The following is a 57,671-nucleotide window of genomic DNA, read 5'->3' as shown; positions in this document are numbered from 1 at the left end:
CCGGAGGCCGTCGTGCTGCGCATCAGGAACCCGACGAGCCAGATGACGAGCACGGCGACGGCGATCCACCAGAGGATCTTCACGGCGAAGCCCGCGCCGAAGAGCAGCAGGGCCAGCAGAAGGACCAGCAGAATAGGAACCATTGTCTTACCTCCTGCTGCTCCGGGTATCCCCGACCGGCCGCTCTAAGCAGCGAAGCGCGCATCTGCGTACGACTGTGTGCGACGCCACGCGAGCGTGCGGCGCCCCGCGTCACTTACGGCACAGGATCTCTCCGTGCAGTACGGCGAACCAGCCGTCCTCCTGCGCTCCCCACTCCCGCCACGCGTCGGCGATCGCCCGCAGTTCACCGGCGTCGGCATGCCCGCTCTGCACGGCCCGGTCGGCGTAGCCGGAGGCGACCGTGCGGTCCGCCCAGAGTCCGCTCCACCACGCGCGCTCCTCCGCCGAGCTGTAGCACCAGGTGCTCGCGCTCGCGGTGATGTCAGTGATGTCGTCGAAACCCGCCTTCAGCGCCCAGGACTTGAGGCGGCTGCCCGCGTCCGGCTCACCGCCGTTGGCGCGGGCCACCCGCCGGTACAGATCGAGCCAGTCGTCCATGGCGGGGGGCTTCGGGTACCACGCCATCGCCGAGTAGTCCGCGTCACGGGCGGCGACGATGCCGCCCGGCGCGCAGACGCGCCGCATCTCGCTCAGGGCGCGCACCGGGTCACCGACGTGCTGGAGCACCTGATGGGCGTGGACGACGCAGAAGGAGTCGTCCGGGTAGTCCAGGGCGTGCACGTCGGCGACGGCGAACTCCACGTTGTCCAGGCCGCGTTCGGCCGCCGTCGCACGGGCCTGGTCCAGGATTCCGGGCGCGTGGTCGACGCCCGTGACATGGCCGTCGGGGACGAGCGCGGCCAGGTCTGCGGTGATGGTGCCGGGACCGCAGCCGATGTCGAGGACGCGCATGTGGGGCTTGACCGCGTCGGCGAGATAGGCGGCCGAGTTGGCGACGGTGCGCCAGGTGTGGGAGCGCAGCACGGACTCGTGGTGTCCGTGCGTGTAGACGGCGGTCTCCTCCGGCATGACGGGAACTCCTTCGTTCGCTGCCGCTTGCTGCGGTAGTCGGAACGCTACGCCGTCATGTCGAATAATGAGACCCACGTATCACTATGTGGTCAGTGGGCTGCCGGGAAGGGGCGGTACACGGTCAGTGCCTCGGGCAGCTTGTCGACGGTCAACCCGCCCTGCGCGACGGTCTCTTCACCGTCGTACGACACCACCGTCCCGGGCTCCAGACCGTCCACCCGCAGCCTGGGCAGGTGCGCGGCGGCCTGCGCCGGCGAGCGCGTCAGCGGCCCCGCGAGCGCCGCGGCGAGCAGCCGTGAACCCGGCCTGCGGCCCCCGTGCACGATGCGTACGTCGAGCAGTCCGTCGGCCAGGTCGAGCCTGCGCCCGGGCGTGAACCCGAGCCGGTGATGGACGCCGTTGCCCACGAACAGCAGCCACAAGCCCCGCTGCCTGCCGCGGAATTCGGCGCTCAGCGGCTGCCGGTCGGAGCGCAGCAGCCGGACGGCCGCAAGGACCGCCGCGGCCCGGCCGCCGATGCGGTGGGCCCAGCGGTCCCGCAGCCGCACGAGCTCGGGGTAGACGCCGAGACTGAAGCTGTTGAGGAAGTACCCCTGCGGGCCACCGGTCCCATCGCTGAAACGCCCGACGTCCACGGCGATCGCGTCCCCCGCCTCGACCGCCCGGCAGAGATCGCGCGGGTCCTCGACCCCGATGTCGTACGCGAAGTGGTTGAGCGCGCCGCCCGGCAGGACCGCGAGCGGCAGCCGGTGCCGCAGGGCGGCGGGAACGGCCGCGTTGGCGGTGCCGTCCCCGCCGCACACGCCGAGCACCCGGGCCCGCGCGGCGGCACTCTCCAACTCCGCATCGAGGCGGTCCGGTCCACACTCCACGACCTCGGCGAGCGGCAGGGCCTCGCGCAGCGCCTGGGCACGTCCGGGGGCGCGGGCGGCGGAGTTGACCACCAGGACCAGGCCCTTGCCGCCGGGCAGCGCGGGGGCGTCGACGCGGGGCCTGCCCGGCGGCGGCAGCAGATCCCGGGTCGGGACCATGCCGCGCACGGCGAAGGCCGCGCCCGCGCCGAGCGCCGCCCCCGCCAGGACGTCGCTCGGGAAGTGCACGCCGGTGTAGACGCGGGACAGCGCGACCGCGCCCGCGACCGGCGCGACGCCCGCGCCCCAGCCCCGCGACTCCAGCGCGACCCCGGTGGCGAACGCGGCGGCCGACGCGGAGTGCCCCGAAGGGAAGGACGTGGTGATGGGCTGACGCTTGAGCTGCCGCATCAGCGGCACCCCGTCGAGCATCGGCCTGGCCCGGCGCACCGAGCGCTTGCCGAGGGTGTTGATGGTGGCCGAGGCGAGCGAGAGCGACGCGGTCCCGCGCAGCGCGGCACGCCGGGCCCGCGGAGTGCGGGTCGCCGCGATCCCGGCGGCCACCCCGAACCACAGGAGACCGTGGTTCGCGCTGCGGCTCAGCCGGGGCAGGAAACGGTCGCCGCCCGGCCAGTGCCGGTTGGCGACGGCGGCGAAGGTGCGATGGTCCAGGGCGATGAGACGCGTTCGCAGAGGCATGGGGGCGCGGGTACCCCGCAGAGCGGCTTCCTTTCCCCTGCCGCCGGGCAGGGCAAGAAACCGGCCACGGGGTGCGAGGGCCGGACGGAGCCGGGCGAAACGCATTTGCGGCAATCGGCACCCGCCACGGAGAATCCCCCGCATGGGACATCTGGAAGCCGCGCACATCGAGTACTACCTGCCGGACGGCCGAGCCCTGCTCGGCGATGTCTCCTTCCGTGTCGGCGAGGGCGCCATCGTCGCCCTCGTCGGGGCGAACGGCGCGGGCAAGACCACCCTGCTCCGCCTGATCTCGGGCGAGATCCAGCCCCACGGCGGCACCGTCACCGTCAGTGGCGGCCTCGGCGTCATGCCGCAGTTCGTGGGCTCCGTGCGCGACGAGACGACCGTGCGCGACCTGCTCGTCTCCGTGTCGAATTCCCGCATCCGCGAGACCGCGAAGGCCGTGGACGTCGCCGAGCACCTGATCATGACCGTCGACGACGAGTCCGCCCAGCTCCAGTACGCCCAGGCGCTCTCCGACTGGGCCGAGGCGCACGGCTACGAGGCCGAGACGCTCTGGGACATGTGCACCACGGCCGCGCTCGGCATCCCGTACGACAAGGCGCAGTTCCGCGAGGTCCGCACGCTCTCCGGCGGTGAGCAGAAGCGCCTCGTGCTCGAAGCCCTGCTGCGCGGCGGCGACGAGGTGCTGCTCCTGGACGAACCGGACAACTACCTCGACGTCCCCGGCAAGCGCTGGCTGGAGGAGAAGCTCAAGGAGACGCGCAAGACCGTCCTCTTCGTGTCGCACGACCGCGAGCTGCTCGCCCGCGCCGCCGAGAAGATCGTCAGCGTCGAGCCGGGGCCCGCGGGCGCCGACGCCTGGGTGCACGGCGGCGGCTTCTCCACCTTCCACGAGGCGCGCAAGGAGCGCTTCGCGCGCTTCGAGGAGCTGCGCAGGCGCTGGGACGAGAAGCACGCTCAGCTCAAGAAGCTGGTGCTCAGCCTGCGGCAGGCCGCATCCATCAGCCATGAGTTGGCCTCGCGGTACGCCGCCGCGCAGACCCGTCTCCGCAAGTTCGAGGAGGCGGGGCCGCCGCCCGAGCCGCCGCGCGAGCAGGACATCACCATGCGGCTGCAGGGCGGGCGGACCGGCATCCGGGCCATCACCTGCAAGGGTCTTGAGCTGACCGGCCTGATGAAACCCTTCGACCTGGAGGTCTTCTACGGCGAGCGGGTCGCCGTCCTCGGCTCGAACGGCTCCGGCAAGTCGCACTTCCTGCGCCTCCTCGCCGGCGGCGACGTCACGCACACCGGCGACTGGAAGCTCGGCGCGCGCGTCGTGGCGGGACACTTCGCGCAGACCCACGCCCACCCCGAGCTCTTCGGCCGCACGCTCCTGGACATCCTGTGGCGCGAGCACGCCCAGGCCAAGGGGCCCGCGATGTCGCGGCTGCGCAGGTACGAGCTCACCGGGCAGGCCGAGCAGCGCTTCGAGCGGCTCTCGGGCGGCCAGCAGGCCCGCTTCCAGATCCTGCTCCTGGAGCTGGAGGGCTCCACCGCCCTGCTGCTCGACGAGCCCACCGACAACCTCGACCTGGAATCGGCCGAGGCCCTCCAGGAAGGCCTCGAGGCGTACGAGGGAACGGTGCTCGCCGTGACGCACGACCGCTGGTTCGCCCGCTCCTTCGACCGCTATCTCGTCTTCGGCAGCGACGGTCTCGTGCGCGAGACGCCCGAGCCGGTGTGGGACGAGCGGCGCGTCGAGCGGAAGCGCTAGCGGCTCCTGGCTCCAGGAGGACAATGGCGGGCATGGCAGAAACGACTGGCACACCGGGCCCGTCCGACCCCGCGGCCCACCCGCTCCTCGCCCGGCACGCCGCCGCGCTCGACCTGTTCACCGACCGGGTGCACGCGGTCGGTGCCGATCAGTGGGACGCGCCGACGCCGTGCGCCGACTGGTCCGTGCGCGACCTCCTCAACCACCTCACCGCCGAGCAGCTCTGGGTGCCCTCGCTGGTCCGTGACGGCGCCACCATCGACTCCGTCGGCGACGCCTTCGACGGCGACATGCTCGGGCCCGACCCGGTCGCGTCCTGGGACACGGCGGCTGCCGCGTCCCGGGAGGCGTTCCGCGAGCCGGGCGCCGTCGACCGCACGGTCCACCTCTCCTTCGGCGACACCGGGGCCGACTTCTACTGCGGCCAGATGATCAGCGACCTCGTCGTGCACGCCTGGGACCTCTCCCGGGCGATCGGCGCGGACGAAAAGCTTCCGGATGACCTCGTCGCCTTTTCCGCACGGGAAATCAAGCCGTACGCTGCGGACCTGGCGAAGACCGGGCTCTTCGCCCCCGCGGTGGAACCGTCGCAGGACGCCGACGCGCAGACGAAGCTGCTGAGTCTGCTGGGGCGCCGGGTGTAGCCGCGGGGGAGCGCGAGTGATGTCGGGGGAGCGGGTGGTCACGCGTGAGTGCTGAGACGCTGAGGACGTCCTTCAGGACCGCGGACGTGGACGAGGCGCGGAAGATCATCGGTGCCACGTTCTACAGCAATTTCATGGATGTGCTCGACGGGTCGCACACCTTCCGGGCCGAGTTCGACGTCGGGCAGCTCGGTGCGCTCACCGTCGGCGAGCTCAGCTGCGGCGCCGACGTGCGGATGCGGGTCGGCGAACTGGGCGCGTACCACGTGAACGTACTGCTCGGTGGGTCCATGCGCTTCCGGCAGGGCGGCGGCGCGAGCACCGTCGCGACGGCGGAGCGTGCCGGGGTGTTCCAGCCCGTCGGCGACACGGTGGTGGAGCGGTGGACCGGCGACTGCCGGGTCCTCGCGGTGAAGATGGACCGGGAGGCGCTCGACCAGCGCCTGGAGCAGCTCCTCGGGCGGCCCGTCCGAGGCCCGCTGACCCTCGCCCCCGAACTGGACACCACCCGCGGCGCCGGCCGCAGTTGGGCCCGGCTCGTCACCACGGTCATCGAGGACCTGCGCGAGGAGCCCGGCGGGCCTGCGGACATGGCGTCGCTCTACACCGTGCCCCTGGTCTCCGCGCCCCTCCAGGAGGCGATACTGAACGGACTGCTGCTGGCAGTCGAACACCCCTACCGCGACGAACTCATCTCTCCGGCACAGAAGTTGCGCCCGGCCCCCGTGAAACGCGCGATGGACGCGGTCAGGGAACAGCCCGAGTACCCCTTCACGCCCGCCGGTCTGGCCGCCGAGGCGCGGGTCGGGGTGCGCTGGCTCCAGGAGGCGTTCCGCCGCTACGTCGGCATGTCCCCCATGGCGTACGTACGGGACGTACGGCTGACCCGCGTGCGCGACGAACTGCGGGCGGCGGAGCCCGGTGAGGTCAGTGTGAGCGAGGTGGCCTACCGGTGGGGATTCAGCCATCTGGGGAGGTTCGCCGAGCAGTATCACGCCCGGTTCGGGGAGTTGCCGTCCCAGACGCTGCGGTCCTGAACCCCCGCGTCGCGCGGAGCTCGCATCGTCCTGACTGGGCGTCCATCGGACCGTGCGTTATGCGGACACTGGCCGCGCTCAGCGGATCGTGACCACCGGATCGCTGATTTATCGTTTCACCTGTCACCGGCTGGGCCGGTCGCTGCCCACGGGTCCTCAACCCGCCCCAGGGGTACGACCGTGACGGACCGCCGGGGATGATCCGGCCCGGCCTCAGGCCGGGCCGGGCCCGCGCCGCGGGTCCGGTCGCTCCCCCTGCACCACCCGTGCAACCGGACCCGCTCCCTCCGGACCGGGCCGGGCCCCCGCCCGGCCGAGGGCCGGGGGCAGCCGTCGCGGCGCACGCCGCCGTGGTGCGAGGTGCCTCGGCCTCAGTCGGACGCGGCGACATCCCGGAGGGTCACCATGCCCACCGGCTGGCCGTCCTCGACGACGGGCAGCCTGCGCACGGCGTACTCCAGCATCAGGCTGACCGCCGATGACACCGCGTCGTCGGGCGTGACCATCACCGGGTTCGGGGTGCAGATGGCCTGCGCGCTGACGGTCAGCGGATCGGCGCCGTCGGCGACGGCTCGCAGCGTGATGTCCCGGTCGGTGAGCACGCCGACCACCCGGCCGGCCGTGGCCACCAGTACGTGACCGATGTCCTGGGCGCGCATCACCTGCGCCGCCTCCACCAGTGAGGCATCGGGGCCTACCGCCGCGACGCCCGGTGTCATGACGTCCCTTACGACAACAGCCATGGTTGGGGCCCTTCCATGCGGGGGGTGAGTGCTTCCGCCGCAGTACCCGTGTGGGGCCGGTCCATGCGGGTTTGCCCCGAAGGAGTGGGGGGACTCGGGGCGGAGGGGTCATGGCCCGGCGCCATGACGCACATGTGTTTGCCTCCCGGACCCGGGGGCAGGCGAAGTAGACAGTGCTTCGGACCGGAGGCACGTCCGTGGGAGCCGTTTGAGCTGACCCCGGGTGTGCCCCGTCGCGGTCTCGCGCGCATCCCACGGTGACTCTTCAACCCAAGGCACCCACAAGGGAGTTGCGACGCATCATGCGACCCGACGCGCGACAGACGAAGCGCCACCCGCACGACGACGCCCCCGACACCGCCGCCGCTTTCCGCAGGCTCACCGAGATGCCGCACGGGCCCGAACGCGACGCACTGCGACAGGAGTTGGTCAAGGCCTGGCTGCCGATGGCGGAGCGGCTCGCGGGCCGGTTCCGCAACCGCGGCGAGGCGCTGGACGACCTGCGCCAGGTGGCGGCCCTCGGCCTGGTCAAGGCCGTCGACCGCTACGACCCCGAGCGCGGCAGCGCCTTCGAGAGCTATGCCGTGCCGACCGTCACCGGCGAGATCAAGCGCCACTTCCGCGACCACATGTGGACCCTCCATGTGCCGCGCCGGGTGCAGGACCTGCGCAACCGGGTGCGGTTCGCCCGCCAGGAACTGACCCAGACCGTCCCCGGGCGTGCGCCGACCCTCGCCGAGATCGCCGAGAAGGCGCAGCTCTCCCAGGAGGACGCGGCCGCCGGTCTCGAGGCGCTCGACAGCTTCACCGCTCTCTCCCTCGACGCCGAACTGCCGGGCAGCGAGGACGGATACGCGCTGCGCGACGCACTGGGCGCGCCCGACCCCGCACTCGATGTCGTCATCGACCGCGAGGCCGTCAAGCCGCGCATCGCCGCGCTGCCCGAGCGGGAGCGCGACATCCTCTACATGCGGTTCTTCGGCGACATGACGCAGAGCCGCATCGCCGATCAGCTCGGCATCTCCCAGATGCACGTCTCGCGTCTGATCAGCCGCTGCTGCGACCGGCTGCGCGACGAGGTCATGCAGGACGCCGCCTAGTGTCCGCTAGCTCCTGGCGGTGGTCCCCCGGCTCGTGTGCCGGGTCATGGCCAGCGCGATGTGGCGGGACATCACGTCGACGGTCTGGGCCTCGGCCATCGAGAAGGCGAGTCGCGCCCCGCTTCTGAACAGCGTGAGGACGCCTTCCACCGGCCCGTCCGAGCGTCCCCTCAGCGGCACGCACAGCAGGGACGTCACCTGTGCGCGCACGAGGACGGGCGCGCCGGACGTGTCCCGGCCGAAGGACTCCGGGTCCTCCGGACGGACCTGGAGCACGGGCGCCCCGCCGCGTGCCGCCTCGACCACGAGGGGGCACGCGGCGGGCGTCTGTGCGAGGACGTCGCCGACCGGCGCGTCCTTCGGTCCCAGCACGGTCGTACGCCACGGTCGCGCGGCCCCCTCGTCGGCGATCACCCAGTCGGCGAACCGCGGGTGCAGGACGCCGGCCGCCCGTGCGAGCACGGCCGCGCGGTCCCCGGCGGGAGCCGTCAGGAGGGCGGTGGTCATGGCGTCCGCGAGGTCGATGCGGGCCGCGTGCCGGGTCGCCTCGCCGAGGTCTGGGCCGGGAGGGTGAAAGGCTTCGTGGTGCGACACGCGCGAGACGCGTGACGCCTGTGAACCCGCGGGCCGCGTGCCCGGCTGAAGCACCACCAGGACCGCCGTGCGCGGTTCGGTGCCGGGCCGCAGCGCGGTGAGCGTCGCGCGGACCGGGAGATGCGGGTCGCGCTGGAGATGGACGGTGAGGCTGCGGTCCCCCTCGCCGCGTGCGACCGCGGCGGTCTGCGAACGGAACGCGACCCGGTCCGCGTGCAGCAGGAATCCGGTCAGCGGTCTGCCGGTGGCGTAGCCCGCGCGTGCACCCGTGAAGCCGGTCGCGGCGAAGTTCATCCGCCGGACCACCGACTCCCGGTCGACCAGGGCCACGGGCAGGGGGAGCCGTTGGAACAGGGCCCGCAGGAGCCGCTGCTCGTCCCGGTCGGGCGCACCGCTTCCCAAGTGGCCCTCGGCGGCGAGCCGTTCGTAGAGCGGCCTCAACTGGTCGGCGACATGGTCGAGTTCGAAGATCGCCGCGTCGAGCACCGTGCCGAGGTCATCCGTCGGAACGGAGCGTGCCGACTTCAACTCGGCGACGCGGCGCACGAAATCCGCAATCTCTTCACCGAACTCCTCCATTTGGGCCATGTGCAGAACGTAGCCGGTGCGGTCGTTTTCCGGGGGGAGTCGCGGGAAGGCGGATCAGAGGAGGCAGAGGAGGAGGAAACCACCATGCCCCTCATACCGGAACCGGACCTCGACCTGGCGGGACCCGAGTCCGCTCTGCCGGGCCGCAGGCTGTCGGAGCTGGCGGAACACGCCGTGCGCTGCACCACCGCGTGCTGCGGCGCGGGCACGACCGTATCGGAGGGCGGTGGTGAACACCCCGCTTCGGTGACCCACCCCGACCTCGCCGGTCTCGTCTCCGTCCAGCTGCGCTCGGGCGACGGGCCCATCCCGGCGGCGCAGGAGCGCGGTGCGCCGGTGGAGACCCGTGACCTTCTCCGGGACGAACGGTGGCCCGAGTACCGCGCCATGGCGCTGGACTCCGGCGTGCGCTCCAGCATCACGCTCCCCTTCCAGCGCGCGGGGCTCACGGTCACCCTGACGCTGTTCAGCTTCCGCCCCGGCGCGCTGGACGACGTCCGGCACGGCCCCGCCCAGGCGCTGGGCGACCTCGCCACGACGGGCCTGGTCCGCGACCGCCGCTACCGCGCGGCCCTCACCGAACTGGACCACCTCGGCACGGCCCTGCGCACCCGCCCCGTGGTCGACCAGGCCTGCGGCATCGTCATGCACGTCCTGACCTGCGACGTGGACAAGGCCTTCACCGTCCTGCGCCGCATCTCCCAGACCACGAACCGCAAGCTGGCCGACGTCGCGTCGGCGGTGGTGGAGACGCGGGGCAAGGGTCTTGAGCGAGAACTGGCGGGGCTGGCCGCCGAAGACTGACCGCGCTCCCCTGAGGGCCCTGAGGGTGCAGGACCCGGCCTGAGGGTGCAGGACCCAGGGAGAGAAACCACCCGGCCGGAGGCCCCCGCGCGCGCGGAACGGCCCGCCGCGTTTCGATGGGGCCATGCGGACGGAACCCGAAGGCCGTGGCCCTGTCCGGTACGGACCTCCCCTGCCGGAGCCGGGCCTCCCGGTCCTGCCCGAGCTGTCCGCCGTGCTCGCCGGTGCCGCGGGCCGCGCCCACGCCGAACCCCCGGGCGGCGGCCCCGCCCTCCTGGACGCCGCGAGTGGCTACTGGGCCCGGCGCGGCCTCCCGGCGGAGCGGAGCCAGGTCGCCGCCGCGCCGGGTGCCGCGCCCCTGCTGCTCGCGCTGACCGTCGCCCTCGGTGACGGCGACGTCCTGCTCCCGCGTCCGTGTCCCGCCTGGTGGGCGCCGCAGGTGCGGCTGCTCGGCCGGTCGGTCTACCACGTGCCGACGCCCGCCGAGTGCGGTGGCGTCCCCGACCCGTACGCCCTCCTGGAGACCGTCCGTCGCATCCGCGCCGAGGGCGGCACCCCGCGCCTCCTCGTGCTCTCCGTCGCCGACGACCCCACCGCCACCGTGCCGCCGCCCGAAGTGCTGCACGAAGCCGTGGAGGCGGCGGCGGACGAGGGGCTGCACATCGTCAGCGACGAGACCTGGCGCGACACCCTGCACCGGCCGCACGACACGGTGCTCGTCGGCCCCGCCGAGATGGATCCCGAACGGGTGACGGTCCTCACCGATCTCTCCGGACCGTTCCTGCCGCCGGGCTGGCCCGCCGCGATAGCCCGGTTTCCGGCCGGTGCGCGGGGCGAGGCACTGCGGGCCCGCACCCTGGACGTCCTCACCGCACTCGGGGCGTCCGTCGCGGCGCCGGTCGGCGCGGCGGCGTCGTACGCCCTCGGCGAGCCGGACGAGGTCACCGACCGCCTCGCCCGTGCGACCCGCCTGCACGCGCGCGTGGCCGCCGCCGCCCAGCGCGCGGTGCTCGCGGCGGGCGCGCTCGCCCGGCCCCCGGCGGCGGGCCGTCACTTCTACGTGGACCTCGGGCCGCTCCGCCCTGCCCTCGCCGCGCGCGGTGTCGGCGACTCGCAGGACCTGGAGGACTTCCTCGGTGAACGCCTCGCCATGCCCGCCCCCGGCAGCCACCGCTTCGGCGACGAACTGGGGGCACTGCGCGTACGTCTGTCCACCGGACCTCTGCTCGGCTCCACCCGGCAGGAGCGCCTCGCGTCCCTCGCCGCACCGGACGCGCTGGAATTGCCGCACGTGGAAAGGGCGTTGAGCATGCTTGGATCGGCCTTCGGTGATCTCCGCGCAGCAGCACAGCGAATGGAGCCTCCTCGGTGACGCAACAGACGCAACAGACGCAATCGCAGTCGCAGAAGCAACAAGCGCACACGCATCAGACACCCGCCCGCGTCAGACCCGCGGAGGTCCGACCCGTTGACCTCGGCGTCCCCCGCCTGTGGCCGAAGTCGTTCGCCGACCGGCTCACCGCGCCGCTGCCCGGCCTGCGTGCCTTCGCGCGGTTCGCCCGTGAAGGGGCCCTGCGGCCCGCGCCCGAAGGTCTCGCGGACATTCAACGGCTGCCCTTCGAGCCGGGGCCCCTGCCGCGCGTGGACCACCGCACCATCGCCGTCACCTGGGTGGGCCACGCCAGCTGGGTCGTGCGGATCGGTGGTCTCACGGTCCTCACCGATCCCGTCTGGTCCCGCAAGATCCTCGGCACCCCGGCCCGCGTCACGCCCCCAGGCGTGGCCTGGAGCGCGCTGCCGCGCGTCGACGCGGTCGTCATCAGCCACAACCACTACGACCACCTGGACGCCCCGACCCTCGCCGCACTCCCCAGGGACACACCGGTGTTCGTGCCCGCGGGGCTCGGCCGGTGGTTCACGCGCCGCCGGTTCAGCAAGGTCACCGAGCTGGACTGGTGGGAGGCCGCCGAACTGTCCGGCGTGCGCCTCGACTTCGTGCCCGCCCACCACTGGTCCAAGCGGAGCCTCGTCGACACGTGCCGGACGCTGTGGGGCGGCTGGATCCTCACCGACGCCGACGGGCAGCGCGTCTATTTCGCGGGCGACACGGGCTACGGCCACTGGTTCGAGCGGATCGGCGCCCGCTATCCCGGCATCGACCTAGCCCTCCTGCCGATCGGCGCCTACCACCCGCGGTGGTGGCTCAGCGACGTCCACTGCGATCCGGAGGAGGCGGTGCGGGCGGCCGCCGACGTCGGGGCGCGCCGTCTCGCCCCGATGCACTGGGGCACGTTCCTGCTGTCGGGTGAGCCGGTCCTCGAACCGTTGACCCGGGTCCGTACGGCCTGGGAGGAGGCGGGACTGCCCCGCCAGGACCTGTGGGACCTGCCGGTCGGGGCGTCCCGCGTACTCACCCGGGCCGATGGGTCCCATGAGACGCATGAAGCCCATGAGGCGCATGACACCAAAGCGGCCGATGCGGCCGACGCACCTAGGACGCCGTACGCCGGACCTTGCGCCACACCGTCGGCGCCACGCTGATCAGCACCGTCAGACCGACCGCCACCACCACGCCCTGCCACGGCTCCTTGAAGAGGGAGCCGCCGAGAATGCCGATCAGCTGGTACGTCACGGCCCAGGCGAGGCACGCCGGCACGTCACCGCGGGCGAACTCGCGCAGCGGCATCTTCGCCATCAGACAGGCCAGCATTACCGGGATCCGCCCGGCCGGCACGAGCCGGGACAGGACGAGGACCAGCACGCCGTGGTCGGCGAGTTTCTCCTGCGCCTGCGCCAGCCGCTCCTCGGGCGCCCGGTCACGGATCGCCGCCAGCCAGCGCGAGCCGTTCTTGGAGTGCATGCCGCGCCGCCCGAGCCAGTACAGCGCCATGTCCCCGAGGAACGCCGCGAACGCCGAGATGCCGAACACCACGAGCAGCGCGAGGGGCGCCTCCTGGTGGAAGGCCACCACCGCGGCCGAGCTGACCAGCGCGCCCGTCGGCACCACCGGCACCAGCGCACCGACCACGATGAGCAGGAACAACGACGGATAGCCCACGGCCTGCTGGGTCGACTCCGGTGTCACCTGGGCCGTCAGGGCGAGGATCACTGAGGGTCTCCCTTGGTGACCTCTGGCCACACGCTCTCGCCGTGCCCCAGGCGGTGCACGGTCACCTCGGGCGCGATCCGCGCCGCCTGGCGCACGAGCTCCTCTCCCGGTGTGTGGAATTCATGCGGCCGTACGGCGTCCATTCCGATCGGCCAGTACGTGCCGTAGTGCACCGGCACCGCGCTGCGCGGCGCGATCCTCGACAGGGCGAGCGCCGCGCGCGCCGCGTCGAGATGACCATGGCCGAGATACGGCCCCCAGCCGCCGACCGGAAGCAGCGCCACGTCGATGTCCCCGACCTCGTCGGCCATCGAGTCGAAGAGCCCGGTGTCCCCGGCGAAGTAGGTCCGTGCCTCGCCCCGCACCACGAAGCCGAGCGCGGGCGTGCCGTGCGGTCCCACGGGCAGCCGCCGCCCGTCGTGCCGCGCCGTCACCACGCGCACGTCGAGGTCCCCGATCCGCACCTCGTCGCCCGGCACGACGTCGATGAGGCGCAGATGGGAGAGCCTGCGGGCGAGCCCCGGCACCTGCCGGCGGGCGCCGCGCGGCAGCAGTACCCGGGTGCCGGGCGCGATCCGTGCGAGGGAGGGCAGATGCAGATGGTCGGCGTGCAGATGGGACAGGAGCACGGCGTCGGCGACGGCCGCCTCGGGCGGTGGAAGCGCGCCCCTGCGCCGGCGCAGATGGGCGAGGCGGCGGGCGAACAGCGGGTCGGTGAGCACCCGGACACCCGAATCCTCGACCGTGCAGGTGGCATGACCCCACCAGGTGATCTCCACCGGCACTCCGGTTCCTCCTTCGCGCGACTGTTTACGAGCCTACGGCCAGGAGTAGGGTCTTCGGCTGACGCCCGTGGTGAGGACGCCAGAGGTGAGGGGGGACGCGATGGCAGACGCCGCAAGCGTGACAGGGGTGCGGGTCGCCGCGATCGCCAGCCTGACACCGCTGGAGGAACTGGACGCCGACCCCTTCCTGGTGGACTCGCGCAGCCAGCACGCGATGTGCGCGCGGTGGGCCGCGGCCCGGGGGTACGTCGTCACCCGGGAACTCGTCGTCCGCGGGCTGCCCGCCGATCACGCCGTGCTCTGGGCCGACGTGGACGAGGGACTCGTGGACCTGTTCGTCGTGCCGAGCCGCCGGGTCCTCGACCGGGCGCTGCGCGCACCCGACGAGTTCACCGCGGAGTGCGGGCGGCGCGGGGTGCGGATCGAGACGGCGGGCCTGGAGGAACCGTCGTACGACGCGGTGATGAAGGCCCATGTCCACCGGCGGCTCTCCATGCCGACCGCGGGGTACGACGGCCGCTGACACCTGCCGCCCACCCGGCCCTTGCCCCTGTGACACGCTGGTGTCCTGATCTGTCATGAAACGTGAGGCGGCACGGCGTGGGGCGAGAGCGATGGCGGTCGGTCGGCAGTGCGCTGTGGAGATCCGTCGCCGTATGGCTGGTCAGCACGCTCACCATGCTGGCGCTCGCCGGGATCCTGCCCGACTTCCAGCTGCAGTCCGACGACGGCGACAGCGCCACCCGCATCGCGGTCACCGCCGCCCTCGGTGCCGGAGCCTTCGGACTGCTCTCCTCGCTGGTGTGGCCGCTGCTCGTGCGGGCGCTGCTGCTCGTGCCGGCGCTCGTGCTCGGGCTGCTCGCCTTCTTCCTCAACGGGTCGCTGCTCCTGCTCGCCCTCAGCCTGATCCCGGACGGCCGGGGTGAGGCCAACGCCGAGACCGCGGTCGTCGTCGCCGCCGTCATGTCCGCCGTCGCCTCCGCCACCGGCGGTGCCCTCGCCGTCCGCGACGACGACGCCTACCGCCGCCGCCTCTACCGGCTCTCCGACCGCAGGCGCCGCCGCCTAGCCGAGGGGCGGGTCGGTCCCGTGCCGCCCGGCACCGTCTTCATCCAGCTCGACGGCGTCGGCCACGACGTCCTGCGCACCGCCGTCGACAAGGGACTCATGCCGACCGTCGCGGTCTGGCTCGGCCAGGAGGGCACGCGGAGCCACCGCCTCACCCCCTGGCGCACCGACTGGTCCAGCCAGACCGGCGCGAGCCAGCTCGGCATCCTGCACGGCTCCAACCACGACGTCCCCGCCTTCCGCTGGTACGAGAAGGACACCGGGGAGGTCATGGTCTCCAACCGGCCCGCATCCGCCGTCGAGCTCCAGCGCCGCGCCATCGAGCGCACCGGCGACGGCGGCCTCCTCACCCTCGACGGCGCGAGCCGCGGCAACCTCTTCAGCGGCGGCGCCGAACAGGTCGCCCTCGTGCTCTCCATGGCCGCGCGCCGCGGCAAGGAGAACCGTTCGCGCGCCGGGTACTTCGCCTACTTCTCCGACCCCGCCAACGCCGTCCGCACCGCCCTGTCCTTCGTCGCCGAGGTCGGCCGCGAGATCGGCGAGTCGACCCGCGCCCGGATCAGGAAGCGGCGCCCGCGCGTCGGCCGGGGCGGGCTCTACCCCTTCATCCGCGCCTTCGCGACCGTCGTCGAGCGCGACGTCGTCGTCACCGCGGTCATCGGCGACCTGCTCGCGGGGCGCACCGCGGTCTACGCCGACCTCGTCGCGTACGACGAAGTGGCCCACCACTCGGGGCCCACGGGCCCCGACGTGGAGAAGGTGCTCCAGCGGCTCGACCGGTCCCTCGCGCTGATCGCGAAGGTCGCCGAACACGCCCCCCGCGCCTACCGCATCGTGGTCCTCTCCGACCACGGCCAGAGCCCCGGCGAGACCTTCCACGCCCGGTACGGCCTCACCCTCGGCGACCTGGCACGGGCCGGCTGCGGCCTGCCCGTGCCACGCAAGGCGCAGCGCACGCACAGCGGCGCCGAGGCCCGCTCGACGGTCCGCGCCGCGCTGCGCCGCCCCGTCGAGGAGGGCGCGGGAGAGCACCGCCCCGCCCGCCGCGCGGAGCCCATCGTCCTCGCCTCCGGCAACCTCGGGCTCATCTCCTTCCCCGACGTCCCGCACCGCATGACCCGCGAGGAGATCGACCTGCGCCATCCGGCGCTGCTGCCCACCCTCGCCAACCACCCGGGCATCGGCTTCCTCCTCGTACGCAGCAAGGAGCGCGGCCCGGTCGTCCTCGGCGCGCGCGGCAGCGAGGTGTACCTCGACGAGGAGCCCGGTGACCTCGGGCCGCTCACGGACTTCGGGCCCGGCGCCGCCGACGCCGTGCGCCGCACCGACGGCTTCCCGCACGTCGCCGACATCATGGTCAACTCCTGGTACGACCCCCAGGACGGCGAAGTCCTCGCCTTCGAGGAGCAGATCGGCTCGCACGGCGGACTCGGCGGCGCCCAGACCCAGCCCTTCCTCCTGTCGCCCCTCGTGCTCTCCGCGCCGGTCGACGACGGACACGAACTCGTTGGCGCCGAGCGGGTCCACGACGTGCTCCGGCGCTGGCTCGGCGAGTACCAGGGCCCGGAGATTCCGCTGGTGGGAGGGGACGGAGAGGCTGCGGACGATTCCCGGCACGAGGGCCCCGACAACACAGCTTTTGCGGTCGCCGACCCTGCCGCGCAGGACAATACCCACTGATTTTGTACGGTTCCCGTCGTGCCCGACCATGTCTCTCGCCCCGGCGATCCCGGGCGTCCGGCACGATGAGAGGCACCACCCCATGCACGACACCGGAACCGCGATCCAGTCGGCTCCGGCCCCCGACCAGGAAGAACAGCGGACGGAGCGGCACGAGGAGCCGGGCAGCAGGCACGCTCGACGCTTCGGTCTCCCGATCGCCACCTGCCTCGTCATGGGCAACATCATCGGCGGCGGCATCTTCCTGCTCCCGGCCTCCGTCGCTCCCTTCGGGACCATCAGCCTCGTCGCGTTCGGCGTCCTGACCGCGGGCGCCATCGCCCTCGCCCTCGTCTTCGGGCGGCTCGCGCAGCGCGATCCGCGTACCGGCGGGCCGTACGTCTACGCGCGCGCCGCGTTCGGCGACTTCGCGGGCTTCCTCGCGGCGTGGTCCTACTGGGCCACCACCTGGGTGTCGAACGCCGCGCTCGCCGTCGCCGCCGTCGGCTATCTGGACGTCCTGATACCGGTCAACGACCACCAGTGGACCGCCTGCCTCGCCGCCCTCGTCCTGCAACTGCTTCCCGCGCTGGCGAACCTCGCGGGCACCCGCTACGTCGGCGCGGTCCAACTCGTCGCCACCGTGCTGAAGTTCCTGCCCCTGCTCCTGGTCGCGGTCGGCGGGCTCTTCTTCTTCGACAGCGCCAACCTCGGGCCCTTCCAGGCCGGCGAGGACAGCCCGGCCGGTGCGATCTCCGCGTCCGCCGCGATCCTGCTCTTCTCCTACCTGGGGGTGGAGTCGGCCGCCGTCAGCGCCGGTGAGGTACGCGACCCGCGCCGCAATGTCGGGCGCGCCACCATCCTCGGCACCCTCGGCGCCGCCCTCGTCTATCTGCTGGGCACCCTCGCCGTCTTCGGCACCGTCGCCCACGACAGGCTCGTCGGCTCCACCGCGCCGTTCTCGGACGCCGTCGACGTCATGTTCGGCGGCTCCTGGGGCGGTACGGCGGTGGCGGTCGCCGCGCTCGTCTCGATGGTCGGCGCCCTCAACGGCTGGACCCTGCTGAGCGCCCAGACGCCGTACGCCGCAGCCAAGGACGGACTCTTCCCGAGCGCCTTCGGCAAGAAGAAGCGCGGCGTGCCGACCGTGGGTGTCCTGGTCACCGTCGTCCTGGCCTCGCTGCTCACCGTCTACAACTACACGGCGGGCTCGGGTGCCGTCTTCGAGTCCCTCGTCCTGATCACCACGTTCACCGCGACCGTGCCCTACCTCCTGGCCACCGCCGCGCAGATCTACTTCCTGGTCTCCGGGCAGGGCGAGCGCGTCAACCGCGCCCGCCTGGCGCGGGACGGCATCCTCGCGGGCGTCGCGTTCGGCTTCTCCATGTGGCTGGTCGCCGGCTCCGGATACGCGGCCGTCTACCAGGGCGTCCTGTTCCTCTTCGCGGGCGTGCTCGTCTACGCCTGGATGGCGGCCCGCAGGGAGCGGACCGCCACCCGCTGACGGATTACCTGGCGAGCGCCGCGACCACCCAGCGACGGGTGACGAACATGCTGTCCGCCGCCCCGATCTCGATGAGCTTGCGGGCGGCCGGGTAGGCCTCGTTGCCCTCGATCTCATAGCCGACGTCGAACGTGCCGGGCACGTCCCTGACCTCGGGCTCGCGCCGTGCCGCCGCGCCCTGGCCGCTCTGCTCGTCGGCCGTGACGGCGGCGAGCTCGGCGAGCAGCTTGCGCTGGGCGGCGGCGAGCGCCTGGCGCGGGTCGCGCGTCCGCGGTGCGGCTGCGGCGCCCTTGCCGCCCGAGGGAGGCGGTGCGATGTCGGTGCTCGGCTCGCGCGTCGTGCCGGTGGTCTCGCGCGTGGCGATCTGTGCCTGGACGACGGTCGCGTCGTTGTCCAGGACCACACGGATGAGACCGCGGTCGGGCGTGATGACCGGTATGCCGTCGAAGACCTGCCGGAACGTCACATGGGTCTCCAGGGACACCGGCTCCCCGAGCTCGGAGCCGTCCTTCGCCCCGGAGTTCTGCATCAGGTCGTGCACGCTGTCCACGACGAGTTCGGCGCCGTCGGCGTGCCGCTCGGCGAACGTGCGCGCCGCCTCGACCGCCCGCTCCGTGGGCAGTCGCCGCAGGTTGCGGTGGTTGGCATCGGCGAGCTTGACCCACCGGATCGCGTGCGGAGCCGTGGAGACGGTCCGGTCACCGGAGGTGGCGCTGAGCACGCCCTGCCGCTCGACCTGCACCTCTTGCAGCGCCGCCGAGGGGAAGTCCGCGATGCGGCCCATCCTGGCGAGCTCCTCGCCCGGGTCGCGCGGCGCGAGCTGCACGATCTGCGGGCTGTCCGGCGCCTGCGTCAGCGGCTCCCTGAGGGAGTCGCGGGCGTTGAACCAGCGCCATGCGTACCAGTTGTCCGGCACGTGCTCGCGGTAGAGGGTCCGCTCGCCGTTGAGCCGGGCCGTGGCCTCGGCCTGGTTGGCGCCGACCGCGGCGACCGAGGGCGCCTGCCCCTTGTAGATGTCCCAGCTCGCGTTCAGCCACGCGTCGGTGAACGTCTGCCCGGCCCGCCACTTCTCCCAGAACTTCTTGCCGTAGTCCGGGCTGTCGATGCTGACGGTCTCGAACCCGAAGATCATGCGGAAGCCGATGTTGGGTCCCGCCCAGGTGCGGATGGGGGAGTGCCCGCCGAGCACGCGGACCGAGTTGCAGGTGGACCAGAAGACGTAGTTGGCCTTCTCGTTGCCCAGCGCCATCCGGTTCGAGATCGCGTCGCTGCGGCCGTCCCAGACCGCGCCGAGCGGTGCGAAGAAGACGCCGTTGCCGTCCATGCCGCCGTGGCCCGAGTGGTAGACGGCGACCACCGCGTCCATGCCGTACCGGTCCTGCCAGTTGTCGTACGTCTCCTCGTACGCCCACACCTGCGCCCCGCCGTCCGCGAACCAGAAGTTGCGGTCGTAGAACTGCTGGAGGTAGGCGAGCCATCCGGTGGCGTCTTCGTGCGTGTGGAAGAGAGTGTTCTGGTTGACGAACTTCTGGATGCTGAAGGCGCCCCACCAGCCGAACGTCGAGTCGCGGTCACCGGCGGCCCCTGGCTTCGCGCCTTCCAGTGGAGACGGACCGCGTTCCGAGTAGTTCATGCGCATGGCCAAACCCCCTGAGTGGACTCCTCGTCCCGTGGGCGAGGGGGCCTCAAAGTGTCACCGCAGACGCGCCGTGCACAGTTGGCATTTCGGCCATAGCGACCACGCCCCGGGACTGCCGTGGTGCCTCAGACACCCCGGGTTTCCCGGCTGGACCGCCCGGATGTGATCGGATGGGCGCACGGACGTTCCGGGACGCATCACGGAACCGCACTGAAGGGATCTACATCGTGGCTACCACGCGCTCCGCGCACACGGTCTGGGAAGGCTCTCTGACGGAGGGCTCGGGAACCGTCACCTTCGACTCCTCCGGGATCGGGGAGCAGGCCGTTTCCTGGCCGTCCCGCGCCGAGCAGGCCAACGGCAAGACCAGCCCGGAAGAGCTGATCGCCGCCGCGCACTCCAGCTGCTTCTCCATGGCGCTGTCGCACGGTCTGACGGGCGCGGGCACCCCGCCCACCCGGCTGACCACCTCCGCCGACGTCACCTTCCAGCCCGGCACCGGCATCACCGGCATCCACCTCACCGTCGAGGGCGAGGTGCCGGGTCTCGACGAGGCCGCGTTCACCTCCGCCGCCGAGGACGCCAAGAAGAACTGCCCCGTGAGCCAGGCGCTGACGGGCACGACCATCACGCTGTCGGCGAAGCTCGCCTGACGTACTGACGTACGGCTTCACGCCATTTTCCGGCCGTGCCGCCGTCCTCCGGGGCGGCGGCACAGCCATGGGCGGCATTGACAATATGCCGCTCAAGTTTTGTGATGGAGGTCGAAGTACGCCGGGAAACGGGCTCGTGGTGGAAGGGGACTGGACATGGCACGTGCAGTCGGGATCGACCTCGGTACGACGAACTCGGTGGTGGCCGTCCTGGAGGGCGGTGATCCCACGGTCGTCGCCAACGCGGAGGGAGCGCGCACCACCCCGTCGGTCATCGCCTTCGCGAAGAACGGCGACGTCCTCGTCGGAGAGGTCGCCAAACGGCAGGCGGTCACCAACGTGGAGCGCACCGCACGCTCCGTCAAACGGCACATGGGCGACGGGAGTTGGCGGTTCCCCGAGGGCGGATCCGTGGACGGCACCCGGTACACCGCGCAGGAGCTGTCCGCCCGCGTCCTGCAGAAACTCAAGCGTGACGCCGAGTCCTACCTGGGCGAGGACGTCACGGACGCGGTCGTCACGGTCCCCGCGTACTTCGACGACACCCAGCGCCAGGCCACCAAGGAGGCCGGTGAGATCGCGGGCCTGAACGTGCTCCGCATCATCAACGAACCGACGGCCGCGGCCCTCGCCTATGGCCTCGACAAGGGCGACGACCAGACGGTCCTCGTCTTCGACCTCGGCGGCGGCACCTTCGACGTCTCGCTCCTGGAGATGGGCGAGGGCGTCATCGAGGTGAAGGCCACCAACGGCGATACGAAGCTGGGCGGCGACGACTGGGACCAGCGCATCGTCGAGTACCTCGTGCGGCAGTTCAAGAACGCGCACGGAGTGGACCTCGGCAAGGACAAGATGGCGCTGCAACGCCTGCGCGAGGGGGCCGAGAAGGCGAAGATCGAGCTGTCGTCGTCGAGCGAGACGGACATCAACCTGCCGTACGTCACGGCGTCGGCGGACGGCCCCCTGCACCTGGCGGAGAAGCTGACCCGCGCCCAGTTCCAGGAGCTGACGGCGGACTTGCTGGAGCGCTGCCGCGGCCCCTTCCACCAGGCGGTGAAGGACGCCGGCATCAAGCTGTCGGCCATCGACCACGTGATCCTGGTGGGCGGTTCGACACGGATGCCCGCGGTGACGGAACTGGTCAAGGAACTCACCGGCAGCGAACCGCACAAGGGGGTCAACCCCGACGAGGTGGTGGCGCTCGGTGCGGCGCTCCAGGCCGGTGTGATCAGGGGTGACGTGAAGGACGTGCTGCTCCTGGACGTGACGCCGCTGTCCCTCGGGATCGAGACCAAGGGCGGCATCATGACCAAGCTCATCGAACGCAACACGACGATTCCCACCCGGCGTTCGGAGACCTTCTCGACCGCCGAGGACAACCAGCCCTCGGTCGGCATCCAGGTCTTCCAGGGGGAGCGGGAGATCGCCGCGTACAACAAGAAGCTCGGCGTCTTCGACCTCACCGGACTGCCACCGGCGCCGCGCGGCGTGCCCAAGATCGAGGTCACCTTCGACATCGACGCCAACGGCATCATGCACGTGTCCGCCAAGGACGAGGCGACGGGCCGCGAGCAGCGCATGACGGTGACGGGCGGCTCCGCGCTGCCCAAGGACGACATCAACCGCATGGTGCGGGAGGCGGAGGAGCACGCGGAGGAGGACCGCAAGCGGCGCGACGCCGCCGAGACCCGCAACCAGGCGGAGCAGCTCGTCTACCAGACGGAGCGGTTCCTGCGGGAGAACGAGGAGCGGATCCCCGCGGACACCAGGACCGAAGTGGGCGCGGCGGCAACGGAGTTGAAGGGCATCCTGAAGGACAGGCCCGACGACACGGCGGCACTGCGCGCGGGCGTCGAGAAGCTCGGCTCGGTCAGCCAGCGGATGGGGCAGGCCATGTACGCGGCTGCCGGCGAGGGCGCCCAGGAGCAGGAAGCTCCGGGAGCCCCTCCCGAGGACGGCGTGGTCGACGCGGAGATCGTGGACGACGAGAAGCCGGGGGAGCCAAGGAAGGGAGCGGGGGAGTAGCGCACCCGGTCACGACCCCGTCTTCTCCCACCCCCGCCGCTCCGGACGCGGTCCCACCCGGCGGGGGTCCTTGCTCCGGTACACCACGTACGGGCGGAACAGGTACTGCACGGGCGCACTGAACATGTGCACGAGCCGCGTGAACGGGATCAGCGCGAACAGGGCCATCCCCACCACCGCGTGGATCTGGTAGAGGACGGGGACGCCCGCCATCAGATCCGTGTCCGGCTGCAGGGTGAACAGGCTCCGCGCCCAAGGGGCGATCGACTCACGGTAGTTGTAGCCGTCGCCCGAGGCGTGCGTCAGCTTGGCCACCATGCCGAGCACGATCGCCGCGAACAGCACGAGGTACATCAGCTTGTCGTTGGCGGTCGTCGCCCGGAACACCGGCGCGTTCGTCCGCCGCCGGTAGAGCAGCAGCAGGATGCCGAGGACGAGCAGGACGCCCGCCGCCGTGCCCCCGTACAGCGAGAACAGGTGGTACGTGTGCTCCTTCACGCCCACCTTCTCCGTCCACGACTCCGGGACGAACAGCCCCACCAGGTGCCCGACGAGCACGAACAGGATGCCGTAATGGAACATCGGCGACGCGATGTTCAGGAGCTTCGACTCGTACACCTGCGAAGAGCGCGTCGTCCAGCCGAACTTGTCGTAGCGGTAGCGCCACAGGAGGCCTGCCACGAGCAGGACGACGGCCACGTACGGGATGACGCCCCAGAGCAGTGTTCTCATCAGTGCTCCCCGATCAGTGCGAAGGGTTCGAGGCCGACGTCCTCCCGCGGCGGCCCCGACCGGGCGAGCGCCTGTGCCGCCGCCCGGTCCTTCGGCGAGGGCCCCGGCAGCGTCGCGCACACCGCTTCGAGGATGGGCGCGTAGGGCGTGCCGAAGTCGGTGAGGGCGAGCCGCAGCAGTTCGAGGCCCGGCCGGTTCTCCTCCAGGAGGACCGGCCCCGCGTGCGCCGAGAACTCCAGGACGGCGGGCAGGAAGTCCGGCAGCTCCTCGCCGGTGAACTCCATGCCGTGCTCGCGGTAGACCTCCTTGAAGCGCACCAGCGCCATCCCGCGCCGCCGCGTGTCACCGTCGCGCCACCAGCTCAGGTACAGGCTGTGGCGGTTCTTGAAGTCGAAGACCTGGACGTAGTGCGCGGCGAGGCCGGACGGATCGGCCGCCGCCGCGTACGTCAGGAAACCGTTCAACTCCGGTGCGGCCGACGTCAGTTGCGGCAGCAGGCCGCGGAACTCCTCGTCCGGGTAGGACAGGCAGTGCGCGGCTGCCTGGTAGAGCACGGCGTTCTCGCTCACAGGGTGTCCTTCTCGGAGGCGGGGGGCTGCTCGTCGGCGGTCTGCCGGTCCCGCAGCGCGTGGAAGTTCTCGATGGTCACCAGCGGCAGCTGTTTGCGGCCCGAGTCCTGCCCGAAGGGGCCGTCGCCGCCCATCCCCGGACCGTCCTCGTAGTCGAGGCTGCACGAGTCCGGCAGCGCGGACTCCTCCAGGCGCTGCGCGTCACCGACCGCGGCGGTCGGGATGACGTAGCGGTCCTCGTACTTGGCGATGGCAAGGAGGTGGTACATCTCCTCGATCTCCTGGCCCGACATGCCCACGGCCTCGGCCACCGAACTGTCCGGCCGGTCACCGAGGTTGATGGCCCGCATGTGCGCCCGCATCGCCGCCAGCTTCTCCAGGGAGGACCGCACCGGACCCATGTCACCGGCCGTGAAGATCTCCGCCAGGTATTCGAGCGGGATGCGCAGGGTGTCGATCGCGCCGAAGAGGTTGTCCAGGTCCTCGCCGTCGTGCCCGGTCTCGCTCAGCGCGTCCACGACCGGGGAGAGCGGCGGGATGTACCAGACCATCGGCATCGTCCGGTACTCCGGATGCAGCGGAAGCGCCACCTTGTACGTGCTGATCAGCGCGCGCACGGGGGAGCGCCGCGCCGCCTCGATCCAGTCGTGGCCGATCCCGGCCTTCTCGGCCTCGCGCCGCACCTCGGGGTCCTCCGGGTCGAGAAACACCCCCAACTGGGCCTCGTACAGCGCCTTGTCGTCCTTGACGGACGCCGCCTCGGTCACCTTGTCGGCGTCGTAGAGGATCACGCCGAGGTAGCGCAGGCGCCCCACGCACGTCTCCGAGCAGACGGTGGGCAGCCCCACCTCAAGGCGCGGGTAGCACATCGTGCACTTCTCGGCCTTGCCGGTCCGATGGTTGAAGTACACCTTCTTGTACGGGCAGCCCGTCACGCACTTGCGCCAGCCCCGGCAGGCGTCCTGGTCGACCAGGACGATGCCGTCCTCCTCGCGCTTGTACATCGCCCCGGACGGGCAGGACGCCACACACGCCGGGTTCAGGCAGTGCTCGCAGATCCGCGGCAGATAGAACATGAAGGTCTGCTCGAAGGCGAACTTCACCTTCTCGGCGGCCTTCTCGCGCGTCTTGGCCACCATGGGGTCGAGATCGCCGTACTCCGTCGCGCCGCCCAGGTTGTCGTCCCAGTTCGACGACCACTCGATCTTCATGGGTTTGCCGCTGATCAGCGAGCGCGGCTCGGCGACCGGGTAGTCGTCGCCCAGCGGGGCGTCGGTGAGGTTCTTGTACTCGTACGTCCAGGGCTCGTAGTAGTCCTTGATCTCCGGCAGCTTGGGGTTGGAGAAGATCTCCAGGAGGGCCTTGATCCGGCCGCCGTTCTTGAGCTTCAGGGCGCCCCGCTTGTTCAGCTCCCAGCCGCCGCGCCACTTCTCCTGGTCCTCGTAGCGGCGCGGATAGCCCTGGCCGGGCCGGGTCTCGACGTTGTTGAACCAGACGTACTCCATGCCGTCCCGGTTGGTCCACGCCTGCTTGCAGGTGACGGAGCAGGTGTGGCAGCCGATGCACTTGTCGAGGTTCATGACCATCGCGATCTGTGCCATGACGCGCATGTGTCAGTACTCCACCTTCTGCGAGCGGCGGCGGATGACCGTCACCTCGTCGCGCTGGTTGCCCGTCGGGCCCAGGTAGTTGAAGGCCCACGACAACTGGGCGTAGCCGCCGATGAGATGGGACGGCTTGAGGATCAGACGGGTCAGGGAGTTGTGGATGCCGCCGCGCTTTCCGGTGGTCTCCGCCTTGGGGACGTTCACCGTGCGTTCCTGCGCGTGGTGCATGTAGACCGTGCCGGCCGGCATCCGGTGCGAGACGACCGCCCGTGCCACCACCACGCCGTTGCGGTTGACCGCCTCGATCCAGTCGTTGTCCTTCACGCCGATCGCGTCCGCGTCCTGCGGCGCCATCCAGATGCACTGGCCGCCCCGGGAGAGCGACAGCATGAAGAGGTTGTCCTGGTACTCGGAGTGGATGGACCACTTGTTGTGCGGGGTGAGGTAGCGGACCGTCACTTCCTTTTCGCCGTCCGGGCCAAGCCGTGGCTCCCCGAAGAGGCGGTTCATGTCCAGGGGCGGCCGGTAAACGGGCATCGCCTCGCCCAGCTCGTGGATCCAGTCGTGGTCGAGGAAGAAGTGCTGGCGCCCGGTGAGGGTGTGCCAGGGCTTCAGGTGCTCGGTGTTGAGCGTGAACGCCGTGTAGCGCCGGCCACCGGCCTCGCTGCCCGACCACTCGGGCGAGGTGATCACCGGCACGGGCGCCGCCTGGGTGTCCGCGTACGTGATGCGCTTGCCCTCGTGCTCGGCCGCCAGGTGCGCCATCTCCTGGCCCGTGCGCTCCTCCAGGGTGTGGAAGCCCTGCGTGGCCAGGCGGCCGTTCGTCGTGCCGGACAGGGCGAGGATCGTGTTCGCCGCCTTGACCGCCGTGTCCAGGGCGGGGCGCCCGTCGGCGGGGCCGCCGCGCACGACGCCGTTGCGCTCGCGCAGCTCGTCGACCTCCTGGTCGGGCCGCAGTGCGATGCCCTTCGCGGGCAGGCCGAGCTTCTCCGCCAGCGGGCCGAGCGCGGCGAACTTGGCGCCGATCGCCGTGTAGTCCCGCTCGACCACCGTCAGGCCCGGCATGGTCTTGCCCGGGATCGCCTCGCACTCGCCCTTGCGCCAGTCCAGGACGACACCGCCGGGCTGCGCGGTCTCGCCGGGGGTGTCGTGCTGGAGCGCGGTGGCGACGACGTCCTTGCGTACGCCGAGATGCTCCACGGACAGCTCGCTGAGCCGGTCCGCGATCGCCTTGAACGTGTCGAAGTCGGTGCGGGCCTGCCAGGGCGGGTCGACCGCGGGGGTGAAGGAGTGGACGTAGGGGTGCATGTCCGTGGAGGACAGGTCGTGCTTCTCGTACCAGGTCGCCGCGGGCAGGACCACGTCCGAGAGCAGCGTCGACGACGTCTGCCGGAAGTCCAGCGAGACGAGCAGATCGAGCTTGCCCTCGGGGGCCTCGTCCCGCCACGTCACCGTCGAGGGCCGCTCGTCCGGCGACGCCTCCTCCGCACGCAGCGAGGAGTGCGTGCCGAGCAGGTGCTTGGTGAAGTACTCCGCGCCCTTCGCGGACGAGCCGAGCAGATTGGCCCGCCACAGGGTCAGGACGCGCGGCCAGTTCTCCGGGGCGTCCGGGTCCTCGCAGGCGAAGTTGAGCGTGCCCGCCTTGAGCTCGTCGACGACGTTGGCGACCGGGTCACCAGAAGCCCCTGAAGTGTCGCCCAGATCAAGGGAGTTGCGGTCGAACGTCGGATACGAGGGCATCCAGCCGGTGCGCGCCGAAAGGGCCAGGCAGTCCGCGCCCGTCATCCCCGCGAACCGTCCCTCGCCAAGGGGCGAGGCGAGCACGTCCGCGGCGAACTTGTCGTAGCGCCACTGGTCGGTGTTCAGGAACCAGTACGCGGCGCCGATCATCTGCCGCGGCGGCCTGCTCCAGTCGTTGGCGCTGGCCAGCGTCGCCCAGCCGGTCGCGGGACGGCACTTCTCCTGCCCCACGTAGTGCGCCCAGCCGCCGCCGTTGCGGCCCTGGCAGCCGGTGAGCTGGAGCAGAGCCAGGAAGGCGCGGTAGATCGTCTCGGAGTGGAACCAGTGGTTGGTCCCCGCCCCCATGAGGATCATGCAGCGTCCATGCGACTTCTCGGCGGTCCGCGCGAACTCCCGCGCGATCTTCACCGCCTTCGCGGCCGGGACCGAGGTGTGCGCCTCCTGCCAGGCCGGGGTGCCGGGCGCGTCGGCATCCTCGTACGAGGAAGGCCACTCGCCCGGCAGGCCCTCGCGCCCGACGCCGTACTGCGCGAGCAGCAGGTCGAAGACCGTCGTGACCAGCGGCCCGTCCTGCCCGCCGAGCCGCGTGGCGGGCACCCCGCGGCGGACGATCTCACCACGCCCCTGACCGTGTGTGCCGCCCTCGGTGTCGAAGCGCGGGAGCAGCACCTCGACGCCCGTCGCGACATCGGAGTCGTGCAGGGAGAGCTGCGGCTTGATGTTGCCGAGCTCCAGATTCCACTTGCCCTTGCCGGAGTCGGTCCAGCGGAAGCCGAGCGAGCCGTTCGGCACGGCCGGCTGCCCGGTGTTCTCGTCGAGGACCGCCGTCTTCCAGTCGCCGCCCTCGCCGCTCTGCCCGAGGTCGGTGGCGCGCAGGAACTTCGACGGGACGTACGCGCCGTCCCGCTCGGCCAGCGTCACCAGGAAGGGCAGATCGGTGAACTTGCGCACGTAGTCGGTGAAGAAGTCCGTCTGCCGGTCGACGAAGAACTCCTTGAGGATGACGTGGCCCATCGCGATCGCCAGCGCGCCGTCCGTGCCGGGGTGCGGGTGCAGCCACTCGTCGGCGAACTTGGCGTTGTCGGCGTAGTCGGGCGCGACGACCACGACTTTCTGGCCCCGGTAGCGCGCCTCCGCCATCCAGTGCGCGTCCGGCGTCCGCGTCACCGGGACGTTCGAGCCCCACATCATCAGATACGCGGCGTCCCACCAGTCACCCGACTCCGGTACGTCGGTCTGGTCGCCGAACACCTGCGGCGAGGCGACCGGCAGGTCCGCGTACCAGTCGTAGAACGACAGCATGGGCGCGCCGATCAGCGACATGAAGCGGGCGCCCGCCGCGTGCGACACCATCGACATCGCGGGGATGGGGGAGAAGCCCGCGACCCGGTCCGGGCCGTGCGTCTTGATCGTGTGGACGTGCGCCGCCGCGATGATCTCGACGGCCTCGTCCCAGGTCGCCCGCACCAGACCGCCCTTGCCGCGCGCCTGCTGGTACGTCCTGCGCCGCTCCGGATCGCCCTGGATGTCCGCCCAGGCGAGCACCGGGTCCTTGAGCCGGGACTTCGCCTCGCGGTACATCTCCAGGAGCACGCCCCGCAGATACGGATAGCGCACCCGGGTCGGCGAGTACGTGTACCAGGAGAACGCGGCGCCGCGCGGGCAGCCGCGCGGCTCGTACTCCGGCCGGTCGGGGCCGACGGAGGGGTAGTCGGTCTGCTGGGTCTCCCAGGTGATGATGCCGTCCTTGACGTACACCTTCCAGCGGCAGGAGCCCGTGCAGTTCACGCCGTGCGTCGAGTTCACGACCTTGTCGTGGCTCCACCGGTCCCGGTAGAAGGCGTCCGCGTCCCGGCCGCCGACGAGGCCGATGCTGTGCAGGTCGGGGGCGGTGGTGCCGCGGCGGAAGAACTTCCCCGCGCGCAGCAGCGCGGCGCCGGGCTCGGTCGTCTCTGTCACGCTTGAGCTCCCTAGGTCTGCCTTTCAACGAACCTAGGCCCGGGGCGGCGGGGGCACACGGCGGCGACCGCCGTACGGGTTGTGCGCGCACCACCCGTGGCCGGCCGGGGCGCCGCCCTTACCTCTGACGTAATCGACCCCTGCTCGCGCGACCGGCACCGTGGTCCTCACGGATCCGGTCCGGCGCACTCCGGCCCGGATCCGGCTCCCTTCCCTTACGCAGCCTGGAGGCCGGACCCCATGTCGACGTACTCCGCACGCCCGCTCACCGCACTGGCCCGCACGAACGACCCGAAGACGATGCTGCGCCGCTTCCTCGCCCTGGACGCGGTGGTGACCACCGGGAACGGACTGGCCTACGCCGTCGCATCGGGCCCGCTCGGCCGCTTCCTCGGCGTCGACGCGGGGCTCCTGCTCGGCCTCGGCGTCTTCCTCACGCTGTACGGCGCGGGCGTCGGCTACCTCGCGGCACGCAAGAGCCCGCCCACGCTGCCCGTCCGTGGGGTGATCGAGGCGAACGCGGCCTGGGCGGTGCTCAGTGTCGTCGCCCTGGTCGCCTGGCTCTCGCCCAGCACCGCGGGCGCCGTGTGGGTTTCGCTCCAGGCGGTGGCCGTCGGGGGCTTCGCCGCTCTGCAGTATGCGGCGCTGCGGGCCGCGCGGTACTAGGGACCGCGCGGTACTGACCCTAGGAAGCCGACTGGAGGTACTTGACCGTCGCCGGGTCGGCCGGCAGGAGCGTCTCGATGGCCAGTTCGGCGACCGTCACGTCCATGGGGGTGTTGAAGGTCGAGATCGACGAGATGAAGGACAGCAGATGCCCGTCGTGCTCGATGCGCAGGGGCAGCGCGAAGTAGGGCACGCCGCTCTGCGGCCCGTCTGCCTCGAACACGTCGACACCGGGATCCGCCACCGGATACGCCGCGACCTCTTCGTACACCGCACGGAGACCGGCGGACCGCTGCAGCGCGATCTGCCGCTCCATCTGGTGCAGCAGATGCCCGCGCCACTCGCGCAGGTTGCGGATCCTGGGGGCGAGGCCCTGAGGGTGGAGCGTGAGCCGCATGGCGTTCAGCGGCGGTTGCAGGAGGTGCTCGGGGATGCCGTCGAGGATCATCGTGATGCCCTGGTTCGCGGCGACCACGTCGTACGTCGCGTCGACGACCAGGGCGGGGTAGGGCTCGTAGCCGCGCAGGAGCTGCTCGAGGCCCTCCCGCAGGGCGCCCATCGAGGGGTCGTCCATCGGGGTCTCCCGGAAGCGGGGTGCGTAACCGGCCGCCAGGAGCAGCGAGTTGCGGTCCCGCACGGGTACGTCCAGGTGCTCGGCGAGGCGCAGCACGATCTCCTGGCTCGGGCGCGACCTGCCGGTCTCGATGAAGCTGATGTGCCGCGCCGACGAGTCGGCGCGCAGGGCCAGCTCCAGCTGGCTCACCTTGCGCCGCTCGCGCCAGCCGCGCAGGAGCGGGCCGACGCCGGTACTTTCCCTGGTGGACACGGCAGTTGTCATACCCAGACAGTAATCGAAGGCATATGCGATGCGCCGGGTCCGGTCGGCGGCCTGATCAGGGCCTCGCGGGGGCCGATGTGTCAGGCTGAGGGGAACACGCTCACGTGTACGCCGCACGCACGCCGCAGGGCACACCGTGTGCACGCCGTACGGAGAGGAAGGGACGCGTCATGTCAGTCGAACCGCTGTCGCAGAAGGACGTGGAGGAGCGGCTCGCCGAGCTGCCCGGCTGGTCGCTCGAAGACGACAGGATCACCCGCTCCTTCCAACTCGGCTCGCACTTCGCGGCGACCGCGATGGTCGTCCACATCGCGCAGATCCAGGAGGAGCTGGGCCACCACTCCGAGCTGACACTGGGCTACAACACCGTCTCCCTGTCCGTGAACACGCACAGCGCGGGCGGCGCCCTCACCGCCCTCGACTTCGAACTGGCGGCCAGGGTCGAAGAGCTGGCCGTCGGGCACGGGGCGGTCTGAGCGCCGATGCTGGACTACGGCAAGGAAGCCGACCGCTATGACGCGTCGCGCGGCGGAGAGCCGCGCGCCGACGCCGCTGCCGACGCGGTCCGTGGCCTCCTGCCGCCGGACGCCCGCACCCTCCTGGACGTCGCCTGCGGCACGGGCCTGGTCACCCGGCGCCTCGCCGGGGCGGGCCTGCGGGTGACCGGGGTGGACTCGGCGCACACCATGGCGCGCATGGCGTCGGGACGGCTGCCGGGCGCCATCGTGCTGGGCGACAGCCGCAGCCTCCCGTTCCCCGACGCCTCGTTCGACGCCGTGTGCGCGGTGTGGCTGCTCCATCTGCTGTCCGGCGCCGAGGAGGCGGCAGCGGTCGTCGCCGAGTGCGCCCGGGTACTGCGGCCCGGCGGCGTGTTCGTCACGACCGTCGACAAGGCCGCCGCGCACGACGTGGGCAGCGACATCGACGCCGTGCTCGCGCCGCGCCCGGTGCGCCCCGCGGCCGACCGCGCCCAGGCGGTCGAGACGTACGCGGCAGCGCGGGGCCTGATACCGGCCGGCAGGTCCCGGTTCCAGGGGCACGGCCAGGGCCGCACGCCCCGGTCCACGGTCGAGGACCTCCACCGGGGCTGGTTCACGCAGGTCCCGCCCGACGGCCCCCTGGCCGCACGGCTCACGGAGGGACTCGCTGCCCTGCCGGACCAGGAAGTACCGCGCCCCGACCCGAGGTTCACGGTGATGTCGTTCCGGAGGCCGTCGGCCTGGTGAACCACATCGTCCAGTTGACCAGCCAGGTCTTCCCTTCGTCGAGAGAGAAGGCCTGCTCCCAGCGGGCAGGAGGCCTCCCATGCGCGGCTCCACCAGGGTGAGGCGGTCGTATGCCTCGCCCCGGGTGCGGCGGCCCGCCTGACGGGCCCGGCGGCCCGAGCTGCCGAGGCGACGGGCCACGCCGACCCTAGCCCGACCCGAAGTACTCGAACACCCGGAACTCCGTGAGGCGTTGGCTACGACGGCGGCGAAACTGCACGCCCGCTACTCCCCGCCCCCTTGAGATGGCGTTTGCTGAAACCGCAAGGCAACTGGCCAGAGAGGAGGCGGCGGCGCAGGCTGGAGGAGGCTCGGACCCCACCCTCCCCGACATATAAAACATACAAAGGCGGCGGCAAAAGATGGCCCACGACCACACCCACCAGCACGGCCACACCCACCAGCACGGCGGCCACCACCACGAGGACATCGACTGGGCGACCATGGGCCCGATGCTGGAGCGCAACGCGGAGCTCGCCGCCCCGCAGAACCGCGAGATCGCCGCGTGGCTGCGCACCTGGCAGCCGGAGCCCACGCTGATCGCGGACGTGGGCAGCGGCTCGGGCAGCATCTCCTTCCTCCTCGCCGAGATCTTCCCCAAGGCGCAGGTGATCGCGGTGGACCCGGCGGAGCCGCTCCTGGAGCGTGCGCGGGAGCGGGCCGCGCGTGAGGGCCTGACGGACCGGGTGAGCACACTCCAGGCCGAACTACCGGAGGGAATCGGCGCGTTGCCGCCCGCGGACCTCCTCTGGATCGGCCGGGCCCTGCACCACGTAGGCGACCAGGAGGGAGCACTGGCCGCCCTCGCGGACCGCCTGGCGCCGGGCGGTGCGATCGCACTCCTGGAGGGCGGCCTGAACCAGCGCAGCCTGCCCCGCGACATCGGCTTCGGCAGGCCGGGCCTCCAGACACGCTTCGACCTGGCGGACGACACGTGGTTCACGCGGATGCGCGCGGACCTGCCCGGAGCGCAGGCGGTCACGGAGGACTGGCCCACGCTCCTCACCGAGGCGGGCCTGCGCCACGCGGGCACCCGCTCGTTCCTCCTCGACCTGCCGGCCCCCGTCTCCGACACCGCCCGCGCCCAGATCATCTCCGAGCTCGCCCGCCGCAGGGAGATGCACGAGGACACCCTGGACCCCGACGACCTGACCACGGTCGACCGCCTCCTGGACGAGAACGACACCCGGAGCCTGCACCACAGGCCGGACGTGTTCCTGCTGTCGGCGCAGACGGTGCATGTGGGGGTCAAGGGCTGAGCCGCTGACGTATCTGCCCAAGAGTGGCTGCCCGAAGGGCTGTTGACGTTACCTTTTAGGCGACGGCGATCAGACTGCGGAGGGGAGCCGGGCTGTGAGCGAGCTGCTGCGATGGGAGTCCGACGAAGGCCCGGTCGTCGTGGAAGTGGATGCCCAGGACCCGGGTTTCAGGTCGGTGGCCCGCAGGAGCGATGGCAGCGAGATCCATGATGTCGAGGGGCACTTCGGGGCGGCGCTGAGCAACGTACGCGGCGCCGCCCTGTCCGCTCTGCAGACCTTTCGCACCGCCGCGCTCGATCCCGATGGGATCGAGCTCGAGTTCGGGGTGAAGTTGAGTGCTGTCGCGGGGGCCGTCATCGCGAAGACGGCCGCCGAGGGGCATTTGACCGTCAAGCTGACCTGGGCTCGGCGTGACGAGCCGGGTGAGCGGTGACGGTGCGGGGCGGATAATGCGAGGCATGGACTGGCGTGCCCGCATCGATACGGTCGACGGCGTCCCCCGAGGGGCCGGCATCCTGGTCGACGGCACGCGACTGATCACCTGTGCCCATGTCGTCGAAGGGCACTCGGCGGTATCCGTCACGCTGCCGCACATCACCGGCGCGCTGCCCGCGAAGGTGGCGTGGTCCGGTGACTGGCGACGCCTCGGGGACCGCGGGGACATAGCGGTGCTCGAACTCGCCCACCCGTTGCGCGTGGCACCCTGCGCGTTCGCCCCGCTCGATCTGCTGCGCTCCCAGCCGGGGCGTACTGCCCCCGAACTGCGCGCGCTGGGCTTCCCGTTCGGCCACGAGGAGTTCGGGACGCACGCCACGCTGACCACCAGCGCGGACCGCCTCCTCGGCCAGGAGTGGCTGGAGGTCGATGTCGTCCAGGCCCATCTGCGGCGCCTGGACGAGGGGTTCAGCGGTGCGGCGGTCTACGACCCGGAGTCCGGCAAGGTCGTCGGCATGGTCACCGACGCCGTGCTCGGCGGTGATCAGGAGGGGTACATCGGGCGGATGCTGCCCATCGAGACCATCCGACGCCACTGGGAGGACCTGGACGACTTCCTCGCTCTGGACTGGTTGCCGGCCGAGCCGCGCCGTGAACTGCGCGCCCTGTTCGAGGAGGTGCGTCTCGATGCCGACGCCCTCGAACTGCTCGTGCGGCGCGCCTTCCCCACCTTCCGCCGCCCGCTGCCGGCCTTCCGCTCGATCTGGCACGCCATCCGGTACGTCGGCGAGGAACTGACCGGCGACGAACGGCTGTTGCGGCTGCTGCGCGCGCTCAGGGCGCGGCTTCCGGAGGCGGACGTCGGAGCGTGGCTGCGGCGCTGGATGCCCGAGCACTGCGCGGACGAGGCGTACGACGGGAAGGCCGCGCGGCAGCAGCCGCCCGTGCCCGTCGGCTCCGTCATGTTCCGTGCGGAGTCGATGACCCGTGGCGCCGGCCTCGACCTCACCGTGTGCACGGTGATCGACGGCGTGCCCGTCGGCTCGTCGGGGCCCGTCAGGATCCGCCCACGGCAACTCCGTACGAAGGTCGAGGCGATGCTCGCCGACCAGATCGGCAAGGTGCACGAATGCGACTGGATGCTGGAGTTCGTGGTCCCGGAGCGGCTGATGAGCGAGCCCTTCGAGGAATGGCAGATCCACGAACCGGGGGCGGCGCGCCCCCGCCCCATGCGCACGGTGCCCGTGGTGGTCCGGCACATGGACCGTCTCAAGCCGCTCACCGTCTCCCGCCTGACCCGCAGGCGCTGGGAGACGGTGCGGGCCCGCGGCGAGACCCGGCCCCGGCGCGTGACCTGCGAACTGCCCTACGGCTACGACGAGTTCCACGACTGGCTGGACGCGGACGACGAGGTGTGCGCCCTCGCGTATGCCGCGACGCCCATGGGGGACTGGCTCTCGGCAGCCCTGGACACCGGCGTGCCGATCATGCTGTGGAGACGGCACGACTGCGGCGAGGGCGGCCACGCGCAATGCGCCCCGGAGAAATTCCTCGACCGGCTCACGGAGGCGGTGGCGGTCCTTGACCCCGACCGGCTGCCGTTCGAGGTCATGCGGCTGCGCAAGGAGGCCCGCTCCCCGGACAAGGGGGATGCCGAGCACTGCGGGCACCGGCTGACGCTCTTCTGGGACGACCCGGAGCGCAAGCCGGATCCACCGCTGGCGATGGGAACACGGGGAGACCAGTGAGGACACCGAGCCTGAGGAGAGCAGTGAGCACCGGCAGCGCGGGGCGTATGAGGAATTCGGGGAGTACGGGAAGCGCAGGGAGTACGGGGAGCGTGGAGCGTGCCTGACATTGCCGAGACGGCGTCCAACTGGCGCATCTACTCCGGGAGTCGCGTTCCGCACGACGGCATCGACCGCCTCCCGGCCCCGCCCCCCTGGCGCACCTTCACCGGCGGCCCGCCCCTGCGCACCCCGCCCGGCGACTCCGGCAACCCGCACGCGGCCGTCAGCTACCGCCCGAGCGAGGACGCGATCCGCCAGGTCAACGCCGCGCTCTATCTGCGCAGGCCGCTCCTGGTGACCGGCGCGCCCGGCACCGGCAAGTCATCCCTCGCGTACGCGGTGGCCCATGAGCTCGGCCTCGGGAAAGTCCTGCACTGGCCCATCACCAGCCGGATCACCCTCCGGGACGGCCTGTACGAGTACGACCCGCTCACGCGGCTGTACGCGGCGGAGCGCGGACGCCGTGAGGACGAGTCCGGCTCCCCGGGCGACGACATCGGGGACTATCTGCGCCTCGGCCCCCTCGGCACGGCGCTGCTCCCGTATGAGCGCCCGCGCGTCCTGCTCGTCGACGAGATCGACAAGAGCGACATCGACCTGCCCAACGACCTCCTCACCATCTTCGAGAAGGGGTCCTACGAGATCGTCGAGCTGGCCCGCCGTGCCGCGCCGACGGCCCGAGTGATGACGGCCGACAGCACGACCGACCGCGTGGAGATCCGCGACGGCACGGTCAGTTGCCGTGCTTTCCCGCTCGTCGTCATGACGAGCAACGGTGAGCGCGAATTCCCGCCGGCCTTCCTGCGGCGCTGTGTGACCGTGGATCTGAAACAGCCCGCGAGCGTGGCGGAGCTGACGGCGATCGTCCGTGAGCACCTCGGCCCCGTGGTCGAGGGCGAGGAGGGCGAACTCCCGGCAGGTGTACGGGACATCATCGACCGGTTCTTCGAGCGGCGCAGCGGTGGTCTGCTCGCGAACGACCAGCTCCTCAACGCCATCTACATGTGCCATCACGCCGCGTTCAGTGAACCGCCGGAAACCGTGCGGGAGTTGGCGGACCAGGTGATGCCGTTCCTGAGCAGCGAGGCGACGCGCTCCGATGGAGACTGAGCGGCTGCGGAAACTGCGGGGCCTGCTCGACACCCTGGGGCCCCACGTCACTCCGCTGGAGCTCGCGGAGATGCTGTGGCTCGCGGAGCGACTGCCTCCCGGTGAGGGGGAGGGGGCCGGCGAGGGCGAGGGCGGTGGTGAAGACGCCGACTGGCCCGCGCGCTGGAACGCCGTGGCAGGGTCGGCGCTCGAAAGGGCGGGCCACACGCCGGCGCAGTGGCAGTTGGACGACGATCCGGAGGCCGGCCACCCCGATGCCCGCGCTGCGCCGGACGGCGAGGAACCGCCCGGCGACCCGCATCGCGCGGCCCTGCACATCCCGCGCGGCGCCCCGCGCCCCGGCACCGACGCCGACGACGTCCTCGTCCCCGCCCCCCAGGCCCTGCGTCACGAACTGGACATCCAGCGCGCCCTGCGGCCCCTCAAGCAGCGTGTCCCCGACCGGCGCCGCCGCGTCCTGGACGAGGAGGCGACGGCCGCGCGGGCCGCACTCCACACGGGTTCTCGCCCCTGGGCGCCGGTCATGGCCCCCGCCACCGACCGCCTCCTGAGCCTGGCGCTCGTCGTCGACACGGGTCCGGCGATGGCGGTGTGGCGCCCGCTCGCGCGTGAACTGCGCGAGGCGATGCAGCGCACCGGCGCGTTCCGGGACGTGCGGCTCTGGCGCCTGGCCGACGTCGGTCCGAGCGTCTGCGTCCGCTCCTCGCCCGGAGGCCCCGCGCTGCCCCCGGCGGCCATGGTGGACCCGACGGGCCGCCAGGTGACCCTGGTGCTCAGCGACTGCTCGGGCCCGCACTGGTGGGGCGGGCGCGCGGCCCCCGCCCTGCATCTGTGGGCCAGGCGTGGCCCCACCGCCATCCTGCAGCCCCTCCCCGAACGCCTCTGGCGCCGCACGGCGGCCCCCGCGATCCCCGGCAGGGCGATCGCGTCCAGGGCGGGCGCCCCCAACACCGCGCTGCGATTCACCCCGCACGACGGCCGGTCCGGACGCCCCGCACCGGACGCGGTCCCCGTGCCCGTCCTGGAACTGACCCCCGAGTGGCTGGCCGACTGGGCGGGCCTGGTCACCGCGTCGGGCGATCACCACCGGGACACGGCGGTGACGTACGTGAGCGTGGCGCAACCACCTCACGTCCAACCCCTGGCCTCAGAGGGGGACTTGACGATCACCGAGCGCATCCTCCGCTTTCAGGCTGCCGCCTCGCCCACGGCGGTGGACCTGGCGGCGCATGTCGCCCTGTCGGTGCCCGCGCTGCCGGTGATGCGGCTGATCCAGCAGCGGGTGACACCGGGCTCGCGCTCCAGCGACCTCGCGGAGGTTCTGCTGAGCGGCCTCCTGGAGCCGGTCGATCCGGAGCGGGGCCTGTACGACTTCGTGCCGGGCGCCAGAAGCGCCCTCCTTGAAACCCTGCCCCGCCCCGAGTCACTGGCGGTCGCCGAACTGCTGAACCGGATCGGCGCGGAGATCGAGACCAGGGCCGGTTCGACGCCCCGGGCCTTCAGGGCGGTCGTGCCGGTGGCGGAAGGGACAGGGGCCCGCGCGCTGGGGGATGCGGGCCAGCCCTTCGCGCTGGTGAGCGAGGAGGCGTTGGGGCTGCTGCGGGGGCGGGCGATCCGGGTGGCGGAGCGGCCGGTGGGCGGGGGGAGTGCTGTCCGCGGGGCGGGGCCGGATCCGTACGACACCGATCGTGGGACCTCCCCGGTCCTTTCGCCGTCCGTGCTCGGTGGCTTCGATCCGCCCGCCAGTGTTCCGCGCGTGCCGGGTCTGACGAATGTGGCGGCGGGGCGGGAGCAGTTCATCGGCAGACAGGATGCACTGGAGCGCTTGGACCTGGAACTGCTCACCCGGAGTGCAGAGTCCACGGTGCCTCACAGAGCTGTCGTCCACGGCATGGGAGGCGTGGGCAAGACCATGCTGGCGACGGAGTGGGCGGTTGGTGTGGCGCGGGCAGATATGTTGGGGCCCGTGTGGTGGGTGCGCGCGGACTCACCCGCCTCGATCGTCAAGAGTCTCTCCGGCCTGACCCGCGCCCTGCAGCCCTCGGTCCCGGAATTCCTGGCCAGGGAGGGGCGCTGGGAGTGGGCCCTCCAGTGGCTGACCTCGCACGAGGACTGGGTCCTCGTCTTCGACGGTGTGGAGAAGCCCGAGGACGTACGCGTCCTGCTGTCCCGGCTGGGCACGAACGGCAGCGTCCTGATCACCAGCCGCCTGGCCACCGGATGGGAGGAGATCGCCACACCCATGGAGCTCGACGTCCCCGAACTGGCCGAAACCGTCGAGATGTTCACCGAGCGCGCGGGCGGGGAGCGGGCCGAGGTGGAGCTGCTGTGCGAAGCACTCGGGCGGTATCCGCTCGCCCTGGCACAGGCGGCCGCGTACGTCGCGTCGACCGGCGTATCCGTCGCTGAGTACCGCGCCATGATCGAGGCGCAGATGGACCGGCTGGGAGACGCCGAGGACAGCAGCTCTGCGTCGCTCAGTATCAGCGACAACTTGAGGCAGAGCCTGCGAACCGTCAGCACTCCGACGGCGAGGCGACTCATGCAGATCCTCGCTTGGTACGGATTCGATGACATTCCCGTCGACCTGCTGACCGGAGCTCGGCTCAAGGAGTCGGAAGTCGCCGACGCACTACGGCTTCTGTCGGGCGCCGGCCTCATCGCCCGTCGGCCCGGGATGGTCCGTGTGCACCGACTGATCGCTGCGCTTGCGCGCGTATGGGACACCGGCGAGGAGGACGAGAGCAGTGCGCAGGAGAACCGGGCGGCCCGGCAGGCGGCTGCCCGCTGCCTCGCGGAGGCCGTCCCCGACGACGCTGACGACCCGGTGGGCTGGCCCCGCTGGCGCGCGCTTCTCCCGCACATCGAGGCGTTCGCCGATCATTCCCCGCCCGAGGACGACGACGAGACCTTCGGTTCCCTTCTCGCGGAGACGGCCCGGTTCCTCATGGCACAGGGCCAGTTGGAACAAGCCCTGAACTTCCTCCGGAGAGCGTCGGAGTCCTTGCAGAGAATCCTGGGGGAGGACAGTTCCCGGGCGCAGCACGCCACGACACTGCTCGCCGAGGCGTATGTGTCGTCGGGTGACATGCCGCGGGCGCTTGCGCAGCTCAGGGACGTGCGGGCCGCGATGGACCGGGCGGGGAGAGCTGAGGACGACCCGGAGAGGCTCGCGCTGCGAGCGGACCTCGCCCGCGCGTACCTGGCATCGGGAGCGACGAAGCGGGCGGTCAAGGAGCTGGAGGTGACGCGTTCCATCGCGGCCCGGAGCTGGGGAAAGGACCATCCGGCGACCGTTCCGCTGCTGGCACGGCTCGCGAGCGCCTACCTGGCGGACGAGGCGTGGGACCGAGCGGTGGCCGCGTACGAGGAGGCGCTCGCCGGTCACCGGCGGGTGTGGGGCGACCGGGCGCCGTCCACACTCGCCGTGCAGGGCGAGCTGGCCCTCGCGTTCGACAAGGTGGGGGACCCGGCGCGAGCGGTGGAGGAGCTCCGGCAGGTGGTGGCCGGTTACCAGGCAGTCCTGGGCGAGGGACATCCGCGTACGTTCACGACGGTGGCGTCCCTGGCGGGCCTGTACGAGCGCGTGGGCGTCCTGGGCCAGGCCATCGAGATGTACGAGGACGCTGTGGCGCACAGCGCCGAAGCGCTCGGGGAGGACCACCCGCAGACACGGGACCTGAAGGACCGGCTGGCCCGCGCATGCCTCCTCGACGGAAACCTGCAGCGGGCGGTTCCGCTGTACGAGGAGGCGCTGTCCACCAGTGGTGAGGCCCTGGGCCACGATCACCCGGACACGCTGCGGGCAGCCGCGGCGCTGGCCGAGGCCTATCGGCGCGGCGGGTTCAAGGAGAAGGCGATCGCGTTGTACGAACGGACGCTGGCCAAACGGATCAGCGTGCTCGGCGCATCGCACGTCGAGACCCGCAGGACGTACGGCGATCTGGCCGAAGCGCTGCTGGCGGTCGGCGAAGCCCGGCGCGCGGTCGCGCTGTTGGAGACGACGCTGGACGAGCGCATGACCAGCCTGGGCGACGTGCATCCAGGAACCCTGCGCACCCGCCATCAACTCGCGGACGCCTACCAGCAGGCCGGAGAGCCGGAAGCGGCGAGCGTGCTGTATCAAACGGCATTGGCCGGCCTGAAGGGCTCACTGGGCGAGGATCACCTGCGGACCCACGAGGCCAGGGCGGATCTCGCGCACGCCCTCGCCGCGGACGGCGACATGGAGGGCGCCATCAGGCAACTGAGCCGGGCGGCCCAGGGAATCGCCCGCGAGCTCGGGGAGGACGCCGAGGAGACGGTCGCCGCTCGCGAGACCCTGGCCCAGTGGCAGGAGCTCCGCTCCTGATCACCGGGCCAGAATCTCGTACGAGGGAAAACGTCGGGCCTCGGACCCCGAACCTAGGACCTCAGGCCCCGAACGTGACCGGATCCGGCCCCAGCCGCCGGTCCTCGTTCAGCGCGCTGATCGCCGCCATGTCCTCGGAGTCCAGCTCGAAGTCGAAGACGTCGATGTTCTCCTTGATCCGCGACGGGGTCACGGACTTGGGGATCACCACGTTGCCGAGCTGGATGTGCCAGCGCAGCACGGCCTGGGCCGGCGTGCGGCCGTGCTTCCGGGCGATCGCGACGATCGCCGGGACCTCCAGGAGGCCCTTGCCCTGGCCGAGCGGGGACCAGGCCTCCGTGGCGATGCCCTGCTCCGCGTGGAACTCGCGGGAGGCACGCTGCTGGAGGTGCGGGTGGAGCTCGATCTGGTTGACCGCGGGGACGACCGACGTCTCGGCGAGAAGCTGCTCCAGGTGCTCGGGCAGGAAGTTCGAGACGCCGATGGACTTGGCGCGGCCGTCGGCCTGGATCTTCTCGAAGGCCTTGTACGTGTCCACGGCGAGGCCCTTGGAGGGCAGCGGCCAGTGGATCAGGTACAGGTCCACGTGGTCGAGACCGAGCTTCTCCAGGGATGCGTCGAAGGCGCGGAGCGTCGAGTCGTATCCCTGGTCGTTGTTCCAGAGTTTCGTCGTGACGAAGAGCTCATCGCGGGCGATGCCCGAAGCGGCGATGGCTTTGCCGGTGCCCTCTTCGTTGCCGTAGATGGCAGCGGTGTCGATGCTGCGGTACCCGGCCTCCAGCGCCGTCGCGACGGCGGACTCGGCCTCGTCGTCCGGGACCTGCCAGACGCCGAAACCGAGCTGCGGCATCTCGACGCCATTGTTCAGGATGATCGGGGGGACCTTGCTCACGAGCTTTCGATCCTTAAGTCGTCGGGTGGTACTCCCATGGTCAACGATCAGGTGCGGTGCTGCATTCCATGACCACTCCCGGGTGAAGTCCGGGCGTTTTTGGTCCGCACCATTGACCGCGTTCCGTCATACCGCGACTCTATTGCACGTCACTGAACGCAGAACACTCATGTGAACGCCGGGTGAATACCCCGCGACGACTTCAGAACCCCTACTGACGACTCCTGAACCCCCACTTTTTCAGGAAGGCAGCCACACGCACATGAAGGAAGACCGGAACCCCACCACGCCCGAAGTGGCCAAAGCCGTCACCGCCTGGCAGACGCCCGAGTACGAGGTCGTGGAGACCGTACTCGAAGTGACCGCGTACCGCGGCGCCGACCGGTAATCCCGCCGGCACGCCTCGCTCGCCGTCCGCGCGAGGGAGGGACGCTGGTACGTCGTCAATGCCACCCCCGACATCTGTGAGCAGATCGAGGAATGCGAGTGCGTCGAGCGGTGGTGTGAGCGGCTCGCGGGACGCATGGAACTCGTGTGGGTGGCGCCCGACTACGTGGACGGCATCGCGAAGCCCTGCATGGGCGGCTGGGGTGCCATCTCGCTGACCGTCGCTCCGGTCCGCACGGTGCTCCCGTGCCCGGCAGCCGGTGAGCTGGTCCGACCCGAGGCGCCGAACGTCAAGGGCCACCAACTGGGCTGGACTTCGGCGGCTGCCGCTGCCAGGCGTACGCCCTGACCGGCGACGGCTCCCGCACGGACCCCGCCTGCCACCGCTCGCCGGACCACGGGGCGGTCCGCGCCCTCGTCGACGGCGCGGGAGGCCGGGCGGGCGACTTCGCCTACCGGGCGTCCCCGAAGACATAACCCCTCACCTCGCGGCGGGACACCATCCCACTCCCGCGTCCAAAGATCGTTAGGAACCCTTCCTAACGGCACATCTCACCCGACACTCACCAAAGCGCCTCACCACTCGAAGGAGAGCACACCCCCCATGTCTCACACCCCCCGCAGAACGGCCACCGCACTGGCCGCGGCCGGCGTCCTCGCGACGACGGCATCCCTCGCCCTGGCCGCCCAGTCCTCGGCCGCACCCCCGGCGGCGCAGGCCGAGGCAACACAGGCCAGGGCCGCCGGCACCATTCACGCCGCTCCGTACGAGTACCTCGGCTGGGGCAGCCCGCAGAAGCCCACCGACGTGATGGCCGCGACCGGCGTCAAGTGGTTCACCCTCGCCTTCATCTTGTCCGACGGCGGCTGCAACCCGGCCTGGGACGGCAACCGCCCGCTCAAGGGCGGCTCCGACGAGTCCGCCATCAAGTCCATACGCGGCGCCGGCGGAGACATCGTCGTCTCCGTCGGCGGCTGGAGCGGCGCCAAGCTCGGCGAGAAGTGCGCCAGCGCCACCGCGCTCGCCGGGGCGTACCAGAAGGTCATCGACGCCTACAAGCTCAAGGCGTTCGACATCGACATCGAGGACACCGAGTTCAGCAACGCGACCGTGCGGCAGCGCGTCGTCGATGCCTTGAAGATCGTGAAGCAGAAGAACCCCGGGATCGTCACGTACGTGACCATGGGGACGACCCCGAACGGCCCCGACGCCACCGGCAAGGACCTCATCAAGCGCGGTGCAGCGGCCGGGCTCGACAACAACGCGTGGGTCGTCATGCCGTTCGACTTCGGCAGTCACAGCGGCTCGATGGGCGATGCCTCGGTCGGTGCGCTGGAAGGCCTGAAGAACGCGGTCAAGAGCGCCTACGGCTACAGCGACGCCGACGCGTACAAGCGCATCGGCGTCTCCTCGATGAACGGCAAGACCGACGTGGCGGGCGAGACCGTCACCACGAATGACTTCAAGCAGATCCTCGCCTACGCGAAGCAGCACCACATCGCGCGGTTCTCCTTCTGGGCCGTCAATCGCGACCGTGACTGCTCGTCAGGCGGCAGCGCCGGGGACTCGTGCAGCGGGGTGTCGCAGGCTCCCTACGACTTCACCAAAATCGTCGCGCAGTACGGGGGCTGAGCGATGAACCGCGTCATGACGACGAACAGCAGGACGAACTTCAGGACGAACAGGAGCATGGAGAGGGCCGCTCTGCTCGGGGCCACCGCTCTGGTGGCCGGCCTCATGCAGTACGCCCCGTCGTCGACGGCGCGGTCTACATGGCGGCGTTGAAGGGCGACCAGCTCTGGCTCTCCACCACCAACGCCGACAACAACGGTGGACAGCCCGGCGGTTCGGACGAGATATTCAGCGTGACCATCGGCTAGACCGCGGTGGTCCCGAGGTACGCGTCCCGCACCCTGGGGTCCGCCCGTACCTCGGCCGCCGCACCCTCGGCCAGGACACGGCCGAGGTCGAGGACCACCACGCGGGCGCAGAGCCCCATCACGAAGGCGACGTTGTGCTCCACGAGGAGCACGGCGCAGTCTTCCTCGTCCGCGAGGTGCCGGATGACGGCCGACAGGTGGCCTCGCTCGTCGGCCGTCATTCCGGAGGCGGGCTCGTCCAGGAGCAGCACCCTGGGCGGGTCCGCCACCGCGCGTGCCAGTTCCACCATGCGGGCCCGGCCGACGGGAAGCGCGCCCGCGTAATCGTCGGCGAGGCCCTCAAGTCCGCACTCGCGCAACACGGTTGAGGCGCGGGTCCGCCTGTGTCTTTCATGCGTACGCCGGGTGGGCGCCGCGAGCAGATCCGCGGCGAATCCGCCACCGCCGCCGCGCCACTCCTGCGCGACGAGCAGATTGTCGGCGACCGTGAGCTGCCCGAAGAGCTGCTGGCGCTGGAAGGTGCGCCGCATGCCGTGGCGGGCGCGCCAGACGGGCGAGCGGCGGGAGATGTCGACGCCGTCGAGCAGGACGCGCCCCTGGTCGGGGCGGCGGATGCCGGAGACGACGTCGAACAGGGTGGTCTTTCCCGCCCCGTTGGGGCCGATGAGACCGCAGACCTCGCCGGGGCGCAGGCTCAGGTCCACGCCGGTGAGCGCGTGGACACCGCCGAAGCGGACGCCGATGCCGGAGGCTTCCAGGATGCGGTCGCTCATGGCCGTCCCACTCCTTCGCTGTGGCCCTGCGCGGCGATGCCCAGATAGGCCTCGGTGAGCTGGTCCGCCCGGACCTCGGAGCGCGGTCCGCACCAGGAGACCCGGCCCTGGGCGAGGTAGGCGACGGTGTCGGCGACGCCGAGGATTTCGGCGGCCTTCTCCTCCACCAGGAGCAACCCCGTTCCGGCGTCGCGGAGTTCGGCGAGCAGCCGGAAGACCTCGTCGACCACGCGGGGGGCGAGGCCGAGGGACGGCTCGTCCGCGATCAGCACGTCGGGTGGGCGCTGGAGGAGGGGCGCGAGGGCGAGGAGCTGCTGTTCTCCTCCGGAGAGGGACCCGGCGGTGACCTTGCGCCGGGCGGCGAGTCCGGGGAACCGGGTGTAGACGGCGTCGCGGGCGTCCGGCCGGGGGAGGTGCAGGGTGAGGTTCTCCTCGATGGTGAGGGCGGGGAAGATGCCGCGGCCCTCGGGGGCGAGGACGACTCCCGCCCGGGAGCGCCGGACAGCTCCGTGCCGGGTGGCGTCCGCCCCGGCGACGTAGATCTGCCCCTGGGTGGGGGCGATGAGCCCTGCCGCGACCCGGCAGATCGTGGACTTACCAGCCCCGTTGGGGCCGAGGAGGGCGACGATCTCGCCCGGGTGAACGGTGAGGGTCACGCCGTGCAGGACGGGGGCGCCGTCGTAGCCCGCGTGGAGGTCGCGGAGGGCGAGGGCGGAGGGTATTCCCTCGCGGGTCCCGCCCCTCCCCGCGTTCGGCCCCGCCACCACCGGTGGCCGTCGACCACCGTCTCCACCGAGTTCGTCCTCGAACGCCGGACGTGAGGCCACCCCACCCCGTCCGAGTCGTCGCCGGTGCAACCGTACCGAGACCGCCGCGCAGTACCCGTCCGGATCGTTCGCCAGGGCGAGGCCCGCGAGGCCGAACAGGATTACCGGCAGTTGCACCGACTCCGTCACGTAGTCGGCGACCAGGTGCGGAACGATCGCGAAGACGAGCCCCGCCACCACCGCGAACTGCGGCCTGCGTACCCCGGCGGCCACCACCACGGCCAGCCACACGAGCCCCGTCATCGCGGTGAAGTCCGTGGCCGTGATCCGCGTGTTGAACGACGCGTACATCACGCCGCCGAACCCCGCGAGCCCCGCCGACAACGTGAACAGCAGCAGCTTCGTCCGCACCACCGAGACGCCGGAGGCCATCGCCGCCGCCGGGGCGGACCGCACCGCCAGCATCGCCCGCCCCGTAGCCGACCCGCGCAGCGCACTGAGCGCGGCCACGGCCACCGCCACGAGGACGACCATCGCCACACCCATCGCGCGGTCGTCGCTCAGGTCGACGGGCCCGAAGACGGCGCGCGGGATCTCCCACCCGGTGTCGCCGTTCCTCAACCACCCCATCTGGAAGAGGACTTGGTCGGCGAGGAAGGCCAGCGCGAGGGTGGCGAGCGCCAGCGACCTGCCCCCGAGACGCAGCGCGGGCAGCGCCACCAGCGCGCCGAGCACCGCCGCCCCGCACGTCCCCACCAGGGCCGCGGCGATGAACGGCCACCCATGGCTCATCAGCAGGCCCGCCACGAGGGCAGCACCCGTCACGAACGTCGCCTGCGCCAGGGACACCATCGCGCCGAGGCCCGTCACCACGGTGAAGGAGACGAAGACGAGGGAGATGGCGAGGCCCTGCGCGAGGATGCCGCTCCAGAAGGGGGTGGTGACCGTGTAGAAGGACAGCGCGAGCAGCGCACCTCCCACGGCCCACGGCCCCCACCTGCGCATCCACGACTTCCCTGCGAGATAGTCGATCGGCGGCGCGTCCACCGCCGCCGTGCCCGCCGTACGCTGCCGCCGCGTCATGAGGAGCAGCCCGGCGAAGAGGATGAGGAAAGGCACCGCCGTGCGGAAGCCGGTGATCTTCTCCGCGAAATCGGCGTACCCGACGACCAGGTTCTGCAAGACGCCCAGACCGAGCCCGCCCGCGAACGCCAGCGGGATCGACATGAAACGCCCGAGCACCGCTGCCGTGGCCGACACGAACAGGAAGAGGGTGAAGTCGTGCGACGAGAGACCGAGCAGCGGCGTCGCGAGGACTCCCGCGAGGCCCGCGAGCCCTGACGACAGCATCCACGCCACCGACGAGAGCCGGTCCGCGCTCATGCCCCGCAGTTCCACGAGCGAGCGGTTGTCGACCGCGGCCCGCAGCCGGAGCCCGAGCGGTGTGTGCCGCATCAGGATCCACAGGCCGATCGCGACCACGGCCGTCGCGACCCAGGTGATGAGCTGGTCGGAGTCGATGCCGACGCCGTCCATGAGCTGCCAGTTCCTGGCGGGGCTCGGCCCGACGCCCGGCAGCCCGAACTGGTTCTCGGCCGGTTTGACGGACGCGCCCGCGTCCTCCAGGAGCTCCACCACCCACAGCCCCAGCGCGGGCAGCGCGACGAGCAGCCCGATCGTCGCCACGATCTGCGCGGTCTCGCCCACCCGCGCCAGCTTGCGGAACATCAGCCGGTCAAGGCCCCAGCCGAGCGCGGGCGCCACGACACAGACGAGGAGCAGCGCCGTCGGCACGGCGGGCCAGCCGAAGCCGGAGTGGAGTTCGTAGAAGGAGAGCGCGCAGAGGTAGGCGGTCGCACCGTGCGCGAAGTTGAAGAGACCGGAGGCGGAGTAGGACAGGACGAGGCCCGTCGCGAGCAGCGCGTACAGGGCGCCGGAGACGAGACCGCTCAGCACGAATCCCAGCAGGTCGGACATGGATGACACGCCCCTCTACTAGAAGGCCCGCTACTTGAAGGGGATGGGGTCGTAGCACGTGAAGGGCGCCGAGACCGAGTACTTCCCGCCCTTCAGCCGCACCAGGGCGCCGCAGCCGAACGACTCCTTCTGCCCCTTGGGCAGGCTGCGGTCGCCGACCATCGTGTCCTTGTCGGAGAAGCCGTTCGCCGCCTTCTGGAAGGAGCTGACCGTCAGGTCCTTGCCCGTCTTCTCGGCGATCGAGAGGAAGAGGTCGGCCGACATATAGCCGGTCATCATGTGCATGTTGAGCGGGACGTCCTTGCCCGCCGTCTTCCTGATGTCCGCCTTGAACTGCTTCATCGCCGCGCTGTTCTGCTCGAACGGCTGGAAGGCAAGCAGGATGTGCACGCCGTCGAGCGCCTTCTTCGTCGCGCTCTTGGCGAGGAGGCCGGGGTCGTAGTCGGTCGGGTCCGTGAGCACGCCCTTGAAGCCGGAGCGCTTGACGGCCGTGAACAGACCGATGTTGTACGGGGTCTGCATCACGGAGACGACCACGTCCGGCGCCTTGCCGCCGTCGGAGCGCAGGATCTCCTTGGTGTACGCCGACCAGTCGCTCGGCACGGAGGTCGCGGGCACGGTCGACTTGGCGTACGTCACCTTGTAACCGGCCGCCGCGAAGCTCTGCTTGTAGGTGCGGATGGCGAAGGTGCCCGCGTCGTTGTCGTTGGCGAGGATGGCCACGGACTTGCCCTTCGAGCCGTCCGTCACCTTCTTCAGGCCCTCGGGCCAGCTCTGGGTGATGGTGCCGCCCGGCATCGGGACCATGCAGCCGCCGTAGCCGTACATGTAACTCGGCCCGCAGAAGGGCGGGATGGTGCCCCAGCCGAACGTCGGGACCTTCTGCTTCTGGAGGAAGTCCGCGCCGGAGAAGGTGGCCGAGCTCATCGGCGAGACCGCGAACACCTTGTCCTGCTGCACGAGTTTGCGGGCCGCCGCGAGATTCTTGCCCGGGTCCTGGCCGTCGTCCTCGGCGCCCAGGTAGTCGATCTTCCGTCCGTGTACGCCGCCTGCGGCGTTCGCGCGGTCGAAGCGCGCCTTCGCGCCGAGGTCGGTGTCCTTCTTGCTGTAGCCGCTCGCGGTCGTCATCGAGACGATGCCGCCGACCTTGATGGCGTCGGCGGTCACGCCGCGCACGGAGCCGCCCGCCTTGTCACCGTCGCTCGAACCGGTGCTGTTGGAGGCGGAGTTGCAGGCAGTGGCGAGCAGCAGTGCGGCCACGGTGGCGGTGATGGTGCGGATCGGTCGCGACACGGTTCGAGCCCCCTGGAGTCGAAGTGGGGCTGATTCTGTGCGGGACCTGATGAACCGTCAATAACAGACGCGGCAGTAATTGATGAACCGTCAGAAACCCGACGCGCTCACCTCACGCCCGGTACAGCGCCTCCACCTCGGCCGAGTAGGCCGTCTCGATGGCCTTGCGCTTGAGCTTCAGCGAAGGGGTCAGCAGCCCGTGCTCCTCGGAGAACTGGTGGGCCAGTATCCGGAACGTGCGGATCGACTCGGCCTGCGAGACAAGGGTGTTGGCGGCCACCACGGCCCGCCGCACCTCGGTCTCCAGATCCGGGTCGCGCACCAGGTCGTTGGGCGACATCGACGGCTTGCGGCGCATGGTCAGCCAGTGTTCGACGGCCTCGCCGTCCAGCGTGACGAGCGCCGCGATGTAGGGGCGGTCGTTGCCGACCACGATGCACTGCGCGACCAGCGGATGGTCGCGCACCCGCTCCTCCAGCTGCCCCGGCGAGACGCTCTTGCCGCCGGACGTCACCAGGATCTCCTTCTTGCGCCCGGTGATCGTGAGGTAGCCGTCCTCGTCGAGCGCGCCCAGGTCGCCGGTGGACAGCCAGCCGTCGTGCAGCGTCGCGTCGGTGGCCTTGGGGTCGTTGAGATAGCCCTGGAAGACGTTGCCGCCGTTCAGCCACACCTCGCCGTCCTCCGCGATGTACACGGTGGTGCCGGGGATGGCCTGGCCGACCGTGCCGTAGCGGGTGCGCTCGGGCGGGTTGGCGGTGGCGGCCGCGGTCGACTCCGTCAGGCCGTACCCCTCGTAGATCTCCACGCCCGCGCCCGCGAAGAACAGGCCGAGGCGCCGGTCCATGCCCGAGCCGCCGGACATCGCGTGCCGGACGCGACCGCCCATCGCGTCGCGCACCTTGGCGTAGACGAGCTTCTCGAAGAGCGAGTGCTGCATGCGCAGGGCCGCCGAAGGCCCGGGTCCGGTGCCGAAGGCCTTGGCCTCCATCGCGTCCGCGTACCGCACGGCACACTCCACGGCCTTGTCGAAGGGGCCCGTCTTGCCGTCCTTCTCGGCCTTGCGCCGCGCCGCGTTGAAGACCTTCTCGAAGATGTACGGCACGGCCAGGATGAAGGACGGGCGGAACGCCGCGAGGTCGGGGATGAGCGCCGCCGCGTTCAGGCTCGGCTGGTGGCCCAGCTTGACCCGGCCACGTACCGCGGCGACCTGCACCATGCGGCCGAAGACGTGGGCCAGCGGCAGGAAGAGCAACGTTGTCGCCTCGTCGCCCCGCCGGGAGTGGAAGACCGGCTCCCAGCGCTGGATGACCGTCTCCGCCTCGAACATGAAGTTCGCGTGGGAGATCAGACAGCCCTTGGGGCGGCCGGTGGTGCCCGAGGTGTAGATGATCGTGGCGATCGAGTCGGGGGTGACGGCGCGGCGGTGGCGGTTGACCACCTCGTCGTCGACGTCCTGGCCCGCGCGGTACAGCTCCTCCACGGCGTCGGCGTCCAGCTGCCACAGCCTGCGCAGCTGCGGCAGCCGGTCGATCACCGAGCCGATCGTCATCGCGTGGTCCTCGTGCTCGACCATGGCGGCCGACACCTGCGCGTCGTGCAGCATCCAGAAGACCTGCTCGGCGGAGGACGTGGGGTAGACGGGCACCACCTGGGCGCCGACCGTCCAGAGCGCGTAGTCGAAGAGCGTCCACTCGTAGCGGGTGCGGCACATGATGGCGACGCGGTCACCGAAGCGCACGCCTTGCGCAAGAAGGCCCTTGGCGAGCGACATCACCTGGTCGCGGAACTCCGCCGACGTGACGTCGCGCCACACGCCGTCGGTCTTGCGGCCGAAGGCGATGTGGAGCGGATCCTCAAGGGCATGGTCGAACACGACGTCGGCAAGGCCGCCCACCAGCGGCGCCGACGCCATCGGAGGGTTCGTGAACTCGCGCAATGATGCTCCTTGTGGCGCTCCGCACAGCGCCGGTGACGGTACCCCACCGCAGTGCCCGGCGGGAGAGGGGTGACCGACCCCTCGGTACGTACCATCCACGCTGGTCAGCCGGTGAAATCCGGCCACAAGGGGAGAGGCGGGACAGAATACTTACGGTTCAGTAAGTTTCGGTGGCGTAATCTCCACCGAATCTGTACGCGGCGGTTACGGCTGTGACTGTCCTTCGAGGATGCGTTCGGCAGGTGCCGGAATCTTCGCTTCCGGTGTCCTGCGCGCCGACCGCACCATGACCAGGACCGCCGCTCCGGCCACCAGGCCGACCACACCCGCGACGACCGCCGCCGTGTTGAGCCCGGAGGCGAACGCGGCCCGCACGGCGTGCTCGGAAAGCGTGCCACGCACGGCCGACGCGCCGCCGCCCGCGACGGTGTGAGCCGCGTCATGGCCGAGCGATTTCTGCATCCGCGAGGTCAGCACGGTGCCAAAACCGGCCACGCCGACCGCGTACCCGAGCTGCCGGAAGGTGTTGACCGCGCCGCCCGCCATCCCCGAGTTCTCCGGCGGCACCGCCGCCAGGGCCGCGCCACCAAGGGCCGGTGAGACCAGGCCGGTGCCGACACCCGCGATGGTGAGCCCGGGGATGAGCGCGCCCCAGGACGACCCGGCGTCGAGCACCGCGAGGGCGACCCCGCCGGCGCCGATCAGGAGCAGTCCCACGCCGATGGTCAGGCGTGCGGGCACCCCGTGCAGCAGCCGTCCGCCGACCGCGGCCACGAGGAACGAGGTCGCGGCGAGCGGCAGCATGACGAGGCTGCCGGTCACCGGGCTCATGCCGAGCACGGTCTGCAGCCAGATCGAGAGGTAGGGCATCAGACCGAACGCGGCGGCGTTGTAGCCGATCGCGCCGACCAGGACGCCCGTGAAGGCGGGCACGCGCAGGAGCTTCAGGTCGAGCAGCGGGTGCGCGACGCGGCGTTCGACGGCCACGAAGGCGGCGAGCGCGAGCAGCGAGACCGCGAGGGTCACCACGGTGGGCGCCGACGCCCAGCCCTCCGAACCGGCCCGCACCACTCCGTACGTCAGCGCGCCCGCGAACAGCGCGAACGTCGCCGTGCCCGCCCAGTCCACCCGGCGGCCAGCCAGGCCCTTCGACTCCGGCACCACACGCTGCGTCAGCCATATCGACACGACGCTCACGGGCAGGTTCACGAAGAAGATCCAGCGCCAGCCGGGCCCTTCGGTCAGCAGCCCGCCGACGATCGGCCCCATCGCCGCCGCGGCCCCGCTGACCGCGCCCCAGACGCCGAGCGCGACCGACCGGTCGCGGCCCTGGTAGGCGGCGCCGAGCAGCGGCAGCGTCGTCGCGAACATCGCGGCGGCGCCGAGCCCCTGCAGGGCGCGGGCGGCCACCAGGACCTCCGCGTTCGTGGCGAGGCCGCAGCCGAGCGAGGCGAGCGCGAAGATCGCGGTGCCCACCACGTTGAGCCGCCGCCTGCCGAGCACGTCCGCCGCGGCGCCGACACCGAGCAACAGCGCGGCGAGCGCCAGGGCGTAACCGTCGATCACCCATTGCAGATCACTCAGCGAGGCGTCGAGCGCCCTCGCCATGTCGGGCAGTGCCACGACCACGATGGTCACGTCCAGCAGCAGCATGAACGTCCCCAGGCATACCGCTGTGAGCGGCCCCCATGTACGCATTCTCAGATCTCCTCGTGCGATGTGTACGACGCTTGTGCGCCGCCTGTGCGACGCGTGTGCGTGCCTCGTACGATGGGGTCCGCACGGACGATCCCCGTCACCACCTCTGCCAGACCGAAGGAATCCGACACCGATGGGTACTGCAGCGATGGAATCCGCCACCCCGGACGCGCCGGATCCGCTCGACGTCAAACTCCTCCAGGCCCTGGAGCTCGACGGGCGTGCGCCCTTCAGCAAGATCGCCGCGGTTCTCGGCGTCTCCGACCAGACCGTCGCCCGCCGCTACCGCAGGCTGATCTCCGACGGCAACCTGCGGATCGTCGCCGTCCGGGACCACGAGAAGCTGGGCCAGGACCAGTGGATGCTGCGCCTCCGCTGCGCCCCCGAAGGTGCCGACGCCATCGCCACCGCCCTGGCGCGCCGCCCCGACACCTCATGGATCGGCCTCACCTCCGGCGGCACCGAGGTCGTCTGCTGCACCCGCCCCCGCACCCGCACCGACCAGGACGAGCTGCTGCTCGCCAAGCTGCCGCGCACCCCGCACATCGTCGACATCCGCGCCCAGCAGATGCTGCACAGGTTCTTCGGCGGCCCCGACGGCTGGCTGATGAAGCACGGGCCGCTCAGCGACGAGCAGGTCGCGGCCCTGCGCGGCACACCACCCGCGCCCGCCGTACGGGACGGGGCACCCCTGCGGATCGAGCCGGAGGACGAACCGCTCGTCGCCGCGCTCGAACAGGACGGCCGCGCGACCTACCCGGAGCTCCAGCAGGCCACCGGGCGTTCGGAGTCGGCGGTCAAGCGCCGTCTCGGCGCGCTCCTCGCGTCCGGCGTGATCTACATCGACATCGAGTACGCCGATGCCCTCATCGGCCTGCGCGTCGGCACGATGCTCTGGATCACCACCGCACCCTGGGCCATGGACTCGGTGGGCAAGGCCCTCGCGTCCCACGCCGAGATCGCCCACGCCACCGCCGTGGCGGGCCCCTCCAACCTCATGGCGACGGCCGTGGCCCGGGACATCCCCGCCCTCTACACCTACCTCAGCCAGAAGCTGGGGCAGCTCGACGGCGTCCAGCACGTCGAGACGGCGCCCTTCATGCGCCGCGTCAAGCAACTCACGTACCGGCCCTATCCGCGCTGAAACCGTCCGTCACCGCTGACGCCGCCGGTGCAGCCGGTCGCCGCCCGCCAGGATCGATGCCGCGAGCGCGTCCGCCGCGCCCTGCGCCGAGGCCCGCCGCTCCCCGTGCAGGAGCACGAAGTCGACCGCGCCCAGCTCCGGCAGGCCCGCCCGCTCCGGGACCCGGACCAGGCCCGGCGGGATCAGGCCGTGGGAGTGCGCCATCACGCCGAGGCCCGCGCGGGCCGCGGCGACCAGGCCGTTCAGGCTGCCGCTCGTGCAGGCGATCCGCCAGGCACGGCCGCGCCGCTCCAGGGCTTCCAGGGCGAGGGCGCGGCTGATGCCGGGCGGCGGGAACACGATGAGCGGCACCGGCCGCTCGGGGTCCAGGCGCAGCCGCTCGGCGCCGATCCAGACCAGCTCGTCGTGCCAGACCAGCTCACCGCGCGGGTCCTCGGGCCGCCGCTTGGCGAGCACCAGATCGAGCTTGCCCGCGTCGAGACGCTCGTGCAGCGTGCCGGACAGCTCGACCGTCAGCTCCAGATCGACGTCCGGGTGGTCGTGCCGGAACGACTCGAGGATGTCGGTGAGCCGGGTCAGGACGAAGTCCTCCGACGCCCCGAACCGCAGCCGCCCGCCGAGCCGCGTCCCGGTGAAGAACGCCGTCGCCTGCTCGTGCACCTCCAGGATCCGCCGCGCGAAGCCGAGCATCGCCTCGCCGTCCTCGGTCAGCTCCACGGAATGCGTGTCGCGCGCGAAGAGCTGGCGGCCGGTGGCGTCCTCCAGGCGGCGCACGTGCTGGCTCACCGTGGACTGGCGAAGACCCAGGCGCCGGGCGGCCTGCGTGAAGCTCAACGTCTGGGCCACGGCGAGAAACGTACGGAGCTGGGCGGGGTCGTACATGGTCACAAGGTTATCGCGGAACGTGATGACAGTCAGAGCGGTATCCGGGATTCCCGATCGCGGTGATCAGGAGGATCATCGAGAGGGCACGACATGAACCGAACCGATGGAGCGAAGTGAAACGCCCGAGCTGGCCCACCTGGATGCCGATCGACCCCTACATCCTGGCGTTGCTCGGCACAGTAGGCGTCGCCGCGCTGCTGCCCGCGCGCGGCGTGGGCGCCGATGTGGCGGGCGGTGCCTCCACGGCGGCCGTCGCGCTGCTCTTCTTCCTCTACGGAGCGCGGCTCTCCACCCGTGAGGCGCTGGACGGGCTCAAGCACTGGCGGCTCCATGTCACCGTCCTCGCCTGTACGTTCCTGGTCTTCCCGCTGCTCGGGCTCGCGGCCAAGGGCCTCGTGCCGTACGTCCTGACGCCCGCCCTCTACAGCGGGTTCCTCTTCCTGACGCTCGTGCCCTCCACGATCCAGTCGTCGATCGCCTTCACCTCCATGGCCCGCGGCAACGTGCCCGCGGCGATCTGCGCGGGCTCCTTCTCCTCGCTGGCCGGCATCGTCCTCACACCGCTGCTCGCCGCCGCCCTGCTCGGCAACAGCGGGGGCGGGTTCTCCGCGGACTCGGTCCTGAAGATCGTGCTGCAGCTCCTCGTGCCGTTCCTGGCCGGTCAGTTCCTGCGCCGCTGGATCGGCGGGTTCATCGCACGGAACAAGAAGGTCCTCGGCCTCGTCGACCGCGGCTCGATCCTGCTCGTCGTCTACACCGCGTTCAGCGAGGGCATGGTGCAGGGCATCTGGCACCAGGTGACGCCGCTGCGGCTCGGCGCGCTGCTCGGTGTCGAGGCGGTGCTGCTCGCCGTGATGCTCGCCCTCACCTGGTACGGGGCCAAGCGGCTCGGCTTCGGCCGCGGGGACCGCATCGCCATCCAGTTCGCCGGGTCGAAGAAGTCCCTCGCGGCCGGACTGCCCATGGCGAGCGTCCTGTTCGGGGCGCATGCCTCGCTCGCCGTGCTGCCGCTGATGCTCTTCCACCAGATGCAGCTCATGGTCTGCGCGGTGATCGCCAAGCGGCGCTCGCATGACCCCGAGGGCTTCGTCACTGAGCCGTCGCCAGTCGAACGGACACGAACCGCGGCCGGTACAGCGACACGTTCCGGCTGACGTTGGCCGCCGCGCTCGCGGGCGCCGCGTCCAGCCAGTTGACGTCGTAACTGAGCAGCAGCCGCCCGTTCCCGCTGAGCGCGGGATGGGCCTGGGGGTTGTACGCGGCCGTGTCCTGCTCGGCCGCGCCGTCCTTCGGCAGGGGCGGCGCGAAGCCCTTCGCGGGGCCGTGCCAGGGGCCGGTGGGCGAGCACGCCCAGTAAGAGGTCACATTGGTCAGGCCCTCGGTCCCCGCGGCCATCGTGAACAGGACGTACGTCCCCTTCACCCGCACCACCGTGAACGCGCTGCCCACGCCCTTGCGTTCGCCGTCGCCGAGGACGGCCCGCGGCTTCCCGGACTCGGTCCAGTCCCCGCCGTCCCAGTACCGCCACGCGCCGGGCTCCGCGAGCCTGCCCTTGGGGACGCGGGCCACGTAGGCGTGCGAGGCGGGGCGCGAGACGGCCTTGCCGTCGTTGCCGCCGAAGACGTAGGTCCAGTCGCCGTCGTCGACCGTCGTCGTGCCGTACAGGACGCGCTTGTCGAGATCTCGCACGGACTGCTGGTCGGAGACCTTGACGATCCCCTCGACGCGCAGATCGGGCAGCGAGAGCGTGGCGACCTCGGTGGCGGTCGGCACTCCGTAGATCCACGGGCCGGTGCCGTTGGCGCGGGTCCACAGCAGGACGCGTACGACGTCTTCGGACGAGCCGGGGGAGCGGGGCTCGACCTTCGCGGCGACCGGCCAGCGCCACTGCTGCGGTGCCGGGTCGGCGAAGAGCGGGGCGGGCAGGGTGCGTTCCAGGGTGCCCGAACGCGACATCACCACACCCGAGTTGCGGACCATGGGCGCCGTCGCGTCACGCCAGGTGTGGGGCTGACCCACCGGGTTGGGCGGGGCGTGCACCTGGCCGAGGAAGGTGTCGGAGAACAGCCACAGCAGCCGTCCGTCCGGCAGCCGCACCGAGTGCGTGCCGTCGCCGCCGGTCCAGTCATCGGCCCGCGCCGTGTCGTCGCCGTAGCGGGCGAAGGCCCCGGTGACCTTGTCGTCGGCGGTCCAGGACGAGACGGTGCGTGCCTGACATGCGTCGCCGCCCTCCCGGTCGTCCGGGAGGGCGGTGAGCAGCACGGCCGCGCAGGCCAGGGCGAGCAGCAGGACGATCCAGATCCTGCGCGCGCTCGGGCCGCCGCGTGGACCTTGGTCGGCGGACACGTGCGGGACGTTAGTTGCTCGCGCGCACGTGGTCCATGGGGAGCCATGCGACGGTGTCCCGCGTCACAGGCGCCTTGGCGCCGCCGTCCTGGCCGAGCTCGGCGAGTTCGGCATCGCTCAACGCCCGGTCATAGACGCGCACTTCATCGATGGAGCCGGTGAAATGGGCGCGGCTGTCGACCCGTTGACCGATGTGGAACCCGTACCCGGAGGTGCGGGTGACCGAGCCCGGGACGTCGGCGGTGCTGATCTGTGCGCCGTCGACGGACATCGTCAGCCGCCCTCCGCCGCGACGCAGGGCGATGTGGTGCCACTGGCCGTCGTTGTGGGCGCTCGTGGTGCGCACGGACGCGGACTTCGGGGGAGTGGAGCCTTCGCGCGTGGTGATCAGGCCCGTGACGCGGTTGCTCGCGGGCTCACCGCGCAGCCAGACCTGCGGCTGGTTGGTGCCGATGCCGCCCATCCAGAGCAGCGGCTGTTCGCCGGTGGTCGCGGAGTAGCGGAACCACAGGGACGCGGTGAAGTCCTTAGCCCCCAGCGGGAGTTGACGGCGGAAGGGCAGGCGCACGGCGTCGTTCTGGCCGTCGAAGGCGATGGCCCTGCCGAACCGGCCGTCGGTGGCGGACGCCCCGCCGAGCACGGCTGCGGGCCGTGCGTGCGGCGCGCGGTCGGTGGTCGTCGGGTCCGGGCCCCGGCGCTGCTGCAGCCAGTCCTCGGTGAAGCGCGCGAAGCGGATCTCGTCGCGGGCGTCGACCGCCCCGCCCTCGTACATCAGGCCCACGTGGTCGTCGTCGGCCCGCACCAGGTCCGAGTAGCCGGACCAGTCCGTGGTGACGGTCGTGCCGCGGTCCACGCTGTCCCAGGTGCGGCCGCCGTCGTAGGACGAGCGGATCTGCATCGTGCGGCGGCGGTCGGGATCACCGGGGCAGGCGAGCAGCATCCGCTTGCCGAACTGCAGGGTGGATCCCTGGACTTGGGGCGTGTAGAGATCGGGGATGGCCTTGAACGGCGCGACGAAGCTGTCGCCCCCGTC

The 57,671-nt window shown here is 71.3% G+C and carries 48 protein-coding genes (2 of these 48 running past the window's edge); 25 read left to right on the top strand and 23 right to left on the bottom strand.

Features of this window, described 5'->3' with window-relative positions:
- The 3 genes from AB0E78_RS10325 to AB0E78_RS10315 all read right to left on the bottom strand — a co-directional run.
- On the bottom strand, positions 1-143 hold the 5' portion of the coding sequence (locus AB0E78_RS10325) for a hydrophobic protein (protein ID WP_361830241.1). It extends 28 nt beyond the left edge of the window; only the first 143 of its 171 coding nucleotides appear in the window; it begins with the start codon at positions 141-143; its stop codon lies beyond the left edge, outside the window.
- Positions 144-252: 109 nt separating this feature from the next.
- Positions 253-1,071, bottom strand: a complete 819-nt coding sequence (locus tag AB0E78_RS10320; protein WP_361830239.1) for a methyltransferase domain-containing protein — start codon at positions 1,069-1,071, stop codon at positions 253-255.
- A gap of 92 nt (positions 1,072-1,163) precedes the next feature.
- Positions 1,164-2,624, bottom strand: coding sequence for a phosphatase PAP2 family protein (locus tag AB0E78_RS10315; protein ID WP_361830238.1), 1,461 nt, complete (start codon positions 2,622-2,624; stop codon positions 1,164-1,166).
- A 142-nt stretch (positions 2,625-2,766) separates the two neighbouring features.
- On the opposite strand from AB0E78_RS10315, the gene AB0E78_RS10310 reads away from it, so the two are divergent.
- The 3 genes from AB0E78_RS10310 to AB0E78_RS10300 are packed head-to-tail and all read left to right on the top strand — an operon-like array spanning position 2,767 to position 6,067.
- Entirely contained in the window at positions 2,767-4,386 is a 1,620-nt protein-coding gene (locus AB0E78_RS10310) for an ATP-binding cassette domain-containing protein (protein WP_361830237.1), read from the top strand.
- Positions 4,387-4,418: 32 nt separating this feature from the next.
- Positions 4,419-5,030: a TIGR03086 family metal-binding protein gene (locus AB0E78_RS10305; RefSeq protein ID WP_361830235.1), complete on the top strand. Its 612-nt coding sequence runs from the start codon at positions 4,419-4,421 to the stop codon at positions 5,028-5,030.
- A gap of 44 nt (positions 5,031-5,074) precedes the next feature.
- Positions 5,075-6,067, top strand: coding sequence for an AraC family transcriptional regulator (locus tag AB0E78_RS10300; RefSeq protein ID WP_361830233.1), 993 nt, complete (start codon positions 5,075-5,077; stop codon positions 6,065-6,067).
- 371 nt (positions 6,068-6,438) lie between these two features.
- On the opposite strand, the gene AB0E78_RS10295 is transcribed toward AB0E78_RS10300, so the two are convergent.
- A complete protein-coding gene (locus AB0E78_RS10295; protein ID WP_361830232.1) occupies positions 6,439-6,810 on the bottom strand; it encodes a CBS domain-containing protein in 372 nt (123 codons plus the stop codon).
- Between the two features lie 302 nt (positions 6,811-7,112).
- Between AB0E78_RS10295 and AB0E78_RS10290 the strand changes: the two genes are divergently transcribed.
- Entirely contained in the window at positions 7,113-7,910 is a 798-nt protein-coding gene (locus AB0E78_RS10290; RefSeq protein ID WP_361830231.1) for an RNA polymerase sigma factor SigF, read from the top strand.
- Between the two features lie 6 nt (positions 7,911-7,916).
- Here AB0E78_RS10290 and AB0E78_RS10285 read toward each other — a convergent pair whose 3' ends face one another.
- On the bottom strand, positions 7,917-9,092 hold the full coding sequence (locus tag AB0E78_RS10285; RefSeq protein ID WP_361830230.1) for a PAS domain-containing protein: 1,176 nt from the start codon (positions 9,090-9,092) through the stop codon (positions 7,917-7,919).
- A gap of 84 nt (positions 9,093-9,176) precedes the next feature.
- On the opposite strand from AB0E78_RS10285, the gene AB0E78_RS10280 reads away from it, so the two are divergent.
- The 3 genes from AB0E78_RS10280 to AB0E78_RS10270 all read left to right on the top strand — a co-directional run bounded on the left by AB0E78_RS10280 (position 9,177) and on the right by AB0E78_RS10270 (position 12,437).
- Positions 9,177-9,896 carry an ANTAR domain-containing protein gene (locus AB0E78_RS10280; protein WP_361830229.1) on the top strand — a complete coding sequence of 240 codons (720 nt, stop codon included), beginning with the start codon at positions 9,177-9,179 and terminating at the stop codon, positions 9,894-9,896.
- Positions 9,897-10,020: 124 nt separating this feature from the next.
- Positions 10,021-11,268: an aminotransferase class I/II-fold pyridoxal phosphate-dependent enzyme gene (locus AB0E78_RS10275; RefSeq protein WP_361830227.1), complete on the top strand. Its 1,248-nt coding sequence runs from the start codon at positions 10,021-10,023 to the stop codon at positions 11,266-11,268.
- Positions 11,265-12,437, top strand: coding sequence for an MBL fold metallo-hydrolase (locus tag AB0E78_RS10270; RefSeq protein WP_361830225.1), 1,173 nt, complete (start codon positions 11,265-11,267; stop codon positions 12,435-12,437). Before AB0E78_RS10275 ends, AB0E78_RS10270 begins: the two co-directional genes overlap by 4 nt.
- Here AB0E78_RS10270 and AB0E78_RS10265 read toward each other — a convergent pair.
- Complete coding sequence (locus AB0E78_RS10265) at positions 12,388-13,005, bottom strand: VTT domain-containing protein (protein ID WP_361830223.1); 618 nt, start codon at positions 13,003-13,005, stop codon at positions 12,388-12,390. The genes AB0E78_RS10270 and AB0E78_RS10265 overlap by 50 nt on opposite strands.
- Positions 13,002-13,790: an MBL fold metallo-hydrolase gene (locus tag AB0E78_RS10260; RefSeq protein WP_361830221.1), complete on the bottom strand. Its 789-nt coding sequence runs from the start codon at positions 13,788-13,790 to the stop codon at positions 13,002-13,004. Before AB0E78_RS10260 ends, AB0E78_RS10265 begins: the two co-directional genes overlap by 4 nt.
- Before the next feature lie 118 nt (positions 13,791-13,908).
- On the opposite strand from AB0E78_RS10260, the gene AB0E78_RS10255 reads away from it, so the two are divergent.
- The 3 genes from AB0E78_RS10255 (at position 13,909) to AB0E78_RS10245 (ending at position 18,021) form a co-directional block, all read left to right on the top strand.
- A complete protein-coding gene (locus AB0E78_RS10255; RefSeq protein ID WP_361830457.1) occupies positions 13,909-14,313 on the top strand; it encodes a hypothetical protein in 405 nt (134 codons plus the stop codon).
- Between the two features lie 77 nt (positions 14,314-14,390).
- Complete coding sequence (locus AB0E78_RS10250) at positions 14,391-16,538, top strand: phage holin family protein (protein WP_361830219.1); 2,148 nt, start codon at positions 14,391-14,393, stop codon at positions 16,536-16,538.
- Positions 16,539-16,620: 82 nt separating this feature from the next.
- On the top strand, positions 16,621-18,021 hold the full coding sequence (locus tag AB0E78_RS10245) for an amino acid permease (RefSeq protein WP_361830217.1): 1,401 nt from the start codon (positions 16,621-16,623) through the stop codon (positions 18,019-18,021).
- Between the two features lie 4 nt (positions 18,022-18,025).
- On the opposite strand, the gene AB0E78_RS10240 is transcribed toward AB0E78_RS10245, so the two are convergent.
- Entirely contained in the window at positions 18,026-19,660 is a 1,635-nt protein-coding gene (locus AB0E78_RS10240; protein WP_361830216.1) for a DUF6345 domain-containing protein, read from the bottom strand.
- A gap of 227 nt (positions 19,661-19,887) precedes the next feature.
- Here AB0E78_RS10240 and AB0E78_RS10235 point away from each other — a divergent pair, with 227 nt between their 5' ends.
- Entirely contained in the window at positions 19,888-20,313 is a 426-nt protein-coding gene (locus tag AB0E78_RS10235) for an OsmC family protein (protein ID WP_361830214.1), read from the top strand.
- Between the two features lie 156 nt (positions 20,314-20,469).
- Positions 20,470-22,338 (top strand): molecular chaperone DnaK, encoded by a 1,869-nt coding sequence (gene dnaK, locus AB0E78_RS10230; protein WP_361830212.1) that lies wholly within the window; start codon positions 20,470-20,472, stop codon positions 22,336-22,338.
- Positions 22,339-22,347: 9 nt separating this feature from the next.
- Here dnaK and narI read toward each other — a convergent pair whose 3' ends face one another.
- The 4 genes from narI to AB0E78_RS10210 are packed head-to-tail and all read right to left on the bottom strand — an operon-like array spanning position 22,348 to position 28,945.
- Entirely contained in the window at positions 22,348-23,070 is a 723-nt protein-coding gene (gene narI, locus AB0E78_RS10225) for a respiratory nitrate reductase subunit gamma (protein ID WP_361830211.1), read from the bottom strand.
- Positions 23,070-23,639: a nitrate reductase molybdenum cofactor assembly chaperone gene (narJ, locus tag AB0E78_RS10220; RefSeq protein ID WP_361830210.1), complete on the bottom strand. Its 570-nt coding sequence runs from the start codon at positions 23,637-23,639 to the stop codon at positions 23,070-23,072. The genes narI and narJ overlap by 1 nt, the downstream gene beginning before the upstream one ends.
- Positions 23,636-25,249 (bottom strand): nitrate reductase subunit beta, encoded by a 1,614-nt coding sequence (gene narH / locus AB0E78_RS10215; RefSeq protein WP_361830208.1) that lies wholly within the window; start codon positions 25,247-25,249, stop codon positions 23,636-23,638. Before narH ends, narJ begins: the two co-directional genes overlap by 4 nt.
- Before the next feature lie 3 nt (positions 25,250-25,252).
- On the bottom strand, positions 25,253-28,945 hold the full coding sequence (locus AB0E78_RS10210; RefSeq protein WP_361830206.1) for a nitrate reductase subunit alpha: 3,693 nt from the start codon (positions 28,943-28,945) through the stop codon (positions 25,253-25,255).
- Between the two features lie 240 nt (positions 28,946-29,185).
- Between AB0E78_RS10210 and AB0E78_RS10205 the strand changes: the two genes are divergently transcribed.
- On the top strand, positions 29,186-29,611 hold the full coding sequence (locus tag AB0E78_RS10205; RefSeq protein ID WP_361830204.1) for a hypothetical protein: 426 nt from the start codon (positions 29,186-29,188) through the stop codon (positions 29,609-29,611).
- Between the two features lie 19 nt (positions 29,612-29,630).
- Here AB0E78_RS10205 and AB0E78_RS10200 read toward each other — a convergent pair whose 3' ends face one another.
- Entirely contained in the window at positions 29,631-30,449 is an 819-nt protein-coding gene (locus AB0E78_RS10200) for a helix-turn-helix transcriptional regulator (RefSeq protein WP_361830203.1), read from the bottom strand.
- A gap of 170 nt (positions 30,450-30,619) precedes the next feature.
- On the opposite strand from AB0E78_RS10200, the gene AB0E78_RS10195 reads away from it, so the two are divergent.
- The 7 genes from AB0E78_RS10195 to fxsT all read left to right on the top strand — a co-directional run bounded on the left by AB0E78_RS10195 (position 30,620) and on the right by fxsT (position 40,659).
- A complete protein-coding gene (locus AB0E78_RS10195) occupies positions 30,620-30,925 on the top strand; it encodes a 4a-hydroxytetrahydrobiopterin dehydratase (protein WP_361830202.1) in 306 nt (101 codons plus the stop codon).
- 6 nt (positions 30,926-30,931) lie between these two features.
- Positions 30,932-31,675, top strand: a complete 744-nt coding sequence (locus AB0E78_RS10190) for a class I SAM-dependent methyltransferase (RefSeq protein ID WP_361830201.1) — start codon at positions 30,932-30,934, stop codon at positions 31,673-31,675.
- Between the two features lie 401 nt (positions 31,676-32,076).
- A complete protein-coding gene (locus AB0E78_RS10185) occupies positions 32,077-32,973 on the top strand; it encodes a class I SAM-dependent methyltransferase (RefSeq protein WP_361830199.1) in 897 nt (298 codons plus the stop codon).
- Positions 32,974-33,067: 94 nt separating this feature from the next.
- Complete coding sequence (locus AB0E78_RS10180) at positions 33,068-33,406, top strand: CU044_2847 family protein (RefSeq protein ID WP_361830197.1); 339 nt, start codon at positions 33,068-33,070, stop codon at positions 33,404-33,406.
- Positions 33,407-33,431: 25 nt separating this feature from the next.
- The gene (locus AB0E78_RS10175; protein ID WP_361830195.1) at positions 33,432-35,156 is read left to right on the top strand and encodes a trypsin-like peptidase domain-containing protein; all 1,725 of its coding nucleotides are present in this window, start codon (positions 33,432-33,434) and stop codon (positions 35,154-35,156) included.
- Positions 35,157-35,255: 99 nt separating this feature from the next.
- Positions 35,256-36,308 carry a MoxR family ATPase gene (locus tag AB0E78_RS10170; RefSeq protein WP_361830193.1) on the top strand — a complete coding sequence of 351 codons (1,053 nt, stop codon included), beginning with the start codon at positions 35,256-35,258 and terminating at the stop codon, positions 36,306-36,308.
- The gene (gene fxsT, locus AB0E78_RS10165; protein ID WP_361830191.1) at positions 36,298-40,659 is read left to right on the top strand and encodes an FxSxx-COOH system tetratricopeptide repeat protein; all 4,362 of its coding nucleotides are present in this window, start codon (positions 36,298-36,300) and stop codon (positions 40,657-40,659) included. The genes AB0E78_RS10170 and fxsT overlap by 11 nt, the downstream gene beginning before the upstream one ends.
- A 61-nt stretch (positions 40,660-40,720) precedes the next feature.
- Here fxsT and AB0E78_RS10160 read toward each other — a convergent pair whose 3' ends face one another.
- Positions 40,721-41,509: an aldo/keto reductase gene (locus tag AB0E78_RS10160; RefSeq protein ID WP_361830455.1), complete on the bottom strand. Its 789-nt coding sequence runs from the start codon at positions 41,507-41,509 to the stop codon at positions 40,721-40,723.
- 304 nt (positions 41,510-41,813) lie between these two features.
- On the opposite strand from AB0E78_RS10160, the gene AB0E78_RS10155 reads away from it, so the two are divergent.
- The 3 genes from AB0E78_RS10155 to AB0E78_RS10145 all read left to right on the top strand — a co-directional run bounded on the left by AB0E78_RS10155 (position 41,814) and on the right by AB0E78_RS10145 (position 43,571).
- Positions 41,814-41,939: a pyrroloquinoline quinone precursor peptide PqqA gene (locus tag AB0E78_RS10155; protein ID WP_361830189.1), complete on the top strand. Its 126-nt coding sequence runs from the start codon at positions 41,814-41,816 to the stop codon at positions 41,937-41,939.
- 135 nt (positions 41,940-42,074) lie between these two features.
- Positions 42,075-42,287 (top strand): hypothetical protein, encoded by a 213-nt coding sequence (locus tag AB0E78_RS10150; RefSeq protein ID WP_361830187.1) that lies wholly within the window; start codon positions 42,075-42,077, stop codon positions 42,285-42,287.
- A 255-nt stretch (positions 42,288-42,542) separates the two neighbouring features.
- On the top strand, positions 42,543-43,571 hold the full coding sequence (locus AB0E78_RS10145; protein ID WP_361830185.1) for a chitinase: 1,029 nt from the start codon (positions 42,543-42,545) through the stop codon (positions 43,569-43,571).
- Here AB0E78_RS10145 and AB0E78_RS10140 read toward each other — a convergent pair.
- The 6 genes from AB0E78_RS10140 to AB0E78_RS10115 all read right to left on the bottom strand — a co-directional run bounded on the left by AB0E78_RS10140 (position 43,532) and on the right by AB0E78_RS10115 (position 52,263).
- On the bottom strand, positions 43,532-43,678 hold the full coding sequence (locus AB0E78_RS10140; protein WP_361830183.1) for a hypothetical protein: 147 nt from the start codon (positions 43,676-43,678) through the stop codon (positions 43,532-43,534). The two genes, AB0E78_RS10145 and AB0E78_RS10140, sit on opposite strands and share 40 nt — an antisense overlap.
- A 137-nt stretch (positions 43,679-43,815) precedes the next feature.
- Positions 43,816-44,592, bottom strand: a complete 777-nt coding sequence (locus AB0E78_RS10135; RefSeq protein WP_361830181.1) for an ABC transporter ATP-binding protein — start codon at positions 44,590-44,592, stop codon at positions 43,816-43,818.
- Positions 44,589-47,336: an ATP-binding cassette domain-containing protein gene (locus tag AB0E78_RS10130; protein WP_361830180.1), complete on the bottom strand. Its 2,748-nt coding sequence runs from the start codon at positions 47,334-47,336 to the stop codon at positions 44,589-44,591. The genes AB0E78_RS10135 and AB0E78_RS10130 overlap by 4 nt, the downstream gene beginning before the upstream one ends.
- A 30-nt stretch (positions 47,337-47,366) precedes the next feature.
- Positions 47,367-48,629, bottom strand: a complete 1,263-nt coding sequence (locus AB0E78_RS10125; protein ID WP_361830179.1) for an ABC transporter substrate-binding protein — start codon at positions 48,627-48,629, stop codon at positions 47,367-47,369.
- 112 nt (positions 48,630-48,741) lie between these two features.
- Positions 48,742-50,565 (bottom strand): AMP-binding protein, encoded by a 1,824-nt coding sequence (locus AB0E78_RS10120; protein ID WP_361830177.1) that lies wholly within the window; start codon positions 50,563-50,565, stop codon positions 48,742-48,744.
- A gap of 204 nt (positions 50,566-50,769) precedes the next feature.
- The gene (locus AB0E78_RS10115; RefSeq protein ID WP_361830175.1) at positions 50,770-52,263 is read right to left on the bottom strand and encodes an MFS transporter; all 1,494 of its coding nucleotides are present in this window, start codon (positions 52,261-52,263) and stop codon (positions 50,770-50,772) included.
- Between the two features lie 133 nt (positions 52,264-52,396).
- On the opposite strand from AB0E78_RS10115, the gene AB0E78_RS10110 reads away from it, so the two are divergent.
- The gene (locus tag AB0E78_RS10110) at positions 52,397-53,407 is read left to right on the top strand and encodes an Lrp/AsnC family transcriptional regulator (protein WP_361830174.1); all 1,011 of its coding nucleotides are present in this window, start codon (positions 52,397-52,399) and stop codon (positions 53,405-53,407) included.
- 9 nt (positions 53,408-53,416) lie between these two features.
- Here AB0E78_RS10110 and AB0E78_RS10105 read toward each other — a convergent pair whose 3' ends face one another.
- The gene (locus tag AB0E78_RS10105; protein ID WP_361830173.1) at positions 53,417-54,289 is read right to left on the bottom strand and encodes a LysR substrate-binding domain-containing protein; all 873 of its coding nucleotides are present in this window, start codon (positions 54,287-54,289) and stop codon (positions 53,417-53,419) included.
- Positions 54,290-54,405: 116 nt separating this feature from the next.
- On the opposite strand from AB0E78_RS10105, the gene AB0E78_RS10100 reads away from it, so the two are divergent.
- Entirely contained in the window at positions 54,406-55,446 is a 1,041-nt protein-coding gene (locus AB0E78_RS10100; RefSeq protein ID WP_361830171.1) for a bile acid:sodium symporter family protein, read from the top strand.
- Here the strand turns inward: AB0E78_RS10100 and AB0E78_RS10095 are convergent.
- Together AB0E78_RS10095 and AB0E78_RS10090 are read right to left on the bottom strand one after the other, a co-directional pair.
- Positions 55,382-56,638, bottom strand: coding sequence for a DUF4185 domain-containing protein (locus AB0E78_RS10095; RefSeq protein WP_361830169.1), 1,257 nt, complete (start codon positions 56,636-56,638; stop codon positions 55,382-55,384). The genes AB0E78_RS10100 and AB0E78_RS10095 overlap by 65 nt on opposite strands.
- A 10-nt stretch (positions 56,639-56,648) precedes the next feature.
- On the bottom strand, positions 56,649-57,671 hold the 3' portion of the coding sequence (locus AB0E78_RS10090; protein WP_361830168.1) for a sialidase family protein. 876 nt of this gene lie beyond the right edge of the window; the window shows 1,023 of its 1,899 coding nt (coding positions 877-1,899); its start codon lies off the right edge, out of view; the stop codon is at positions 56,649-56,651.

It is taken from the genome of Streptomyces sp. NPDC032198 (genome assembly GCF_040636975.1).
Taxonomy (GTDB): domain Bacteria; phylum Actinomycetota; class Actinomycetes; order Streptomycetales; family Streptomycetaceae; genus Streptomyces.
Note: the sequence above shows the minus strand (reverse complement) of the source record. Positions and strands in the feature narration are given on the sequence as shown.

Coding starts and splice junctions, on each gene's coding strand:
- AB0E78_RS10200 (WP_361830203.1), bottom strand. CDS start 30,449: ATGACAACTGCCGTGTCCACCAGGGAAAGTACCGGCGTCGGCCCGCTC.
- AB0E78_RS10280 (WP_361830229.1), top strand. CDS start 9,177: ATGCCCCTCATACCGGAACCGGACCTCGACCTGGCGGGACCCGAGTCC.
- AB0E78_RS10245 (WP_361830217.1), top strand. CDS start 16,621: ATGCACGACACCGGAACCGCGATCCAGTCGGCTCCGGCCCCCGACCAG.
- dnaK (WP_361830212.1), top strand. CDS start 20,470: ATGGCACGTGCAGTCGGGATCGACCTCGGTACGACGAACTCGGTGGTG.
- AB0E78_RS10155 (WP_361830189.1), top strand. CDS start 41,814: ATGAAGGAAGACCGGAACCCCACCACGCCCGAAGTGGCCAAAGCCGTC.
- AB0E78_RS10275 (WP_361830227.1), top strand. CDS start 10,021: ATGCGGACGGAACCCGAAGGCCGTGGCCCTGTCCGGTACGGACCTCCC.
- AB0E78_RS10310 (WP_361830237.1), top strand. CDS start 2,767: ATGGGACATCTGGAAGCCGCGCACATCGAGTACTACCTGCCGGACGGC.
- AB0E78_RS10105 (WP_361830173.1), bottom strand. CDS start 54,289: ATGTACGACCCCGCCCAGCTCCGTACGTTTCTCGCCGTGGCCCAGACG.
- AB0E78_RS10315 (WP_361830238.1), bottom strand. CDS start 2,624: ATGCCTCTGCGAACGCGTCTCATCGCCCTGGACCATCGCACCTTCGCC.
- narI (WP_361830211.1), bottom strand. CDS start 23,070: ATGAGAACACTGCTCTGGGGCGTCATCCCGTACGTGGCCGTCGTCCTG.
- AB0E78_RS10115 (WP_361830175.1), bottom strand. CDS start 52,263: ATGCGTACATGGGGGCCGCTCACAGCGGTATGCCTGGGGACGTTCATG.
- AB0E78_RS10305 (WP_361830235.1), top strand. CDS start 4,419: ATGGCAGAAACGACTGGCACACCGGGCCCGTCCGACCCCGCGGCCCAC.
- AB0E78_RS10130 (WP_361830180.1), bottom strand. CDS start 47,336: ATGTCCGACCTGCTGGGATTCGTGCTGAGCGGTCTCGTCTCCGGCGCC.
- AB0E78_RS10145 (WP_361830185.1), top strand. CDS start 42,543: ATGTCTCACACCCCCCGCAGAACGGCCACCGCACTGGCCGCGGCCGGC.
- AB0E78_RS10175 (WP_361830195.1), top strand. CDS start 33,432: ATGGACTGGCGTGCCCGCATCGATACGGTCGACGGCGTCCCCCGAGGG.
- AB0E78_RS10240 (WP_361830216.1), bottom strand. CDS start 19,660: ATGCGCATGAACTACTCGGAACGCGGTCCGTCTCCACTGGAAGGCGCG.
- AB0E78_RS10195 (WP_361830202.1), top strand. CDS start 30,620: ATGTCAGTCGAACCGCTGTCGCAGAAGGACGTGGAGGAGCGGCTCGCC.
- fxsT (WP_361830191.1), top strand. CDS start 36,298: ATGGAGACTGAGCGGCTGCGGAAACTGCGGGGCCTGCTCGACACCCTG.
- AB0E78_RS10110 (WP_361830174.1), top strand. CDS start 52,397: ATGGGTACTGCAGCGATGGAATCCGCCACCCCGGACGCGCCGGATCCG.
- AB0E78_RS10285 (WP_361830230.1), bottom strand. CDS start 9,092: ATGGCCCAAATGGAGGAGTTCGGTGAAGAGATTGCGGATTTCGTGCGC.
- AB0E78_RS10150 (WP_361830187.1), top strand. CDS start 42,075: ATGGAACTCGTGTGGGTGGCGCCCGACTACGTGGACGGCATCGCGAAG.
- narH (WP_361830208.1), bottom strand. CDS start 25,249: ATGCGCGTCATGGCACAGATCGCGATGGTCATGAACCTCGACAAGTGC.
- AB0E78_RS10160 (WP_361830455.1), bottom strand. CDS start 41,509: ATGCCGCAGCTCGGTTTCGGCGTCTGGCAGGTCCCGGACGACGAGGCC.
- AB0E78_RS10295 (WP_361830232.1), bottom strand. CDS start 6,810: ATGGCTGTTGTCGTAAGGGACGTCATGACACCGGGCGTCGCGGCGGTA.
- AB0E78_RS10185 (WP_361830199.1), top strand. CDS start 32,077: ATGGCCCACGACCACACCCACCAGCACGGCCACACCCACCAGCACGGC.
- AB0E78_RS10140 (WP_361830183.1), bottom strand. CDS start 43,678: ATGAGGCCGGCCACCAGAGCGGTGGCCCCGAGCAGAGCGGCCCTCTCC.
- AB0E78_RS10190 (WP_361830201.1), top strand. CDS start 30,932: ATGCTGGACTACGGCAAGGAAGCCGACCGCTATGACGCGTCGCGCGGC.
- AB0E78_RS10135 (WP_361830181.1), bottom strand. CDS start 44,592: ATGAGCGACCGCATCCTGGAAGCCTCCGGCATCGGCGTCCGCTTCGGC.
- AB0E78_RS10205 (WP_361830204.1), top strand. CDS start 29,186: ATGTCGACGTACTCCGCACGCCCGCTCACCGCACTGGCCCGCACGAAC.
- AB0E78_RS10320 (WP_361830239.1), bottom strand. CDS start 1,071: ATGCCGGAGGAGACCGCCGTCTACACGCACGGACACCACGAGTCCGTG.
- AB0E78_RS10290 (WP_361830231.1), top strand. CDS start 7,113: ATGCGACCCGACGCGCGACAGACGAAGCGCCACCCGCACGACGACGCC.